Here is a 57671-nt window from a genome sequence, read left to right on the forward strand (position 1 = left end):
TCGCTAACCGTACAATCATTAAAGGCAATTAAAATTACTTTATTGTCTCTGATGAGCATATCTTTAACCTTACCAACAACTCTAATTCCGCTTTCAAATGTAAGTTCGGTCTTTTCACCTTTAATGATGTTCAAAGATTCCAATTCTGACGGGCTATAATCTTCCAATGGTTTTTCTGATCCTTTCAAACGACCAACCGGCGACGAAAAGCCGTCAGCATGGTAATCTTTGCCGTGCCCAACCAGTTGTTTATTGTTAAAAGCCAGTGCAGACGGCCCTGTGGTTTTAATAAAGGTTACTTCATCATTGGGGTTGATGCCCATATCCGTAAACACACCACTTACCTGCAAGCCCGAACTGTACACTGCTGTAGCTACGTTTTTGCAGGCAATGGCTTTCATAATACTTTCTGCGCCACCTTTTCTAAAAGCCATGGTATTGGCAAATTCTTCCAGTACATCAATCAGGTTCTGGAAAGTTTCGGTTACAAAAAGTTGCGGCTGTGGTTTGGTAATATCGTAAGCGTAGTTTATCGTATCAATATTGTACCAAAGTTTTATCACGTCGCTTTGCATACAACTTGCACTTTCACCTATAGAAGAAAGCAGGCCGGCACCATAAATCTTTGGGTTTTCCAGCGTTCCGATCAAGCCATATTCAACAGTCCACCAGTGCAGGCGGCCAAGCAGGGCCATTTCGGATGGTTCGCCCATATTTTCGCTAATGTAGCGTAATTCCTTTTCAGCCCTGGCAATCTGAAATTCATCCGCATCTACCGCCTCCTTCAAAATGGAAAGTTTCCTGATGGCTTCGTAAAGTTCAAAATCCTTTGCCGAAAACATGGCTTTTGCTCCTATAGATCCGAAATAACTGAGGTAGTTATTGTAATCGGTATCGGCAATAATTGGTGCATGGCCGGCACTTTCGTGGATAATATCGGGTGCGGGTGTATATTCGATGTGGTTAATCTGGCGGATATCAGCTGCGATAACTAAAACACGGTAAGCCTGGTATTCCATAAAAGCTGCCGGCGGAATAAATCCATCAACAGTTACTGCTCCCCAGCCAATTTTGCCCAGGTTATCGTTCATGGTTTGCAGGTCAGGGATGTATTCTATACTTAAGCCTGCTCTTTGCAAACCTTTTATATAAGGGTAATAAGCAACATTTTTAAGGTAACTATAATTCTGGCGCATCACATAACGCCAAACGGCCTGATCGATCGGTGTATATTTTTCGTAATTCTGGGCAACAATAAATTGCTTTAAATGATTGGGCAATTTGGCTACCTGCGCATTATTAAAATCATTAAAATGGCTCATGGTTATTCTGAAAATAAGTTGGTCGGCAGCTAAGTTAGGGTGTTGTTTCTATCTTAGCAAGAAAGCGGCCGCATAAATTAACAGGATAAGGTAATAAAGGTTTGAGGGGATGAAGAAGATAAAGTTGATCGTTTATTAATGATTAGGAAAGCCAGGCCAGCATTTCATCAGGAGGCTTCGGTCGGGCTGTTCGCTGTATCTCCCGATTTTACATCGGGAGGATGCTGCTTCCATCCCGTTTATTTACAAAAGCTTGTGCTGATGAACCCGGTTTTCTTTGCAATTTGCTATAAAACTGAAAATAGCAGCAATATCTTGCCCACCTAAACCCGACTGTAGCGTAAAGCCCGTAAACCGAGGAACGAGGTGCGGACTTGAAGCAAAGGCGGGGCTGTAAAAACGATTTACAATGTAATTGCTTTCCAAAAAAATGATTTATCAGGCAAATGATTAGGAAAGGGGCTGCTGCATTTCACCGGGAGGCTTCGGTCGGGCTGTTCGCTATATCTCCCGATTTTACATCGGGGGGATGCCGCTTCCATCCCGTTTATTTCCGAAGGCTTGTGCTGATGAACCCGGTTTTCTTTGCAATTTGCTATAAAAACCGAAAATAGCAGCAATATCTTGCCCACCTAAACCCGACTGGCGCGTAAAGCCCGCAGCGAGGCACGAGTGAGGACTTGAAGCGAAGGCGGGGCTGTAAAAACCGATTAGCACTGTAATTGCTTTCCAAAAAAATGATTTGGTATTAGGAGGCTAATGGTTAGGAAATGAAGAGGTCTGTTTACCAGGCTATTAAAATCAAATTTAAAAGATTTCTCCATTACGCTACCGATGAAAAATCGGTAAGCTTCAGTCGAAATGACGGGACTATTTTTTATAAAATAAATTATTCCTCAGTATGACCGCAAAAGTATGCCGCTTCCATCCCGTTTATTTACGAAGGCTAGTGCTGATGAACCTGGTTTTCTTTGCAATTTGCTATAAAAACCCAAATAGTAACACTATTGTGTCCACCTAAACCCGACTGTTGCGTAAAGCCCGTAAACCGAGGAACGAGGTGCGGACTTGAAGCAAAGGCGGGGCTGTAAAAACCAATTAGCACCGTAATTGCTTTCCAAAAAACGATAAATTATATGAAGCAAATGGGTTAGGCATTGTGTGCCACTACTATTCCGTGTTAATCAGTGCATCCCCGCCTGAATTATCGGCCAGGTGTGGCAAAAAGATATTAATCTTTTTTCCCGATTTTCTTCACACTGAAAGTAAAGTAATGTTGATACAGATAACTAAATAAGGCCATTAGAACCGAAACAACAATCCGCGAAAGCATTGATAACGTTGGATAATCGCGTAAAAGTTCCAGTAAAAACTTCAATAACACGTAATTAGCCAAAATATTGATAAACTGAAGGTTTAAAAATCTAAAAAGCTGTACCCTGCCTTTTAATTCGCTGTGCGTAAATATGATATATTTATTAAGCAAAAAACTGGTTGGGATAGCCACAGCATAATCTACCAGCAGCGAAGCTGTTTCCCTTTGCAGCACAATTACACCAAAATTGACTTCTTCTGTTTGAAAAATAAAAAAATAAGCAAAATAGTAGCTTAAAATGCCTAGTAATAAAGTGCCGCCACCGGTTGCCAGATATCTGAAATTATGTAAAGAAATATATTTTTTAAATGGAGGATAAAAAAAATCTATTAAGGCTAAAATGGCGTTACGCATTATTTAAAACTGTTCTGTTATTTTGGGGCGCAATTTACAATTAAATTTTTATTGGCACCCGAATAAGATCATTTAAGCTTTTTAATCATTGTTGGTATAAGCTGCTGGTTGTGCCACAAAATCAATCACTGCGCACCAGCTGTACGATGGATGGGGCTGTATGCTCACACCAACGGTGTTCAGCTTGTATTTCTGATCCAGCAAATTAAACCGGTGACCAAGCGATGGAACACCACAATCTAACAATAAATGACAAACAATATCCAGGCTGTTTGAATAGCCGAAATCAATATTCTCACTCATGGCCTTGTTCGGGAAATATTTAGATAAACGTTTCGAAAATTTATCGCCATTGCTGCTTTCGTGTGTATCGAGATTGTTCCGGTTTAAATCCTGTGCATGACTGCGGCTTAAAGAAGTGAGTTTATCATCAGGATAAAATACCTGCAGATTTTTAATGCCCCGTAAATGTTTTAATAAAGAGGTATAGTAGGGGTTGTTCCGGGTAATGCGCAGTTCGTTATAGTTTCTATATTGCTTTACTTTGGCGTTATAGTTATTGATGTAATCTTCTAAAAACGTATAATAAAACTTTTCGCCATCAATGCGGATCAGGTTCATATACATTACCACATTTTTCTCTTCGTTGGTTAAATAAGAAGCATTTGCAGCGGTATTGGCCCTGCGGAATTCGGCATCTGTCCATTTTTGGGCATTTGCGCTGTTGATAAAAAAGAAAAGTAAAAGGGCAGGTAGAAGTATTTTGCGCATCTGATGGTTTTCATGGATAACGCCAATTGATGCGGTTTATTTTCTGCTTAGAGATTTTGTTCGGCGATGGGCGTTTAGTGGCTGATGCTGAATGCCTAAAAGATAAAAATTAAGCACAAAGACACGAGGCACAAAGAAAAAAGTCTTTGTGCCTTCGTGGTAAAAAAATGCTAAAAGTTTATAAAAACATACCGCCTGAGGCTTCAATGCGCTGTGCGGTAATCCATCTTGCATCTTCGGTACATAAAAATGCTACTATGCCACCAATATCGTCAGGTAAACCCACACGGCCTAGCGCTGTATTGGCAGCTATACCTGCATTAAGCTGGTCGTTATCGCGCACCATTCCACCTCCAAAATCGGTTTCTATAGCGCCCGGTGCAATAATATTCGATCTGATTCCTCTGGCACCCAATTCTTTTGCCTGGTATTTTGTTAGGGTTTCCATGGCACCTTTCATTGAGGCATAAGCCGCATAACCTGGTGTGGCAAAACGCGCCAGTCCGGATGAAACATTAATGATTCCGCTGCCATCATTTAACAAAGGCAAGGCTTTTTGGGTTAAAAAGTAAGCCCCTTTATAATGGATGTTTACCAAAGTATCGAATTGTTCTTCCGTCGTATCAGCAAATGAGGCATGAATACCAATCCCTGCGTTATTGACCAAAAAATCGAATTTCTCTGCATTAAAAACAGATTTAAGCACAGTTTTAACTTCGTTGAAAAAGGCATCAAAAGTTTTAGAATCGCCAACATTTAACTGTAGGGCAGCAGCTGCTACGCCCAATTTTTTAATTTCGTTAACAGTTTCTTCTGCTTCTTCTTTTTTAGATTGATAGGTGATGATTACACCAAGTCCTTTGGCTGCAATTTTTAGCGCAGCGTTTTTTCCTAATCCGCGGCTACCGCCGGTTACCAGGGCAATTTTATTTTGTGTTTCCATTTTCTTTTTATTTGTAAAACAAAATTAGATGGAAATTGGCTGTAAAAATGGTGACAGCTTAAGTAAAAATGGTGACTGTTTAAGTTTTATATGGTGACAATTTCCTTATTCGTAGCTAAAGACGCGAAATAAGCCTCCCGATACTGTTTTGGGGTTTGACCAGCGAAGTGTTTAAAAAACTTGGTAAAGTTAGATGGATCGTAAGTTAATATCCTCGCAATTTCTGCAATGGGCATACTCACATTTTGCAGCATGGCTTTAGAAATTTCCATCAGGCGCTCTTCGAAAAAGAAACATGGCGAATGGCCGGTAGCAGCTTTAATGGTATTACTTAAATGAGTTGGATGTACATGGATTAGATCGGCAAAATCTCTCACCTCAAACATTTCTGTCGCACGGCCAGATACAATGTCATCAAGGTGTTTATCTAATTCTTTTAAATAATCTGCTGCAATTTCATGTCGACGGGCAAAAAACTTCTGTGGGATTTTCATATCAATGATTTTGATCGCTAAACAAATATACCATTCAGGCGATTGATAATGAAATTACATTACCGCATTTGTTCTTTGTGACTGAAGGATTACCCTCAAAACCCGCTGTAAAAACAAAAGCCGCTGATGTTATAGAATCAGCGGCTTTATATTTTATAAATTTAATCCTTATTTTTTGCTGAACGGGAGGTCGAAAGTACCATCAGTTACTGTTACCGATGTATTAATGGTTGCATTTTCATTGGGTGCTTTAAAAGAAAACGTTCCTTTTAATCTCCCTCCGGTTTCGCTGGTAATCACCAAAGTGCCGCTTGTAGCCGAAAATGAGCCTGTAGGTGTTTGATCTTTCATGTAAGTTCCGCTTCCGTCTGTCGAGAAGTCATAGGTGCCAACGCCTTTATAACCAAAAACGCCAAGAGCCATGCGTTTTTCACCATTTAGGGTTACAATACTGAGTAAATTGCCAATAACAGGCATATTGGTTGTTACTGCTTCGCCGGTAAAACCGATTGTGACACCATCAATTTTTGCGCTTAAATTATTGGTGCTGTTATTGGTTTCGGGCAGTTTAACCGGAACCAAACTGATGTTAAATTGCCCTTCGGTGATGGTTTTACTTGTTGAAGTAGATAAATTTTCTCCTTTAAACTCAAATGTACCCTTAATGTATTTATCTGCTAAATAACTTGTTATTTTTATACTTCCGGCAGTACTTCCGATGTAAGTATCCTGAGAAAAGGATGTGCCTGTAAGATAAGAGGCCAGATTGTTGTCGGATAAACTATAGGTGCCAACACCTTTAAAATTGCTGATTATTAAGGTAAATGCGGTGGTACCCTTATAACCCGAAATTTGTGCGCTTATATTTCCACCGACGTTGTAAACCTGGGCATTAGCTATAGTACATTGCACTAAAACGCCATCAACTTTTCCGCTCATAGAGGATGAATCCCACTCGGGATGGTAATCGATTTCTTTTTTGCAGGATGAAGTAATTAAAAGGCATATCAATGCCAGGAAGGATAGTTTAAAAGGTAATTTCACGAGGGTTAATTTGTTATGGTTAATAAATTTATGCGAAGATAAAAAATTTAGTTAAGGTCTAATGAAAAGATATGCAGCTTTTTAACGAATTTCTCCCGCTGATACCAGTCGTTATAAACCAGTTCGACCTGTTTGACTTCAAAAGTTCCAAAATCGAAATCCCTGTATTTTTCTATCAGATCAATCAGTGCAGTTCGATTTTTTAGTTCCGATCTGAAACGAATTACGGTAGAGTGGGCCGTTTGGATGGTGTACCGTTTATCAATGCTTTGCTGCAGATCAGAACTTTTAAAAGATTTACGCAGATCGTTCCTGATTTTGTTTAGCGTATCGGTTAAAAATCCCTGAATTAAAATGCACGATGGTGATGCTGTAAGGCCTTTAAACTGAATCCTGAAACCCTTATGCCTGACCAAGACCTTTTTAATCATATCGATATAATCCTGAACCTCAATATCCTTTAAACTAAAACCGTTATAACAGGAAATGATAGACATTAAAGTGATGTGGATATCTGCATTTTGATAATAATACTGATCAGGGTCAATGGCTTTAGCTTCGCTTAAAAATTGCTGAATGTTATGGTTTGTTGCGGCATCAGGTCTGATTACCAGGGTAATGCCGAAACGATTATCAGTCTTATCGTCAATTAGAGGATCAGTTTCATAATCACCATTGGCTATTTTGGCAATCGATTCTGTGTAAAGTTTGTTATAATGTCCGGCTAAATTCATTACTGGTTTTTGATAGCGTTTTCAAAAGCTTTTATAGTTTTAATAAAAATCGAGGTAGATTTAATTTCAGGAAAAACATTTAAGTAAGTGTCAGGACTTTCGCAACTATATGTAGTTAGTCTGTTTTTTTGTATGATTTCAAAATGGTAAGTAGTTCCATCAACAACTGAGAATCTTCTTATCCGATCGGCAACAACCATTACGGTATCGTTTTTTACAAAATTTTCTGCTGGTATTTTAGGTTTAATTTCTTTAATATTAAGCGAATCGTTTTTAAGTGACCAAAACCCAAATTTAGTTAATTGATTCATTAACAGTTTTGCTTTCTTTTTTTGGAAATTTACCTCCGTTACTTTTACTGTTCCTGAGGGGGTACGTAATGAAGATTTAAGAAAAATTTTCTTCCAGGTCTTATTTTTTAAGGCCAATATCTGGAAAGTAGTGGTGTCATCAGCGCTCCAGCCGCCAGATACATGATATGATAATATAAAATCATATTTATCTTTTAAATTTCTATAAACAACAGAATTTTCCTTTCTATACTCGGAAATATTTGCTGTAGGCAAAAACTGAGCATTAGATCTTATGTGGCTCAGAACAAGAAAAACAAAAATGATTTTGCTGATTTTTATCATGTAAAATAGATGAGCTAAAGTTTGTTATTCCACAAAAAAAATCACAAAAAAGTCGCAGGGGTAAAACCTGCGACTTGATAAAACTGTCGTCATCTCGACCGAAGCACCGCGGAGTGGAGAGATCTATCTCGGGTTACATCTCCCGGCTTCGTTGCTCTCCTTTCGAGATGACGGATCTATATTTTTTATGCCAGCAATGCTTTCCAGCTGGTAGCTTTACCAATAATACCGGCTAAATCGGCAATGGCTACACGTTCCTGCTCCATGCTATCGCGGTGGCGGATGGTAACCGTATTATCTTCTAAACTTTGGTGGTCAACCGTGATACAAAAAGGCGTACCTACGGCGTCCTGACGGCGGTAGCGTTTACCAATCGCATCTTTCTCCTCATAAATACAGCTGAAATCAAATTTCAGTTCATCCATAATTTCACGTGCTTTTTCCGGTAAACCATCTTTTTTGGTCAGTGGGAAAATAGCCACTTTATATGGTGCCAAAGCAGGGTGTAAACGCAATAAAGTACGGCTGTCCTGTTTATCTTCGGTGCTTAAATCCTGCTCTTCAAAAGCATTAATCATGGTTAACAGGAACATGCGGTCTAAACCGATAGAGGTTTCTATTACATATGGAATATAATTGCCATAAGGTTTACCTTCTTCGTTTAAATCGTTATCGAAATACTGCATTTTTTTTCCAGAAAACTTCTCATGCTGCTTTAAATCGAAATCAGTACGACTGTGGATTCCTTCAACCTCTTTAAAGCCGAATGGGAATTCGAATTCGATATCGGTTGCTGCATTGGCATAATGCGCCAGTTTAACGTGATCGTGGTAACGGTATTTTTCAGGATTGGTGCCTAAAGCCTTGTGCCATTTTAAACGTGCTTCTTTCCAGTATTCGAACCACTTTGTGTCTTCACCCGGACGAACGAAAAATTGCATTTCCATTTGCTCAAACTCGCGCATCCGCATAATAAACTGACGGGCAATTACCTCATTTCTGAAAGCCTTACCAATCTGCGCAATACCGAAAGGAATTTTCATCCTTCCTGATTTTTGAACATTTAAAAAGTTAACAAAAATACCCTGAGCCGTTTCCGGGCGAAGATAAACTTCATCGCTGCCCTCGGCCATTGCACCAAACTGTGTGCTAAACATCAGGTTAAACTGGCGTACATCTGTCCAGTTTGAAGTTTTTGAAATCGGGCAGATCACTTTATAATCAACAATTAAATCTTTTAGCTGTGCTAAATTTTCCGATTTAAGTGCCAGGTTCATTTCTATTTTAAGTGCAAGGCCTTTTTTTACAAATCTCCAGCTTGCTTCATCAACAAATGGATATTTTGCATGGTCTAAAATGGTTGCCTCATCTTTAAATCCTGGAATCCAGGCCGCTTGTCCTTCATCACTTAAACCCAGTATTTCCTGTTGAAACTCCTCAAATTTAGCTTTGTTTTCTGCACTGAAATTCGCTAATTCCGAATATAATTCATCAATTTTATTCTCCAGTAACTGATCGGCACGATAACGTTTTTTCGAATCTTTGTTATCAATCATCGGGTCGTTAAAACCATCTACGTGTCCGCTGGCTTTCCAAACCTTAGGGTGCATAAAAATTGCAGAATCAATTCCTACAATGTTTTCGTGCATTTGCACCATGGCTTTCCACCAGTATGTTTTAATGTTGTTTTTCAATTCGGCACCCAATTGGCCATAATCGTAAACAGCACTTAAGCCATCGTATATTTCGCTGCTCTGAAATACAAAACCGTATTCTTTAGCGTGTGATATTACATTTTTAAATTGTTCGTCGTTATTCTTTTGAGCCATAATGCAGCAAAGATAATAAATAAGGTAAAAGGTAAGCGGTAAAAGGTAAAAGGTTTTTGATCAGCTTTAAAGGAACAGTGAAACTATCGTGAAACATAAAACTTTGATGTCCGCCGGGTGACTAAAGATCGTCAGAAAAAACGAAAAGCATCCTCACCAATTAGCTTATATGTTCTTAAATGTCGCAGATGGTTAAAAATATTGAGAAAAGCAATGGTAGTGCCGGTCGGTTGCGTGGTTCCTGCTTTACGCTTTACTTCTCCCGATGAAAAATCGGGATCGTGCCCGCTGCAATCAGGTTTAAGTGGCCAATCCTGTAAAAATATTGATGTTTAACTTTATGGGGTAAAAAAAAATCGGCGCCGCTAAATGCAACACCGATCTTTGACGAGAAACGTTCATTCTGATTAATTTTATGGAGTAGGGGGTGTATCGGTGCCTGTTGTAATAATACTTACAATTCCTTCCGTACCGTTTGAACCAACCCCATTAACTGGAGAAACGCCAACACCTCCTTCTGAACCCCAGCCTGGAACCGGTCCCATGGTTTTGCAATCGCTGCTTTTAGAAAAAGTGCCTGTTGTTTTACCATCATCTCCGGGTTGCCCTGCCAAGCCTTGCGAGCCGCCAACTCCCGGCCGGCCACCTGCGCCTCCATTGGTTTGCATAGGAATCTGAGCGCTTCCGGATTGATTGTGTTTCATCACAATAGAAATATCGCCGCCTCTGCCACCCGGGCCGCCAAAACCGCCATCTCCGCCTTTACCGCCATGTCCTCCATTTCCGCCGTGTCTCCCTAACTCACAGTCATCCCCGTCGCCGCCTTTACCTCCTTTACCACCGGTTCCGCCTTTGCCCCCAGTGCCACCATCTCCTCCTTTACCCCCAACGCTGGAGATGTTAAAACCCCCATAGTATATTTCTACTTCTAACCTGAAATTTCCAGCGGCTCCACCAGGTCCGCCTGTCCCACCATTGCCACCAGGTCCGCCTGGCCCGCCAGGTCCACCTAATTCGGCACAATCATCATCGCAACACCATGGGCAGTTTGCCTTGTTACCATTAATACCTAAACCACCATTTAATCCTTCTGGCCCGGTGAAACCTACAGCTCCATCTGTACCGTTTAAAATAATATTATGCATGTTAATATGAATTTTATTAAGCTAATTTTTTATTTATTTACTTGTTAAAATTGAAGCAGAACGGCTTTCAAGCTTGTTCGAATAAGCTTTTGCAGTTTTACACTTTAAGAAAAGGTAGGATGATTTTATCTCCATTTTTCCGTTTGTATGTATTACCAGGTTTCTGCCTTTAATAAGATCGGTACCAGAATTAACGGTTAGCGTAGAATTGGTATTGATGATGATGTCATCTAATGCAAAATACACTATATTTAATCCAAACCGCGGGTTCTTTAATAAATTCGTGGTCATTTTATAGGCATGTACGGCTTCAAAGTCGTCCCATAAAATCTGTTTGCCGTAATAACTGGTAAGTAGTTTTGCTAACTGAAAGTGGCTTTTCCTTCTGATATTCCTGAACTGGGTTTGTAACGAATGCTCCACATGATCGTGACATTTACAGTCACTTTGTTTTGAAAAGTTATAGTCTTTTTTCGCAATTGCTAAAGATTCTTCATCGTCATCAGAAATGGCTCTTAAGACATTTTCCTTGCTTAAACCTTGCGGAATTATGCTCAATTCCTGCAGGTCTTCAAATGATTTAACAGATACATAATGTAAAGCATCTGAAAACATTTTTTCATTCGGACCGATGGTAATGTGGCTGTTTTCATCAACTTCAAGGGTGAGTGATTTTACCCTCTGCAGTTCTTTTACCGAGATTAATTTTCTTTCTTTAAAATTTTCCATGATTTTAGGTTTTGTTTAATGCCAAATAATAATTGGTGTGATTGATTTAGTTTAAAAATTAATAGGGTTCAGATTTTGCTGTGTACGCTACTTTTTCTTCTTTTTTTGAGGTTTTCGACATGGTTTTCAAGGTTTAAATACTGCCTACTTTATTCAGGATTTTCGGCTTCTTCCTTTTATATTTCTGGTTGTTAAATATTACCCAAAATTGAAGTAACAGCCCTGGAAAAACATTAGGTAAAACACTAAAAACCAGTAGTAAATGCAACAAAATAAAATGCAGTAAAAACAACAGGAAAATATGGGGAAAACCCCATCTGTTATGGTTAAAAGTTTTATCACTTTTGATAATTAACATTAACTTTAATCAGAACCAAACCAATCATGAACATGAAAGATTTCCTTATTTATGCCATCGTATTTTTATTCGGCGCACTCGTGCTTTATCTGGTACAAAAACTAACCGGTTTAATAAAAACTGAAGAGAGGAGCCAGCCCAATACGATGGATGCCAGAACAATTAAACAAATGGTTAACCAGTACCGGAATAACCATCTGGATGCCATTAACAGCACATTAGGTTTAAATGATGCCCATTCGGTTTCATTCGGCTTAAAAACACTTAAAAAATTTATTGCCGATATCGAATACCAAACCAAAAAGAGAAACCCGGGTATTGGTATAGGTGCCCTGGGTGTACGTTTTTATTATGCTGCATATCCTAAAGAAAGTGAATGGGAAAACTTTGAAAATGAAAAATCGATTGGAAAAGATTATGCCGGGAAACATACGCTTGTGATGATTCCAACTTTGAAAAAGAAAATCAGCAATGGAAGTTGCCAGGATTATGATTTTAATCCTTTAGATGAGTCGACCTATTTAATAAATGAACGTGAAAAACAACGTCCTGTGGCATTGATGGCCATGGATTCTACCAGAAATGATGATCAGTCGGGACAGGTAATGGCACAAAACCACGGACAATTGATCCCTCCAGCCGAGGCAGTACAGGAAACTTATTAGCAAAATATGTCGGGCTTTCAAACATTTTTAAGCAATGCACTCCTGTGGGTAGAAGGATTGGCTGCTGTAATTTCTATTTTTTACTATTTTAAAAACGCGGCAAATAACCTTTGGAAGTACTTTGTATTTTACCTGGGCTTTATTTTTATGTGCGAGCTTTTTGGTAAATATGGTGAAAATTGGATGACCTTCTCAAAGGCGCAGTTTTATAATTATTTAGTAATTCCTTTACAGTTCCTCTTTTTTTACTGGCTGTATGCTGTTCAATCTTTAAAGAAAAGAGGCCTGTTCATCATTTTTTCTTTATTATATTTAATCTCCTTTATCCCCAGCGAATTTTACTTTAAAGGAAGTAAGATTATCTTTTCATTTAATTACACCTTTGGATGCCTTATTTTAATGGTTTTGGTGCTGATGGAATATTATAAACAGATTACCTCATCCGATATTATTAATTTTAACAAGAACAGGATGTTTTATATCAATTTGGGCGTAACACTATTTTATATTGGTACTTTGCCATTTTGGACTTTCTATTACTTATTGGTAAAATATCATCCGATGTGGAATGTTTATTATGATTACTTCCTTGTTTCTGGTATTGTAATGTATGTCTTATTCTCAATTTCATTTATATGGGGAAAACAGAACTCTTAATTACCATTATCCTGTTTAACCTGTTTTTTGTGCTGTTTGTGGTGGCCGTTATGGTTTATATCAAAAAATATAAACAGCGGAAGAGGGAATACCTGAAAGAAATCGAGATTACTAACGAGATGCATCAAAAAGAACTCTTAACCACACAGTTAGAAATACAACAGGCTACGATGCAGCAGATCGGGCGTGAGCTGCACGATAACATCGGACAAAAATTAACCCTGGTAAGTCTTTACACCCAGCAGTTGGTGTACGAAAATAAGGTGCCACAGGAAAATGAAAGGATTGAACAGATTTATCAGATCATTAATTCGTCGTTACAGGATTTAAGAAGTTTATCAAAAAACCTCACCAACGATAATGTAATTGAAAATGAATTGGTAACTTTAATACAGGAAGAAGTAAATCACATTAATGCCTTAAAAAAGTGTAAAGTAACTTTTGAGCATAATTTCGCAAAAATTGACCTCGAATTTGTAAAAAAGAACGTGTTGTTACGGATTACGCAGGAATTTTTTCAGAATAGCTTAAAACATGCCCGTTGCAATAACATCACCATCAGGTTAAAATCGTCTCCCGAGTTTTTTTTGGCATTACGCATACAGGATGATGGAGTGGGTTTCGATTATGCCGGGTTAACAGCAGATGGCATTGGTTTAAAAAACATGAAAAAAAGGGCCGAAATCATTGGCGGGCATTTTAACCTGCAGAGCAAAGCCAATTTTGGTACCACACTTACCATTTTACTAGATAAACAATCATGAAAAAAACAATAGTTGTTGTTGATGATCATATCCTCATTGCGAAAGCGCTGCAGGGCATTATTAATAACTTTGCAGCCTTTGAGGTGATTTATGTATGTGAAAACGGGAAAGACCTTATTGATAAGTTTGAAAGCAATTGCAAAATTCCAGATATTATCCTTTTAGATATCAGCATGCCCATAATGGATGGTTTTGAAACCGTAAGCTGGTTAAAAGAGCATAAGCCTGATATAAAGGTAATGGCCTTAAGCATGCAGGGCGAAGAAAAAAGCGTAATCAAGATGGTAAGCAACGGTGCTACGAGCTACTTGCTCAAAAATGCACATCCGGCAGAACTCGAAAATGCGCTGACCAGGTTAAATGCGAATGGTTTTTTTTATCCCGATTGGGCATCAAAAATCATTTTTTCCAGTTTAAATAAAAACAAAGACAGCGAAATCAAAATTTCTGACAGAGAAAAAGAATTTCTAAAATATACCGTTACCGAACTCAACTACAAAGAAATAGCCGATAAAATGTTTTGCAGTCCACGTACAGTGGAGAGTTACCGCGATCAGTTATGCGAAAAACTGGAACTTAAAACCCGTGTAGGATTGGCTGTTTTCGCCATTAAAAATGGATTTGCATAATGGGGTTATGTTTGTTTAATTGGGTTAATTGTTTAAATTGTATAAACTGGTTAACTGTGTATGAAGTTCAGTTGGGTTAATTGTTTAAATTGTATAAACTGGTTAACTGTGTATGAAGTTCAGTATGGTTAATTGTTTAAACTGTATAAACTGGTTAACTGCGTATGAAGTTCAGTATGGTTAATTGTTTAAACTGTATAAACTGGTTAACTGCGTATGAAGTTCAGTTGGGTTAATTGTTTAAACTGTATAAACTGGTTAACTGCGTATGAAGTTCAGTTGGGTTAATTGTTTAAATTGTATAAACTGGTTAACTGGTACGGTTCCACGATTAACCGATTTCAACAATTAACCAGTTAACCTATGTTTACAATTAGCCTATCATACAATTAACCGATTTCCACAATTAACCAGTTAACCTATATTTACAATTAGCCTATCCTACGATTAACCGATTTCAACAATTAACCAGTTAACCTATATTTACAGTTAACCTATCTTCCATCTTCCATTTTTTCCTACTTTTGAGCCATGAAATTCCATCACTTACTATTCCTGGTTATTATTGCTGTGTTTAGCTCGTGCAAATCAAAAGAAAAAAGCCATCAATATATTAAGTTTAGTAGCACTGCAGAATTATACCAGTTCTTAAAATGGTCGCCTGAAAATCGTTTCCCTTTAATCAGTGCGCACCGTGGCGGCCCGATGCCTGATTTTCCTGAAAACTGTATCGAAACCTTTGATAATGCCACTACTTACAACCCGGTGGTAATCGAATTTGACATTGCTTACAGCAAAGATTCGGTGATGGTGATTATGCACGATGACCAGCTGGATAGAACTTCAACCGGAAAAGGCCCAGTAAGCAATTATACCTACGAAGAATTAAAAGCTTTTAACCTTAAAGATACTGAAGGCAATGAAACCAAATTTAAGATCCCTGCTTTGGATAGTGTGCTTAGCTGGAGTAAAGGCAAGGTTTTGTTAACCATCGATTTGAAAAAAGGTGTTTCCTATGCCAAAGTGATCGAAAAAGTAAGGCAATATAAAGTAGAAAGCAATTCAATTATCATTACCTATACCGCTGAGCAGGCAAAAGAAGTGCATCAGTTGGCACCAGAATTGATGATTTCGGCCTCTGTGCAAAAGAAAGCTGAATTGAAAAGATTAAACAACATGGGCATTCCCAATAACCGGATCGTTGCTTTTGTTGGTGTTGCTGCACCCGATAAAGAATTTTACCAATACCTGCACAGCAAAGGCATCACCACTATTTTAGGTACCATGGGCAATATTGATAAAAGTGCCAAGGCAAGTCCTGTTAAAAATGTGTATTATCATCTCGTAAACAATGGTGCCGATATTTTATCGGGCGATAACCTGCCTCAGGCATCAGAAGAGCTGGATAAATTCAGGTACAATAAAAAAATAAGTTCAACGCATATTAATTAACCACAGATAAAAGGGATGAAAAGAGATCTGGCAGTTTTAAAATCTGTGTTTATCTATGCAATCTGTGGCAAAACATATTAATTAGCTTCAGAATAGGTAATTTTAAATCTGTGTTTATCTGTGGTAAAAAACATAAAATGAGTATTTCAGTTAAAAATCTTTCTAAACACTACGGTGAGCAAAAAGCAGTTGATTCCATTAGTTTTGAGGCTAAACCTGGTCGTATTCTGGGTTTTTTAGGCCCAAACGGAGCTGGCAAATCTACCACTATGCGGATGCTTACCGGTTATTTAGCGCCTACTTCAGGAGAAGCTGAAATTTCTGGTAAAAATATCACAACACAGGCCCTAGAAGCGAAAAAGCACATTGGCTACCTTCCGGAAAATACGCCGCTTTATGCTGATATGTATGTAAAAGAGTTTTTAAGCTTTGTTGGACAGACCTATAAAATCGAAAATTTAACAGTACGCATTGATGAAGTGGTTAAAATGGTTGGTTTAACACCAGAACAGCATAAAAAAATCGGCATGTTATCTAAAGGTTACCGCCAGAGGGTAGGACTGGCGCAGGCCATCATCCATAACCCGGAGGTTTTAATTTTAGATGAACCAACATCCGGCCTCGATCCGAACCAGTTGGTCGATATCAGGCAGCTGATCAAAACTTTGGGTGTTGCTAAAACGGTTGTTATCTCTACACACATTATGCAGGAGGTTGAAGCCATTTGCGACGATATCATCATCATCAGCAAAGGTAAAATTGTAGCTAATAACTCGCTTGAAGGTTTAAAAAAAGCTCACCAGCAACAATCATTAGAAGATATTTTCAGAAAACTTACTGCTTAACCTTTCATGCTTAGCTCAAAAATTAAGATCTTACTTATTGCTTTTTTATTTTCCAGTCCTACACTATTAAAAGCTCAAAACAGCGCTAACATAGGCATTGGTGCCGAAATTGGTTTACCATCAGGCAATTTTTCTAATCTTTCAGGAATTGGATCTGGCGCATCAGTAAAAGCTGATTTTCCTGTTACAGAAAATTTTGCTTTAACTTTAAACGCAGGTTTTATGAATTTCTTTGGCCGGCGGAACCAACTTTTTAATGTGCAGGATTTAACTTATGCTCCGCTTAAAGCCGGGTTAAAATACCAGTTAGGCGAAAGTTTTTATGCCCAAGGACAGTTGGGAGCGGCATTGCCTTTAAATAAAAATCAGAAAACATTATTTGCCTGGTCGCCTGGCATTGGCAATCAGTTTAAGCTTTCAGGAGGAAATAAACTCGATTTAGGCATCCGCTACGAAGCATGGACAGGCAAAAATAATATGATCGGACTGAACAAATCTGACAGTAAAGGATTTGTTGGGATCAGGTTTGCCTATTTGTTTGGGCTTTGAAACAATTGGTGTGCTTAATTGTTTTATTTATTAGTCAAAAATACCAAACTCCCGTCACTTACAACTTAATACAACGTTTTAGAATAAAAATATTAATGATATAACTTTCAGTTAATCAGGTTTTTATGGCTCAAGATTTTTGTTTTGGAATTTATTAGTAACGTTTTTGGCATCATGATTGTCTAAAAACCGAAATAATTAACGAACAATAATTTAAAAAAACAATGAAAAAAGTATTACTATCTTTATTAATGGTTGCAGGTTTAGGCTTTGCAGCTTCAGCTCAAACAGAAGGCGCGGTTCAAAAATTAAGCATTGGTGCTGAATTCGGTTTGCCAACTGAAAAAAATTCGAACACACTAATCGTAGGTGGATCACTACAGTATGAGCATCCGGTAGCCAAATCTTTAAGCTTAACTGGCTCTGCTGGTTATCTTTCATTAATGGTAACAGGTGATGCTAAAGATGCTCTTAAGGCATTAGGATTAAAAACAAATTATGGTGTTGTACCTTTAAAAGCTGGTGCCAAATACTATTTTGGTGGTAACTTTTATGGTGCTGGTGAATTAGGTGCTGCAATTAGTACTGAAACTGGTGGTAGTACTTTGTTTGCTGTTGCACCAACTTTAGGCGCATCGTTCTCTGTAGCTGATAAATCTAGTTTAGATTTCGGTTTACGTTACGAAAACTGGTCAGGTAATGGCGGTTCTACCGGCTTTATTGGCTTACGTGCTGCATTTGCATTCGGTTTGTAATTTAAACTATAAATTATTTCAAAGCCTCCAAGAAATTGGGGGCTTTGCTGTTTATAAAAAACTTATCATTTTAGGGTTACAGAAATAAAATTCATTAAACTATTAAATTAGTTTACTATCATTGTATGTTTTTGCAAAACAGGCAGAAACACGGAAACTAAAAAAACAATTTTAAAAAAATCAGATGAAAAAATTAATGCTATCTCTATTAGCAGTTGCAAGCCTTGGCTTTGCAGCTTCAGCTCAAAACTACAACATCAAAATCGGTGTAAAAGCAGGTGTAACATTTCCAACCTTTGGTGTATCGGGTACAGAAAACCAGGGCTATAGCCAAAAAATGAGTACCTCGTTTTATGTTGGTGGAACGGTTGATATTCCTGTTTCGGATATATTCTCAGTTCAGCCTGGTTTATCTTTAGTTGGTAAGGGTGGGAAAACAGATTTTTCTTATTATAACGCTGAGCTTGGAAATACTTATACAGCTACTGCTAACTCAAAAATTAGTACAATGTATATTGAACTTCCTGTAAACGCAGTATTTAATTTTACGCTCGGTAGCGGAAAGATCTTTATTGGTGCAGGTCCGTATTATGCAATGGCCATCAGCGGAAAAAACAAATCTACTGCTACGCTAAGTGGTGGGGGTAGCACGATGACAGAATCAGGAGAAGAGGATATCAAATTCGGAAAAGACGGAACGATGAAAAGAGGTGATTTTGGTGTTAATTTCCTGGCGGGTTACCAGCTTAGTAATGGTTTTAACATCCATGCAGGTTATGGTTTAGGTTTGAGTAACCTTGATTATTCAGATTCAAATGTGTCAAAAGTAACAAATAGGGTGCTATCTGCCGGTGTTGGATTCTCTTTTTAAATAAATAAAAATTTTTTTAAAGAGGTTATTATGTTGAGCCTGTCGAAACACCTTAAAGCTTATTTAAGCAGGTACTTCGACAGGCTACCATAGTCATAAAATTATCATCTCTGCCGAAGCAACGCGTAGCGGAGAGATTTTGAACTAAATCGATTAGCTTTATGTTTAAGTTATATTCATAGTCTATAATACATTCATTTAATTACAGTCCTTTTAAATTTGCAGGAATAAATGGTTAACTTCGGCATTTTAATAGCACATGTACGCAGTTTTTAAACGCGAGTTATTCAGTTTCTTAAGTTCGATGGTTGCTTATATTACCATCGGCGTTTTTCTATTGGTTTCGGGGCTGTTGCTTTGGTTTTTCCCCGATACATCGATCCTTGATTATGGTTATGCCGAACTCAGCGGATTTTTCAGTCTGGTGCCATATCTTTTTATGTTCCTTATTCCGGCCATTACCATGCGCTCTTTTGCAGAAGAAAGAAGAGAAGGAACATACGAACTTCTGGTTACACGGCCAATACAAATCTGGCAGATTGTGGTAGCGAAATACCTGGCCAGTTTGGTACTGGTACTTTTTGCTTTAATCCCCACGGTAGTTTATTATTACAGCATTTCGAAACTTGGTTTCCCGGAAGGAAATATCGATTCAGGTTCGGTTATTGGTTCCTATACCGGCTTATTTTTGTTGGGTGCAGCTTTTACCGCCATTGGCATATTTTCCTCAGCATTAACCAAAAACCAGGTGATTGCCTTTGTGATTTGCGCCGCTTTATGTGCATTTTTCTTTTTGGGTTTCGATTATACCAGTCAGATTGCAGCTTTTCAACCCATTGAGAGTACCATCACCAATTTAGGTATTAACCAGCATTATACCTCCATCAGCCGTGGCGTTTTAGATACGAGGGACCTGATCTACTTTATCACTTTCTCTGTTTTGTTTTTGTTGCTCACCAAATTAATTATAAGAGGGAAACGATAATGAAGCAGCAGAATAAATGGATTAATTTTATTGTCGTAGTAGCCGTATTGATCGTTATAAATGTGTTGGGCGCTTATGTCTTCCACCGTTTCGATTTCACGGCTGATAAACGCTTTACCCTGAGTGAAAAAACAAAATCATTACTCGAGAAAAATGAAAAACCGGTAATTGTTACTGTATTTTTAAAAGGTGAATTGCCTCCGGCTTTTATACGTTTGCAGGCTGCGGTAAGCGATATCTTATCTGATTATAAAGCTTATTCAAAAGCAGATTTTAAATTAGTTTATGTCGATCCTTTGGCAGGATTAAGTACCCAGGAGCAGGATACCGTAATTTACAATCTCGCTCAAAATGGCATCGAAGCCACCCGGACTACCTTAAAAACAGAAAGCGGATCAACTGAAAAACTTGTTGTTCCAATGGCGATGATTGAAAGCAATGGCAAACAGATGCCGGTTAAGTTGCTTCAAAATTTCAATGTGGCAGGCAGTTATGAAGAAAATATTAACAGGTCTATAGAAAATCTGGAATATACGTTAACCTCCAGTTTAAAAAAAGTAATCAATGGCTACAATCCCCGGATCGGCTTTACAGAATCGAATGGGGAACTCTCTGATTTGCAGCTGTATGACGCAAGAGCTTCATTAGCCAATAATTATGTGGTGGGCAGGGTCGATTTAAATACGATTACCAAAGAAGGACTGGATAAGCTTAATATGATGGTGATTGCCAAGCCGAAAAAGCCTTTTACCGAAACAGAAAAATACAAAATCAATTATTTTGTGATGAATGGTGGAAAGGTACTTTGGAGTATCGATCAGGTTACGGCTGAGCTGGACAGTTTAAGAGGACGGGGCGGACAGATGGCCACGAACAATAACCTGAACCTCGACGACATGCTTTTTATGTATGGCGCCAGGATTAATTACAATATTATCGCCGACCCGGCAAACAGTGCCGAAATTCCGGTTTCAACCGGTGCCGTTGGAGGGCAGGGGCAAATGCAATTACTGCCATGGATTTATTACCCGATTTTACTTCCTGATACCATCCACAGTGTAGTTAAAAACCTGGATGGCATCAAATCGGAATTTCCAAGTACAGTTGATACGATAGGAGCTAAAGGGGTAACCAAATCATACATACTCAGCACTTCTCCATATAATAAAGTGTATAATACACCAAAGCCATTCAGTTTGCAAATGGTTGCAGAGCAGTTAAATCCGAAAGAATTTCAGAGTGTGCCGCAAAATGTTGGGATATTGCTGGAAGGGAATTTTCCTTCCGTATTTGCCGGACGACCTTTACCTGCTGGCATAACAGCGCCTTTTACTACAGCGATAACCAGTAAACCAGGTAAAATGATTATCATTGGTGATGGTGATGTATTTAAAAATCAGGTTTCTGAAAAAGATGGTTCACCTTTTCCATTGGGTTTCGACCGTTATTCGCAGCGGACCTTTGGCAATAAGGCCCTTTTGTTAAATATAGTCGATTATTTTACCGACGAGGATAACCTGATTGCTCTCCGGAACAAAGAAGTAAAAATCAGATTATTGGATAAAGCCAAAATTAAACTCGAAAAAACCAAATGGCAGTTTATAAATGTGGTGGCGCCCTTGTTATTGTTAATATTCTTTGCGATTTTTCAACATTATTACCGCAAATACAAGTACGCTAAATAATTTTTATATTTTTGAAGAAGACTAAATGATATCATGAGATTTATTGTATCCACATCAACTCTGTTAAAACACTTACAAACTGTAAATGGTGCCTCAAGCAGCAGCACGGTTTTACCTATATTAGAAAATTTTCTTTTCGAAATTAAAGATGGAAACTTAACTATCTCTGCTACCGATCTGCAAACCAGTATGACAACTGCACTGGCTGTAGAATCAAAAGAAGAAGGTAAAGTAGCGGTTCCATCAAAAATTTTATTAGATACGCTTAAAACCTTACCAGATCAGCCGATTGCATTTAATATTGATGACAGCACTTTTGCCATCGAGATTAGCGCCGGGGACGGTAAATATAAACTGAGTGGCGAAAATGGTGATGATTTTCCGAAAATTCCAGTCGTAGAAAATGCTTCTTCGGTAAATTTACCAGCATCAGTGCTAACTGAAGCCATTACCAAAACCATTTTTGCAGTAAGTAACGATGAACTTCGTCCGGCAATGACGGGTGTTTTCTGTCAGTTATCTCCTCAGCACATCACTTTTGTAGCTACAGATGCTCATAAATTAGTGAGGTACCGCCGTATGGATAGCAAGGCAGATAAAGCAACTTCATTTATTCTTCCTAAAAAAGCTTTAACACTTTTAAAAGCCGCTTTGCCCTCTACAGATATCAATGTATCAGTTGATTACAACGCAACCAGTGCTTTCTTTAAGTTTGAAAATATCAATCTGGTGTGTCGTTTAATAGACGAGCGCTATCCAGATTATGAGGCAGTAATTCCAACAAACAACCCTAATAAATTAATTATAGACAGGGGATTATTTTTAAATACACTTCGCAGGGTTGTAATTTTTGCCAATAAAACTACGCACCAGGTAAGGTTAAAAATCAGTGGCAGCGAATTAAATATTTCTTCTGAAGATCTGGATTTCGCAAACGAAGCTCACGAACGTTTAAGCTGTCAATATGACGGAGAAGACCTTGAAATAGGTTTTAATGCACGTTTTTTAATCGAAATGTTAAGCAATTTAAGTGGTGATGAAGTTACTTTAGAACTTTCTACTCCAAACAGGGCTGGTCTTTTAATTCCGCAAACTAATGATGAAAATGAAGATGTTTTAATGTTGGTAATGCCGGTAATGTTAAATAACAGTTACTAAAATCTACTATTATTTTAGTTTTCATAGAAAATGGCTTGGTTTTTGACCAAGCCATTTTTGTTTTCAACAAACTAACCAACCTATGAAAATCTATACTTATCTCTCAAAATCACTGATTTTATTTATTTCGCTGGCTACATTTGGCTTAACATCCTGTAAAAAGAATGATGGTGGTGAGGTAGCCAAAGGGCAGGCCAAGGTAAAAATGGTTAATGCCTCTCTTGCTGATGTGCACCAGGATGTTTATATGGATAACGAAAAACTCACTACGGTTGCCTTAGCCTTTGGCGAAACCAGCGAATATTTGAAAGTACCTTCGGGCAGCAGGAGCGTTTCTTATACCGGCACTAATAACACCACTACCGATACATCTTTAAACTTTACCCCATCTATTACCTATACCACTTTCCTGGTTACCAATAAAAAAGGTGAGCTTGAAATTGTAAGCTATGAAGATAACCTGAGCAATACCGAAAGCACCAAAGCAAAAATTAAACTCATTAACCTCACACCTAATTTTACCACAGGAATAAACGTGATGGTACAGGCAGGCACCCAATTTGTTAACGGTTTGCTTTTTAAAGAAGCATCTAACTATTTTACAGTAGATGCCGGGATGAATTTAAGGTATAATGTAGTAGGCTCAGGGAGTGTTAAAACCATTGAGGGAACCAGTTTAGAAGGCGGCAAAATATATACCATTTGGTTTAGCGGTACAACTGCAGCCACTTTAGATGCACATATTATCACTGATAATTAATTTTAACAAAATCATATCGTTTCTGTTATCTTTACGTTTTATTAGCATCAGCGATTTTATATGAAAAATACCCGTTTTATATTTCCTAAAATACTTTTTTTGTTTTTTCCTGTATTAATGATGTTCTCCTGCATTAAGAATAATAATCTTATTGAAGGAGATGCCAAAATCAGGTATTTTCAGGCTGCTGTTACCGATACCACACAAAATTTTTTCTTAAGAGGTATTCAATCGGGTGCCTCTACAGTTTATGGTTCTAATAGCAATTATATTGTGGTAGCCGGAGATTCCAGCTATACCATAACCTCAAGAAATATAAATACCGGCGTTGATGTGGCCAGTACTACTCAGAAGTTTGATATTGGTGCCAATTATTCCATTTTTTATACGCGCACAAAAACAACAAATGCACCAGTGCTGAATGTTTATAAGGATGATGTGAAGCAAAATTTAAATGTTGTTAAGCTGAAATTCATAAACCTTGGTTACACTTTATTGTCGGATGTAATTGTTAAAGATGATGGAGAGGCATTTCCGCAGTTTATAATGAAATATGGAGATACAATTAGCCACAGCGTAAAAGTAACAAAGGCAACTAAAATTTCTTTTAATCTGCAAAATCCAATATCAACACAACCTTTATTAAATACGTTAGATTCGCTTGCTACCAATACCAATACTTCAAAGTCGCTTGCCATTACCAAAGGGCTGGTTTATTATATAGTACTTGACGGATCAAAAAAAGGAGAACTTCAAATGCGCCTGGTTTCTGCTAACTAATTATTTATTGCATTTTTAAAGCATTTAATCCCTTTACTATTCATACTTTTGTCCAAAATCAGATAAATTGGAATTACTACAGCAGCTTTTAGATTTTATTCTCCACATTGATGTTCATTTAGCGGAAATTGTTAACGAATATCGTACCTGGACTTACCTCATTTTATTCCTGATTATTTTTGCCGAAACCGGCTTTGTGGTAACGCCCTTTTTACCCGGCGATTCGTTGCTTTTTGCAATGGGTGCCCTTATTGCAGGCGAGCATGAAACCGGTTTAAATATCTGGGTGATGCTGGTTATTTTAATTGTTGCGGCAATTTTAGGTAATACAGTGAACTATAAGCTTGGAAGTGTTTTAGGCGCCGGTGTATTTAAAGAGAAAAACAAGATTTTAAAGCTTAAATATTATCATCAATCGCACGAATTTTTCGAGAAACATGGTGGTAAAGCCATAATGTTAAGTCGTTTTTTGCCGATTTTCAGAACAATTGCGCCTTTTGTTGCCGGTATAGCAAAAATGCCATTTGGTCGTTTTACCTATTATAATATTATTGGTGGAGTAACCTGGATCTTTGCGCTGTTAATTGGCGGCTACTTATTAGGCCAGATTCCGGTAATTAAAAATAACTTTGAGTTAGTGATTATCTTTATTGCGGTGGTTACCTTTGTACCTGCCATCTGGGCAGCGGTTAGAAGCCGTTTGCAACCTAAAAAGGTTGAAGAGATTATCGAAAACGGAGATACGAAAGCATAATTAAATTTCGCGGCCAATAAGCACACCGTTCTGATACTTCTTTTCGGTGTCCTTTTCTTCTTTTTTTTCATCAGGCAATAAATCTGTTTTAATCAGGTTTTTGAGTTCAGGCTGACCGGCATCAACCCAGGCCGAATACCAGAATGAGCCTATGGTTAATATGGCTGCACGCATTTGTTTTTCTACCATATTATTCATCCTGTCATGGTAGGCTTTTGAATACTCTCTGGAATATTGTTTGAGCACGGTATTGTTTCGTTCTGAAAAGCTATACTTTTGTTTGGAGGGAAATGATGCATTTAATTCCGCTTCAAAATATAAAACGGTATCAACTAAACTATGGGTATGTTTAAGTACTTTCCAGGCTTCTTTTAACGGATCTTCGATGTAAATCGCCCTGCCGACAACAAAATTGTAATTGGTAGAAAAAAGTTCGGGCAAGCGGCTTTCCCAGAACGCGTGGATTCCCACCTGATTGCTAAGCTGTCCGTTATGATTGGCAGTAGTGTGCAGCGGTACGTGGGCATCGCCGATGTAGTGACCTAAGTCTGCAGAGTATTTTAAAATTTTAACTGAATCTTTTGTTTTAAAAGCCTTAACCAAACTATAATAAGTGCGCTGAATCTGCCATGGAACAATTCCATCAGTATTTAGTTTTTTTAAGCCATACTTGGCCAAAGCATCATTCCATTTTTCGGGTATGCTATCTATATTTTTTTCATAATTCTCCACATCAAGATAATGTCGTGGTGCTTCCAAAGTATCAGCGTACCTGCGTTTATCAGGATCTACAGCGTGTTCGGTAATGTATTTGATGTTCTTTTTATAGAAACCAATCATACCGGGAGGCAAAGTAAAAACAGCAAGATTGTTTATCCTTTGGTGTGCAAAGAATCCCCAGGAGGTACAAAGAAATAGCGGGATGATTAACGCAGATAAAACCGTTAATCTTTTCATATCAACTAATATAAGGAATTTTCCTTACATAAATAAAATATGCTATTTCTTAATTCCTCAACATTTTAAACGAAAACCAGCCTAATAATGCAATAATTACAGCCATTAATACCCAAAGCCATGCCTTGTTTTCGAACAATGGTTTTTCTGTTTTAATTGTATAAGCCGGGTTTTTCAACTCCGGACCAATATTAACACTGCTTAGGCTTGCCGGGATTTTACTTTCAAATTTTTCGATCTCATAAACAGGAGCTGCAGCTTTTTCATTACCATAATATAAGGCATATTCGCCTTTTGGATCATCGAACCGGGCGATAATTTCATATACATTTCCTTTTAGTACGAGGCCATTTAAGCGTAATGGTTTATTGTCGTTATTTTGAATGGTAATTTTTAATCTCGAAGCGATGGTGTTTTCGAAATTAAATTCGGGTTTTTCCAAAGAACTTATAGTGCCTTCGTAAAGATTTGCAAAATTGTACTGAATGCCTTTATCAGTTTTAAAGCTATCTGTTGCATATTCAATTTTAAGTGCACGGTAAAAATTGAAATCGCTCTGTGCATTCAATTTTAAATAAGATAAGGGAACCGGATTGGTAAGGACCACATCGATGATTGTTTCTTTTGAGGAAACATCATTTTTAAGGGTAAAAGATTGGTATTTTACGTCCTGATAAGTCCCTTTTATCGTATCGGTTTTTGAAATTTTCGCTTCCAATAAATCAGGCTGTACAGGACTTTTTACCGCAATCCTGAAATATTGGTATTTCGAATCGGGAAAGCTCAGTTTAGTAAACTGGTAATCAGTATCGTTATTTTTAATGGATAAAATGCGATAATCTGATAAAATGTTAAACCATGATTTGTTATCATTGCTTCCCTCCAGGTTTACTTTCCAATCGAAATTTTGCTGCTTAAACGTGAGGTTGATCTGATTGATAACATTTATTTCCGTCGATTGAAAAGTATAGTAATATCCACCAGGATGAGTACTTTGATTTAACTGTTTAAAGGCAACATCATGGCTCGTAACCTGATCGGCACGCTGTTTCAATAAATAAGGTACTTCAATGGTATCTTTCCCGTTTACACCAAAAATCCTGAGATCATCAAAACCTGCATTGGCTTTTTTATATAAGTCATCCGGTAAAACCATTTTATGCCAAATGGTATTAACACCGGTGATGTTCCGTTTAAATTTATAAGAACTGGTTTGTGCTTTTGCAGTGGCCACGTAAACCAGAAATAATATTAAAAGTTTAATTTTTAGCTTCAACATCATCTATGATTAAATGTTTGTATTTGTTATAAAGGAAAGAAATGATTAGCAATAGCACGCCCAGCGAAACAAATACGATGGTTTTTGCGATGGTGCTCAATGCATAAATATCGTAAAAGAAAAGTTTGATCAGGGTAATCCCAAACAATGCCATCGCCCCGATGCGCAGGTGTTTCTTGTTTTTGGCAAGTCCCATACTAATCAGGAACAGGGAGAAGATACCCCAAAGAATACTCAATCCCAGTTTGTAACTTGCCTCAGAGTGCGAAAGTTCTAAAATATTGATCAGTTCGCTGCTTATAACCCACAACAGTGAAATGTAGAGGAGGTAATCGAACATTGTTCTGAAGTCTTTTTTCAAAAGTCCTGAACGTTGCAATTGGTAACATTGTACCATCAGAAATGTAAAAAATACAATCGCTATGTACCTGATGCCGATATTAAATATGCCGATGGTAAAATATTTACTTTCGGGTAGTAAGTAATTATCCCTTAGTTCGCTCAAATTATAGAGTCCGAAGGTAAGGAAGATGATGATGACAAAAATATTAATGATGAGGTTGGAAACGGCCAATTCGCCGTTTTTTAGCTTTTTGATGTTTAAATAACTTAAAGCTGAAGCAAAAAACAAGGTGTAAATGTATGTCCACGCTGTTTTTAAATCTTTAAAATTGTAATTGTATTCGTTAAGCGGATCGTAAAATTTAGTTTTTGGATTAACCGTAATTTTACTGAGTTCGAAGAGGTTGTTAAAGTATTTAGAAATCTCGATTCTAAAAGCGATGTAGGTTACAAAAACGAGAATTGCCGGGATGGAGTAGGTCAACACCGGTCTCATCCAGATCCATTCTGCAGGCGCGTCATTTTCTTTTCTATTGATGCGGAACATCCAGAAAAAACAGGCTACAAATATGCATGCCGTTAAAAAGCCCACGTTAAGGATTGGTGTGATGGTTATAGAATTCCCGTCATAGATATCATAATAAGTGATCCAATCTTCTAAAAGGCTAAAAAAAGCAAGAAATATGAGTGGAAAGGATAGTTTTTCGTAAATGGGAATCTTTTTTACACGGGCTAAATAAAATAGTACCGCAGCTTCTACTGCCCAGAAAATAGTTACCCAGCCGCCATTTAACTGAACGGGTACGGCCATGGTAATAAAGCTGATAACCATGGCCAGGATAAGGTAAAACAGGTTTTTATCTGCGAGATTTTTCTTGTAAATAATCAGGCTTATCACGAAGTGTATCACCGCATTTGCAAGTGTAAATAAGCCTAGCAATTCTGCACTGTTTTTATTATTGGATAGTATAAAATATCCTATTCCATAATAAATAAATGAATTTAAAAGTAATATCACTACATCGCTAAAGCCAAAAATTTCTTTTTTACTCACTTTGTAAGCCAGATTGGTAATATAGAAAGTGATGAAAAATACCGACGAGAACAATAACGCTAAACCGAAATAATTGTATGAGTCGCTTAAATCCAGCCTCCATGAAATAAAAATAAGCCATGTTAAGCCAAAAGAAACATAAAATAGGGGTTTCCAGTATTTTTTGAAACTAAGTACCATGATCCCAATGTTAATGATGGCCATGTAGGTAAACAATACACTTACCTTTCCTGATCCATCGCTCAGCAAAAATGGGACAGCATAAGCACCAACTAAACCAATATGGGCAATAACCTGCTTATTGTACTTTATGGCAGCCACAACTGTAAAGGAGGTAAAAATCACCATTAAAGCGAAAGCCAGTGCCTGCGGTATAAGTGCATAAAAATCGTAAGCGGCATAGGTGATAAAATACATAATGGCAATAGCCCCACTTACTAATACGGCTGAGAAATTTTCATATTTGGCCTTGAGTTTTATAGCAAATGCCATTAGGCCGGCACCCACTGCATAACCCAAAATAATTCTGGTAAGTGGACTTACCATATCATGATCGATGGCATATTTAGCGCCAATGGCTACACCGATAATTAAAATCAGGATACCAATTTTGCTGATCAGGTTTTCTCCGATAAATTTTTCGAAATCAGATTTAACCATATTTTCACGAGTAAAGCGCCCGGCTAAATTGGGTGGTGGTTGATTTGCAGGAGATTGAACGGGAGCGGGGACGGGGCGGGGTGTTGCGGGATTTTGTATTATAGCGTCCGGTGCCGTATTTCTCGGCGGAAGTGCTATTACAGGTTCGGCAGACTTTGCTGGGGCTGTAGTTGCAGCACCAGGCGATTGCAATGCCTTAACTTCATTTCTTAATGCCTGAATTTCGGCTTCAAATCCTTGCTGCCTGAGCAACAGATTTTCGAGCCTGATCATGAGCAGGTTTAATTTTTCGGAATTATCCATTCTATATCTGGTAGTGCGTAATTTTACTTTTACTAAAGATAAGAATGAATTTGGATAAGGCTAGGGAAATTTAGTTATTTACTACCGCTTGGGTTTTTTAAAATAAGAGCAGGAAGTGTAGGGGGGTGAATTTAACAAATTGTAGCCTGCAATTCAAAAGGTCATTCATATATATATTTATCAGCCCCTCTCCTTATTTTTATGGAGGGGTAGTTCATATTTGCCTTAATAAGGCTTCACAATCAGTGTTTCTTATATAATATCTGTGGTTAAATTTCTTTTACCGCAAGTTAATGTCGTTGGGTGCGATCAAATTAAATTACTTAAATTTATTCCAAATTATCCAATGGAATTATCCTGCCCGGTATCAGTTGAAAGAATAAATGAAAATGTAGTAAGGATTATTGCCTTTATGGTAGCTGTGATTGCAATTACCTGTATAATATTTTCGAACTATTGGGCAATTGTTTTCCTGATTTTTGATTTTGCATTAAGGGCATTTACAACAGGAAAATTTAGTGTGTTGAAATTTATAGCCATCAAGATTTCTGATGGATTGGAACTTTCGCCAAAAATGAAAGACCTGGCACCAAAAAAGTTCGCGGCAACCTTAGGCTTTGTGTTTTGCCTGTTAATTACCGCGACATTTCTATTGAGTTTTTATACACTTGCTTTAATTTTAACGGCTATTATGACTGTTTTTGCCTTATTAGAGAGCTTATTCGCCATTTGTGTAGGTTGTTATATCTATTCTTTTTTACAGGTTTTTGTAAAGAAGAACGAGGCTTAGTCTATTTTTTTAAAGCCTCACGAACTTTTGGAGCAATCTTGCTACCAAAGAGCTCTATTGATTTCATTAAGGCTGCGTGAGATGGTCCGCCGACATCCATATGGGCTGAGAAACGGGTTAAGCCAAAAGTTTCTTCCATGGCTAAAATTTTATCAACTGATTCGTTTGCATCGCCAATGATTAAAGCACCGCCATTGCCTCTTCCTGCTTCAAATTGATTGCGTTGGTAAGGTGCCCAGCCACGTGAGCGGCCAATGCGGTTCATCTGTGCGGAATAAAGCGGGTAATAATAATCTGCAACCTCATTACTGTCTTCACCAAATAAAGCATGCATGTGTACTCCAACTTCGAATTTGCTCATATCGTGACCATATGCCTGGTACACTTTTTTATAATAATCGAAAAGGGGCTTAAACTGTATAGGCTGACCGCCAATAATTGCAAACATTACCGGTAAACCCAATCTGCCCGCACGTTCTACCGATTCAGGCGTTCCGCCAACAGCAACCCATATTTTTAAATTATCATTTACTGCTCTAGGTAATATTTCCTGGTTATTCAGTTCAGGCCTGAATTTACCTTTCCAGCTGATTTTGGGTGAAGCGTTTATTTTAAGGAGCAAGTCTAATTTTTCTTCGTAAAGCTGATCGTAATCTTGCAGATCATATCCAAAAAGCGGGAACGATTCGATAAAGCTTCCACGACCGGCCATGAGTTCGGCTCTGCCATTCGAAATTAAATCTATCGTAGCGAAATTTTGATAAAGTTTAACCGGATCGGATGAACTTAAAACTGAAACTGCACTGCTTAATTTAATATTTTTGGTTACGGTAGCTGCAGCAGCCAATATAATTTCAGGACTGGATACAGCATAATCGGGACGGTGGTGCTCGCCGATTCCATAGAAATCCAAGCCAACCTCGTCCATGAGTTTTATTTCTTCTATAATTTCCTGAAGCCTTTGTTGGGCGGGCTGAATTTCGCCTTTTGCATTGATCTGCAGATCGCCAAACATTCCGATACCTAATTCCATAATGCTAAATAATTTTTAACAAAGTTAATGGATAAGGGGGTAGTGGTTTTTGATGTATGATAAGAAAATGGGTGAATTGGTGATTTACACAGTTAGTTTGCCCAACGCATTTAAAATGGTTTCGAGCTCGTGACTGGGATAATCGAAGTTAGTGGATTCGATCTTAAATTTTCTGCCATTTTGTAAGATGATATTAATGTAAGTATATCTTCTACGGCCAAATCCTTCTTCAATAGCCTTCACAAGTTTAACTTCATCCCATTTAAAGGTTCCCAGATTTAATAGGATAATCTCATTTTCATCAGCAATAATTGCATACTCATCCTGTTTGGCTATCAGGTTTTTAAAGTAGAAAATAAAAAATACCGTTAATATCGACATAGTGATTATAGCTGATTGAACATAGCTTAAATTAAATATGAAAATTGGTGCCACAAAGAATAACGGGAAAATACAGAAAATATAAATCATAATAAATATGCTGCTGTTGTCTTTAACTTTTATAGACTTAACCATATCCTGAATTGCAATTTATTACTTCAATGATGTTAATCCATTGTAAACCCCATCAATTACTTTGCTCATTCTTGGTATATCGAGGGTTTCTATGGTGTCGGTTTTTTGATGATAATTTTTATTCCGGTAGAAGGATGTATCTGTAATCATCATGGCATCGTAACCGAATTTCCAATAATTTAGATGATCAGAAAAATCGATGCCCGGTAAAGAAGGTGGACTTGCGAATGTTTTAGTCAGGATACTCTTTGTAGCTTTAAAGTTTTTAGAAAACTGACTTACAAATGCTCCTGAACCAAATTTTTTAACCAACGTAATGTAATTTCCATTATTTCCGTACTTTACCGCCAGGATACCTAAAGGGTAAGACTGGGTTTTGGCTTCATCTTTAAAATAACCAATCATTTCGAGTAATATCATACCAAATACCTCAGCTTTTGATTCTTTGAGTGATTTGGCATGGATATAACTGCCCATAAGCTCCGTTCGGAAGTAAGGTGGTTCTTCTAAAGTATAGGCTACCAGATCAATACGATAATTGAGTTTTTTACCTTTTAACAACCTCGAGAGCTCCAATAAACCTGTTATGCCGCTTGCATTATCATCAGCGCCTTCCTGGTCGCCACAAACATCATAATGTGCACCAACAATAATCCGCTTTTGGTTTTCTGTACCGAACGAGCAGATGATGTTTTTATACGTTTTCTGATCAACATTGTATTCTTGTACCGAAACGCTATCAGTTGATTTTTGGAAAATATTCCTGATATAACCGGCTGTTAAATTGAGCTGATCGATATTGCTGTGGTTTCGGAACTGGGGCGTTTTCGTTAAGGTTTTTAAATGGGAACTGATCAGTGCAGTATCCGATTGGGCAGAGCTGTTGTAATAAAATGTAATGGAGAAAAGAAAGCTAATTAAGATTTTAAATTTATGCATGGTTTAAAACATCAGAATGTGTTTGATTTGATCCTTAACCGAAGATAATTATTTGTATCTGTTATTAGGTATTGCAACCTGCGTTTTTTAGGTTTGACAGTGTTAGTTAAATCTGATGGATGCGAATACGATCCCGATTTAAGCATTGTTGTTTTAGAAGTAAAGCGAAAAATAGGATTGAAAAATCCAAAAGCACAGAACTGTACATTTTCAACCGAACGAAATAGGATGTTTTATCTTTTGGAAATGAAAGGCAGTATTTCATTGGTACTCTAGCCCCGCGATCCGCTTTACTTCGTTACACTACGTGTTCGCTACTGTCGGGTTTAGTAAAAGAGGACCGTTCTAAATCACTCCATTTTTATTATTAACAGATAGAAAGTTGTATGTGTTTGCACTAGCCTATGTTAAATAAACCCGATTGGAGGGAAGAGCTTCCGATCCTTCAATCGGAACTCGTACCAAAAGCGGGACTATCGAATCCGATTAGCACTGATATTGCTTTCTAAAAAAAATACGCTTGATTTTGTAGTAGGATAGGTTCTGAAATAAATTCAGGATGACGAATCTCATTTGATAACTGCAAATTGTAAACTACTCTATTTTCTTTCCCTTCATCGCAGTAGAAATCGCGGCATCCATTACACGCTCGGCAAACGGACGGGTAAATTCGTTCAATTCATCTGCTTTCTTTAAAATGGTGTCTTTTTCTTGTGATGCTAAAGCTGTTTTTAGCGCCTCAATGTGCGCTTCAGTTTCTGCAATTTCAGCTTCAGTTAAATGTTCTGCATGTTTTTTGATAAAACCTTCGGCAGTATAAACCAGTTGTTCGCCTTCGCTGCGTGCTTCGATCAGCATACGTTGTTCCACATCACTTTTCGCGTGGGTAATGCTGTCAATCAACATTTTTTCTACGGTATCATCGCTTAAACCGTAGCTTGGGGTAATTTCGATCTCTTGTTTAACCCCCGAACGTAATTCTATCGCCTGTATGGTTAAAATCCCATCGGCGTTTAATAAAAAGTTGATATCTACTTTTGGTAAACCTGCAGGCATTGCCGGGATTCCCTTTAAATCGAACTCTGCCAGTTTTCTATTTTCTTTAACCAGATCGCGTTCGCCCTGGTAAACAGAGATTTTCATGTTCACCTGCCCGTCGATCGAAGTAGTATATTGTCGGCCGGCTTTAGTCGGTACTTTGCTGTTACGTGCAATAATGACGTCCATTAAACCGCCCATGGTTTCGATACCTAACGAGAGTGGCGTTACATCTAATAAGAGAATATCAGAACGGTTTCCGGCCAAAACATCGGCCTGTATAGCTGCTCCAAGAGCCACCACTTCATCAGGATTAATGTTATCCTGTGGTTTTTTACCAAAGAAATTTTCCACCGCTTGTTTCACAAAAGGCGTGCGGGTAGAGCCACCAACCAGAATTACTTCGTCGATATCACTTGCAGATAAACCGGCATCTTTTAACGCATTTTTGCAGGCGATGATGGTTTCTTCAACCTTTGATGAAATTAATTGTTCAAAAGTTTGCTTATCAAGGGTGCACCAAATTTCGCCAACCTGTTCATTATAAAGGTTTTGTTCAGATAAAACTTTTTTCGCTGCTTCGGCCTGTAAACGCAGGGTTTGCATCAAAATATTATCCTGTGCAACAACAGCTACATCGAGGTTATTTTTCTCCAGCCAGTAATTTAAAATGGCACGATCGAAATCATCACCTCCTAAATAGGTATTCCCGTTTGTAGACAGCACTTCGAAAATGCCGTTCTGGATTTGTAGAATGGAAACGTCGAAAGTTCCGCCGCCTAAATCGTAAACTGCAATGGTTTTTTGTTGAGTGGGATCTAAACCTATTCCGTAAGCCAAACTTGCCGAGGTAGGCTCGTTTACAATACGCATTACATCCAAACCGGCCAGTTTTCCAGCGTCTCTTGTGGCTTGGCGCTGGCTATCGTTAAAATAAGCCGGAACGGTAATTACAGCCCGGTTAACAGATGTTTTTAAGGCGTGTTCAGCCCTTGCTTTCAGCTCTTTTAAAATTTCTGCAGATAATTCGATTGGTGTGTAAAAGCGGTTTCCTGCCTGTATTTTTACTAAAGCGTCGGTATCATCGTCGATTATTTTATAAGAGAAAATGTCTTTATGTTCGGCAACATCTTTATAAGAACGGCCCAATAATCTTTTAACCGAAAAAATGGTATTTGAAGGATCTGTAGTTAAAAATTCTTTCGCCTCATTACCTACAAGAGTCTCGTTTTGGCTGTTAAAATACACCACAGATGGCACCAATATCCCTTTGCCGGCATCGTTAATTACCTGCGGATTTTTATCCGGATTGATAAATGCCACCAGGCTATTGGTTGTACCTAAATCTATTCCAACAATGATTTCTTCCTTCTGAAATGAACCTGTAGCAAGGTTAATCGATATTTTTGCCATGGCTGCAAATTTACAATAATGTTGTAAGGTTTTAGGGATTGAAATGTTTTAATGTTGTAAAAAGACGGAGGTCAGGTGTCCGAAAGTCTGAAGATATCGTGCTGCAGAAGCTAGGGGCAGAAAGACTTTAGACTGATATTCGTTTTTGATTTGGAAATGAATGGTTTGGTAATTCTTCGGATACGGCAGCCCTGCTGTCCCTCCTGCCGATGGAAGGATCGGCATCCGTACCCATCAGGTTTATTTATCAAAGTTTTGTGTTGTAAAAAGTCGGAGGTCAGGTGTCCGAAAGTCTGAAGATATGGTGTTGCAGAAGTTAGGAGCAGCAAGACTTTAGACTGATATTCGTTTTTGATTTGGAAATGAATGGCTTGGTAATTCTTCGGATACGGCAGCCCTGCTGTCCCTCCTGCCGATGGAAGGATCGGCATCCGTACCCATCAGGTTTATTTAACAAAGTTTTAATGTTGTAAAAAGTCGGAGGTCAGGTGTCCGAAAGTCGCAAGATATCGTGCTGCAGAAGCTAGGGGCAGAAATACTTTAGACTGATATTCGTTTTTGATTTGGAAATGAATGGTTTGGTAATTCTTCGGATACGGCAGCCCTGCTGTCCTTCCTGCCGATGGAAGGATCGGCATCTGTACCATCAGGTTTATTTAACAAAGTTTTGTGTTGTAAAAAGACGGAAGTCCGAAAGTCGGAAGACATCGGGGCTGAAAAAGTAAAGGGGAGGAGAAACCTGGAGTGCGAAAGCTTTATTTTAAAACAGCATATCTTCGGACCTCTGACTTTCGGACTATGGACTAATGACTCAGGACTGAAGACTATCTTTTATTCTTCTCTTCAATCCACAAGCTCATATATTTTGTACTCTGGGCAGTGTGGTGGTTTAAAATCTGCCCGAAAAAGTTGTTTTGGCGATGTTTGGTTAAGTTTGAAGCCAGATTTTCTACATCGTTTATAAACTGATCAGCAAAATATTTGACAGAATATCGCTGATTAATGATTTTTACGCCATTTTTCCGGGCAATTTGCCATGTGTTTTTATCTTCGTATAGTTTTATGGCTTTTTCTACGAAAAGATCAAAATCATCTTCAATAATACCATTCCAATCTAAATCACCTTTCATCGCTTCTGCTCCAATGGCGGTAGTAACAGATGGAGTGCCCACCCGCATGGCATCGATAAATTTTCCTTTTATCCCCGCACCAAATTGTATAGGAGCAAGCAGGATGCGGTGTTTAGCAATCGTTTCTTTTGCATCTATAGCTCTGCCTCTGATCAGGAATTTTTCAGATTTATTGTTTAACTGCAACACCTTTTGCGATGGATAAGCACCGTAGATATTCAGGTTTGCATGAGGAAGTTTTTTTCTAAGCGTGGGCCAGATCTTCGTTTTTAAAACCTGTACGGTATTCCAGTTGGGTTCGTGAAGGAAATTGCCAATGAAAACAAAATCAGCACGGTCTTCGTAAGGAAGCCATTTTTCAATATCTTCCGGGGTGATTTCTTTTTCCAGAAAGGGTAAATAGTAAATTAATGAGGGATCGACCTTAAACTGTGTTTTCAGGATATCCACCTCCACTTCCGAGATCATCAGAGATAGATCGCAACGTAAAATCGATGCCATTTCCCTTTTAGCGGTATCAGAGAATAAATCAGCGGCTTGTTTTTTCTTGTCGCTTTGTTGCCGGGCGCTTCTTAAAGAATGTAAATCTTCGGTATCTAAAATTCGCAATGCATTTGGGCATTCCTGCTGCACCCGCCAGCCATATTGTTCTTCAACCATAAAACGATCGAAAAGCACCAAATCGGGATTCAATTCTTTTAAAAAAACATTAAAAGTTTCGTCGTTTAGTCTAATTTCCTGCTCTACAACTTCTGTTTTGCTGAAATCATAACTAAAATCACTTTTAGATGCGGCTGAAGCAAAAGTGATCTGATAACCTTTGGCCAGAAATAAATCAACCAATTGGATCATCCTCGTACCAGCAGCAGATGAAGTTGGTTCGGGCCAGACAAATCCAATAATCAATAATTTCTTTGCGTTCATGATTTAAATTTTTGCAAAATAAAGGCTTTTTAACTCACAATTTTAAAACCGTGCCGATTATTTCTAATTTTGCAGCTCAATTACAAAGCACCGGATGTTAGGATTAAAATTATTGACAGACCCACGTTGGGCAAATATTGCAGAATCGAATTTAGAAGAAATTTTATCTGACCATGCCTGGTGTGAACAAAAGGCAGCTACAAATGCGATTACTTTAATTACCCAAAATTCTGAACATCAGGATCTGGTAGATGAGTTAACAGCCATTGCTATCGAAGAAATGCAACATTTTCAGATGGTAATTGAAATTATTAAAAAACGTGGTTATACTTTAAGCCGCGAGCGTAAAGACGATTATGTTGGCCGTTTGGTAAAGTTTAGCAAGAAAGATGGAAGCCGCAATATGGCTTTTATCGACAGGCTTTTGTTTGCTGCAATGATTGAAGCCCGGAGCTGCGAACGTTTCAGGGTACTTTCTTTAAATATTAAAGATCAGGAGCTGGCCAGGTTCTATCACGAATTGATGGTTTCGGAAGCCGGACATTATACTACTTTCTTAAATTTTGCACGCAAATACAGTACAGATGTTGATGTGGAAAAACGCTGGAAAGAGTGGCTGGAATTTGAAGGTGAACTCATCCAGAGTTTTGGGACGCGAGAAGCGATACATGGTTAGTCCGAAGTCGGATGTCCGAAAGTCGGGAGTTTTTAGTGCATAAATTCTGCTTATTATCTTCGGACTTCGGTCTTTCTGAACTATACCTGTGAAATATTTTATGAAAAATGAATGATTGAGGTATTTACAGCTTGATCTTTGGACTTTCGGACCTCTGACTTTCGGACTTATAAATATTCCACAACCAAATTACAATATCCTGGTAGCTGTCGATCCCTTTTTTCTGGTTGTTCAGTTTTAAGAAACTATCGAAGGCCGCATCCATATAACCGAACATATCGCCATTGTATTTTCGCCAGAATTCCTTTTCTGTCTTAAAATCAGCCAAAACTTGAGGCAAGAGCTTTGTATAGAGTGATTTATAGTCGTCGGGAGATTTCATCCTGATCTCAAATAAAATATAGCGCAACATTTCGTAATTGGCAGAATACTGGTAATTCACATCAGGGCTGTTACTTGCGGTTAAATAGCCCAATAGGTTAGCTTCATCCTCATAAGCAATTCCCAATTGATGGCCAATTTCATGGCAACTCACATAAGGTTTTACAAAATCGGGCAAATTCATATTCATATTGGCTTCGCCAGAAAGCGGGGCATAATAACCTTCGATACCGATTTTACTGATTAACCAGGAGTTTAACACCGATTTTAAACAAGGATTCGGATACCTGAAAACCTGGTTTCTTTTGGTCATAAGTGCATAGGCCGCGGCCGATTTTGATTCCAGCTCATTAACGGTATAAGCGGGCACTTTTCCTTGCCTTAATTTTAAAGCATTGGTTTTATCAACGAAATAATTGCCGAGAACCACCAATTCTTTAACATTATATTTTTCATTACCAATGCTCAATTCTTCGCTCACACTAGGCCTGCTGTAATTTAAACCCCAAACTATTTTGAAAATGATATACAGAATTAAAAAGAAGTTTAAAATTTGTAAGGGTATAACAATTCTGTCCTGTTTTTTTAATGATTTACGGCCTTTGTAGAATTTTATGATTTTATAAAATACAAAAACAATGAGTAAAGCGTAGATAATATCCCCAATGGCAAAAGGAAATAAAGAAGATATAAACCTTAGTGCAGAAGAGATATAAGGATAAAAACCTGTTGAATAATATTTTTGGACGAAGGTAGGGAAAAAGCCAAAAAAATAAATTAAGATGGCTAGACCAACTAAAATAAATGTTCTGATAAACAGTGAGCGGGCTATCATTAACTATTTATAATGACCTCTTAATGAATAAATATTTAAGATATTGTTTATTACATCATAAACAATTCTATGTTCTTCATTTATTCTTCTAGACCATTGGCCGGATAACTCGTGTTTTAACTGTTCTGGTTTACCAATGCCCATAAAAGGATTTTCTTGAATTGCCAGTATTAATTGTTCGATCTTTTTTTGGATTGGTTTATTACCAGATTTTTTCCAAAACTCCAGATCAATAATTGCTTGTTCATGTAATTCTACTTGCATACCAAATAACTAATTAAATCGGGATGCAATAAATGGGATAATTAAAATACTATTTCCACATGGTTTTAACGTCGATTGTCTTTCCTGGTTTGCCAGACTTTCTAGCATTTACCCCTTTAAGAACTTTCTCTACAAACTCGGGCTTATACGGACTTTCTTCAGTCTCAAAATCAATCTTCAAAACTTTCATAACAACTTTTAAAGCAGTTGCTTCCTCTTCGTTTTTCGGATGTGCAATTAATGTTTCCATATTATTTTGTTGTAATAAAACAAATATAACAAATCTATCTGGAAAAAGTTAAGCGTTTTCCGATCTGATCAGTCGTGAATTTGCCATTTTGATAGGCCAAATTTCCTGAAACAAAGGTATGTGTAATACTCGCCTGAAAAGTATCTCCGTCAAAAGGGCTCCATCCACACTTATAAAAATTATTCAGTTTAGTTACTTTCCACGGATCGTTCAGGTTTACTAAAACCAAATCTGCCCAATAGCCTTCGCGGATGAAACCACGTTTTTCGATATTGAAGCAGATCGCAAGGTTATGCGCCATTTTTTCTACAATCCGCTCTAAAGAAATTTTTCCCTGCAAATGCATTTCCAGCAATGCAGGCAAAGCGTGCTGTACCAGCGGACCGCCTGATGGGGCCTGCGAATACGGTTGCTGCTTTTCTGCCAGGGTATGCGGCGCATGATCGGTTGCAATGACGTCGATATAATTTTCCAAAACACCTTTAAGCACCCCATTCTGATCATCTTCAGTTTTTACCGCAGGGTTCCATTTTATGAAATTTCCTTTTGAAGCGTAATCTTTATCATTAAACCAAAGGTGGTGTACGCAGGCCTCGGCAGTGATTTTTTTATCCTTTAATGGCGTAATGTTATCAAACAATGCGATTTCTTTTGCTGTAGAAATATGGAGGATATGCAAACGCGTTTGGTAAGTTTTTGCCAATTCGACCGCTAGTGAAGAAGATTTATAACAAGCCTCTGCACTGCGGATTAAAGGGTGCATTTCTATGGTAAGATCTTCGCCATATTTAGCTTTAAATTCGGCCAGGTTATGGCGTATGGTTGCTTCATCTTCGCAATGCGTAGCCACCAAAATTGGTGCTTTGCTAAAAATGTTTTCCAGGGTTTTTTCATTGTCTACCAACATATTTCCTGTTGATGAACCCATAAAAACTTTAATACCGCAAACATTTTTTGGATCGGTTTTTAAAACTTCTTCAATATTATCATTGCTGGCCCCCATGTAAAACGAGTAATTGGCCAATGAGGTTTGCGCAGCAATTTCATATTTATCGGCCAGTAAATCCTGAGTTAGCGTATTAGGAACGGTATTAGGCATTTCCATAAAAGAAGTAATCCCTCCGGCTACCGCAGCCATACTTTCGGTAAAAATATCGGCTTTGTGGGTTAAACCCGGTTCGCGGAAATGCACCTGATCATCAATCATTCCTGGTAAAAGGTATTGTCCTTCTGCATTAATTTCCTGTGCTTCGGGTGCAGATAAATTTTGACCGATTTTGGCAATTAATCCATCTTTTATCAATACATCAGCAACAATTTTTTGTCCTTCATTTACAATTGTCGCAGCTTTTATCAGGTAAGTATTCATGGTTTCAAAGGTAGTAATTTGGGTTAACTGTTTAAATTGGTTAATCGTTTAATTGCAAATTAGTTGATTGAATGGAGGGATTTATAGCTTTAAATTTTGAATAAGCGCTAGATTCAGGACCGAAGACTCTGAACTCTGGACTAAATTTGAGCCTTTTCGGCTCAAATAAACTATCTTTGTGCGCTATGGCAAAATCGTTCGAAGAATTTAAGTTAAACAGGCAAATTTTAAATGCAGTTGCCGATGCAGGTTATACCGTTGCCACGCCGATACAGGAAAAAGCAATTGCGCCGGTATTATCTGGGCAGGATATTTTTGGTATCGCAGAAACAGGTACTGGAAAAACAGCAGCTTTTGTACTACCGATTTTAATGCAATTAAAATATGCCCAGGGCGAAAGTCCAAGGGCTTTAATTTTATCGCCAACACGCGAACTGGCGATGCAGATTGCCGAGCAAGTGAAATTATTTTCTACTTATACAGATCTAAGATCGTTGGTAATTTTCGGCGGAATTGGTCCGAAAACACAAAAAGAGCAGATTGCAAAAGGCGTTGACATTTTGATTGCTACACCAGGAAGATTCCTCGATTTATACCTTGCTGGCGACATTAATACACAAAGTTTAAAGTTTTTGGTACTTGATGAAGCCGATAAAATGATGGATATGGGTTTTATAGGCTCAATCCACCGTATTTTGGAAATTGTTCCGCGCAAACGCCAGAATTTATTGTTTTCGGCAACAATGAGCGATCTGGTACAAAAGATTGCTGGCGATTTCTTAAAAAATCCTGTTGTAATTGAAGCTTCAGAACAGGCAACACCTGCTGCCAACGTAACACAAGCTTTATATTACGTTCCGAATTTTAAAACTAAGATTAACCTGTTACAGCATTTGCTGAAAAATGATGAGGCTTTTAACCGCCTGATTATCTTCTGTAAAACCAAAACCGTTGCCGATAATATTTTCAGTTTTATAGAACGAAGGTATGGCGCAGATAATGTTCGTGTAATTCATGCCAACAAAGGACAGAATACGAGAATTAACTCCATTAATAGCTTCAAAGAAGGAAATATCCGTGTTTTAGTGGCTACAGATGTGGCGAGCAGGGGAATCGATGTGAGCGATGTAAGTCATGTAATCAATTTTGATGTGCCGATTATCATCGAAGATTATGTGCACCGTATAGGCCGTACGGGCAGGGCATTTGCCAAAGGTGATGCCATTACTTTCGCTACGGAAGCCGAAAAATATTATATCCGTAAGATTGAAAAACTGATCCGCCAGTATATTCCTGTTGCCGAAATCCCTGAAGGTGTTTTTATTGACGAAACCCCTTATGAGGAACGCCAGCACATTGCCAAAGAAATCGACATGCAGAAACGTAAGGAAGATCCTGAATTTAAAGGAGCTTTCCACGAGAAGAAACATGCAGCTGCGATTGATAAAAAAGCAAGGGAAAAAGCCAAGGCAAAAGCTGGTAAAGAAATAAAGAGTTTCAAAAAAGGTAAAAAATTCGATAAGAAAAAGTAATGAGCCTTAGAATTACGCCTTTAAATATTATTAGTGCCATTGGTTTAGGTCTGGTAACGGTAAATCTGCTTTCAGAAAAAGCAACAGCACCCCGCCAGGTAAACATGAGTGGTTTTTACCTCCTTATTTTGGGCTGCCTTATCGTTGTAACCTTTGTTACCGACTTAATTTTTCGTTTTACATTAAAAGATATTAAACGAATCTGGGTGGTAGAACTAATATTCATTGTTATCGCTGCAATCTTGATGTTAATATTACAAAAAGTAGTATAATACAAAGTCGAAGTATTTGGTAAATTCATCATCTTTGCATCCGTAAAAATTATCGATGGGAATCAGTGATATCTGTTAAATCGGTGAAATCAATATTAATATGAGAAAAGCAGAAATAAAAATAACCGTTGAATTAGACGATAACAATATGCCGGAGAACATTCTTTGGGAAAGTACCGATGCACAAACAACGGATAAAGTTCCGGTAAAATCGATGATCCTTGCCCTTTGGGATCACAATTACAAAAATTCAATGCGTATCGATCTGTGGACCAAAGATATGCCTGTTGACGAAATGAAACGTTTCTTCTACGAAACTTTGCAGACTATGGGCGATAGCTTTTTAAAAGCCACAAACGAAACCCTGATTGTTGAAGATTTACGCGATTATTGCGCACATTTTGCCGATAAAATGGGGATTATTGAGGGGCAATAGTAATTGGTTCATTAGTTAAATAGTCATTGGTTTATTAGTCACAGAAAGCCAAAAATTAGCGATAGAACAATCAATTATGAACTATCAACCAGTTAACCAATTCAAACAATTAACCGATTAACCAAAATAAAATGTTAGTATTAAATAAATTCAGGGCTTGGTTAGGCATTTTGTTATGCGTTATTGCAGGTTTCTGCCCGATTTTAAAAGTGCCGATTAAAGGCAACTGGAATTTGTACCAATCTGATGCGCGTTTGTTTTTAATCACTTACGCCATTATCGCCATTTCTGTATTGTTTCTGTTTATCAGAAAAGTTGGTGCATTTAGGTTTATGAGTTTTGTAATGGCTATCTGGTATGTTTTAGCTGTAGTTGCCGTTTATTTTACAGCTAATAATTATACTAAATATGGTTTTGCCAATAAACTAATTGGTAAAGTGGTTCATTTCCAATGGGGATGGATTGTACTTTTAGTGGGTGTAATATTTATGCTCTTTAGCACTAAGCGCGGCGAAAAAATTACGGCTTAAGCTTTTTCGTGCAATTGTGAAGTGAGTTTAGCTACTTCATATCCTTTTGCCTTGCATCTGGCTACAATTTCATCATGGGTTTTTTTCGGCATTGTCTGATTGCGGCTCATGATGAATAAAAATTTATGGTCCGGGTGACCAACCACCACATAAGAATAATCATCAGCCAGTTCAATAATCCAGTAATCAACCTTTATCGGCCAGATAAACTGTGCCTGCAATTCTCCGCTGTCGCCATTTTCTGAGGGGAACATTTTCGATGTTCTCGAATAAACTTTTTCATCTCCTGGCTTTTTGTAGGTGGTAAGCACATTGTAATAGCCGTCTTTATTTAAGGTGTATTTTGTTGTGGTTTCGCGGCTGCCTTTATCGAAAATGGTGGGAATAGAATATAACGAATACCATGTTCCTGCATATTTTTTTAAATCCAGTTTAGCCACCGGAACATTTTTTTCCATAGGCAGATAAGTTAAAAGAACAAGCAGGAGTGAGCAAATCGTTTTCATAATATCATTGGTTTTGATATTATTTACGGATTTGAGCTGATCCTGGTTTTGAAAATGTTAATCTATTGTAAAATAGTCGTCTGTATCTTCTTCTAAAGGGATGTAAATCCTTTCCCATTCATTGCCATCTACAATTTCCCAGGTGTGACCGTCGCCTGCGGTATCATTGGCTATCAGCACAATCCCCGGTTCAATAATAAAAGTTTCACCATTACTTACCGTAAATTTCAGTCTGCCTTTCAAGGTAATTACATACTGTCGTCGTGGTGCAGGGTGGGAGATTTTTTCAAGGGTAGATACATCTGTTTGTGCAAAAAAGTAATTTGCATTAATGTGCTGGCGGATGGGGATTTTTCCGGTTTCGAATGCACATTTGTCTCCTTCAATATTAATTAAACGGATGGCTTTTAAATGGTTTGGTGTTTCGGCTTGATCTGTATTCATCTGCTAAATAGTATGTTTTAAAATTTTAATTCTGTTTGTCCTTGCTGAGTAACTTCACGTTCGTGCTGCAGCAGCCATTGCTTGCGCCATAAACCGCCGGCATAGCCTACTAATTTACCATTGCTGCCAATTACCCTATGGCAGGGCACCACTATGGCAATATTGTTTTTTCCGTTTGCAGATGCTATTGCACGGATGGCTAAAGGTTTGTGCGCCGAAAATTTGGCGTAAGAAGTGGTTTCGCCATATGGTATAGCCAGCAAATTCTGCCAAACTTCCTGCTGAAAATCAGTTCCTTGCTGTTGCATCGGGAAATCGAAATCGCGAAGCGTACCATTAAAATACTCTTTTAATTGATTGGCAACTTTTATGGTCAGTTCATTCTCGGTTAAGCCCGAAACATCTTTTTCTTCAAAAGTAACGGCATACACAAATTCCTCATCAGCCAGGATGGTTATATTGCCAATCGACGTTTCTATAACTGATGCGTAGTTCATACTATTATTACTTTAACCACAGATTTACACAGATGAACACAGATTACTGTTTAACAATTTCTCTGTGTCAAGAATTTTTTTTCTGCGTCTCCATGGCTAATGCCCCTTCAAAAAACATCTGTGTTTATCCCTTTTTTCTGTGGTTAAGATTTTATCTGTTTTGTTTTCTGTGTTTCCATAGCCAATAATCCGCTAACAAAATTACAACAATACAACAATAAAGCCATCCAACAATAGCGCAATTATTTATCTTTGCGGTTATGCAATTGGCCAAAGAGGTTAAATATTTAATTCACAAAGAAGTTTTATTAGAGTGGCGCTCCAAATATACCATTAACGGTGTGTTGCTCTATGTGGTTTCCACTATTTTTACCTGTTATCTTTCTTTTATAAGCCTTGGCGATAAATTAACCTGGAACGCCCTGTTCTGGATTATTATGCTTTTTGCCTCCATTAATGGTGTTTCTAAGAGTTTTCTACAGGAAACGAAGGGGCAACAGCTTTACAGTTATATTTTGGCCAGTCCGACGGCAGTTTTAATTTCTAAAACCGTTTACAATACATTACTGATGTTGGTACTTACTACCATTGCCCTGGGTTTTTATACTTTGGTTTTCGATTCCTTTACCCCGCCTGATATGGTGCTGTATTATGTAGCCGTGGTATTGGGAAGTGTGAGTTTCTCTACCGTATTTACCATGGTTTCGGCCATTGCAAGCAAGGCGGGTAATGGCGGTATGTTAATGGCAATATTAAGCTTTCCGATCATTATTCCGGTATTAATTTTATTGATTAAGCTGGCTAAAAATGCAGTTGATGGCCTGCCATGGGAAAATAGTTACGATGAAATTGCGATGTTATTGGTGGTAAATGTACTGATGGTAGCAACCTCTTTATTGTTATTTCCTTACCTTTGGAGGGATTAAATATGGAAGATGGAAGATGGATGATGAATTAGAAAAATGTTCACTCATTCAAAACTGATTCATTCAATAATTAAATATATATGCATAAAACCTGGTGGAAAATTTTAGGTTCAGTTTTAGTAATTTATACTGCGATTGCAGGATTGTTATTAGGTGTACCTCATTTAGCAATCTTAAACGAAACAATCCGTAACCTGTATTTCCATGTTCCGATGTGGTTTGCCATGATCGTTCTTTTTTCAATTTCTGTTTTTTACAGTGTAAAATCGTTAAGCAGCAAAAACGAAATAGATGATATTAGAGCCGTAGAAAGTGTAAATGCAGGGATTATTTTTGGTGTTTTAGGTTTAATAACCGGGGCCATCTGGGCAAAATACACCTGGGGACAGTTTTGGAGCTTTGATCCTAAACAAAATTTTGCTGCCATATCCATTTTATTGTATTTTGCCTACCTTATTCTCCGTAATGCGATTGATGAAGAACAGAAAAGGGCTAAAATTTCTGCTATTTACAATATTTTTGCCTTCCCGATGATGGTTGTATTGCTTTTCGTGCTTCCACGTTTAAAAGATTCATTACATCCGGGCAATGGCGGTAACCCTGGTTTTAACAGTTACGATTTAGATAGTCGCATGCGCATGGTATTCTATCCCGCATGTTTAGGCTGGATATTAATTGGTTATTGGGTATATACCATCCGTTTCAGAATTCGTAATATTGAAAACAAACAACAACATAACTAAAATGAAGAAGATATTTTTCTCCCTGATATTAATGATGGCCACCATGCAGTTATTTGCACAGGATAATGGCGTAGAAATGGCCGATAGCCTTCGTAGCAATGGAAAGATATATGTTGTGGTAATCTGTATCGTAATTATCCTGGTTGGCTTGTTGGCCTATCTTTTCTCTATTGATAAAAGATTAAAGAAAATCGAAAAAGAAAACCATATCGAAAAATAACATGTGCTGGATGATGACTACGGTTATCCGGATTAAAATTTAAAGGAGATCTATCATTGATCTCTTTTTTTATGTCTTATTTCTGATGCAGAATATAATATTCGTAATTATAATGCTGTTTTTGTTCTTTGGTTAATCAGTATTGCAATAAAATAGCTTTGTGGATATTTTTTTTATAATTTTTTTTCGGCAGAATAAGCATTCATAAAACCTATTAAAATAGTCGTTTTAATTATGATGACGAGTCGAGATATCGCTGTTTAAACCAGTTTAGATGTTGTTTTTGAACAGTTTTCCATAATCGGTATAAAGCCTGTTATTTAACAGAAACAGAATGGTGTTAGCTGTACACTAAGTGTTTTTGCATTTGGATATGTGCAGTTTTTTTAGGCAATTTTGCAGCGAAAACTTATTCAATATAAAAAATAAATAATGGCTAATCTAGCAGACGAGAACAAGTTCTTTGCAGATGTTTGTAAAAACTTTGACAGTGCGGCTCAATTCACCAATCATCCCGAAGGTTTATTGAACCAGATTAAAACATGTAATAGTGTATATCGTTTCCAGTTCCCAATCCGCCGCGGAAACGGTTTTGAAGTAATTGACGCCTGGCGCGTAGAGCACTCTCACCACATGAGCCCTACAAAGGGTGGTATCCGTTACAGCGAAATGGTTAACGAAGATGAGGTGATGGCACTTGCAGCTTTAATGACCTACAAATGTGCCATCGTTAACGTTCCGTTTGGTGGTGCAAAAGGTGGTATCAAAATCAACACCAAACAATACAGTGTTGCCGAACTGGAAACCATTACCCGTCGTTATACTACAGAATTAATTAAGAAAAACTTTATCGGTCCCGGTATTGATGTTCCTGCTCCTGATTATGGATCGGGCGAACGCGAAATGAGCTGGATTGCCGATACTTATATGACCATGAACCCTGGTCAGCTTGATGCTTTGGGTTGCGTAACCGGTAAACCAATTGCTTTGCATGGTATCCGTGGACGTAAAGAGGCTACAGGCCGTGGTGTTGCTTACGCCGTACGTGAGTGTGTTGAAGTTGCCGAAGATATGGCTAAAATCGGTTTTAAAGCTGGTTTAGGAGACAAAAGGGTAATTGTTCAGGGATTGGGTAATGTGGGTTATCACTCTGCTAAGTTTCTTGCTGAATTTGGTGCTACCATTGTTGGACTTTGCGAATTTGAAGGAGCCATTTACAATGCCAACGGATTAAACGTTGACGAGGTTTTTGCACACCGTAAAAATACAGGATCTATCCTTGATTTCCCTGGCGCTACAAGTTTCAAAAATTCAATGGAAGGTTTAGAGCAGGATTGCGATATCATCGTTCCGGCTGCTTTAGAAAACCAGTTTACCGAACTTAATATCCGTAACATTAAAGCAAAAATTATTGCTGAAGGTGCAAACGGACCAACTACACCAGAAGCTGAAGCTATTTTTACCGAAATGGGTGGTATCATCATCCCCGATATGTACTGTAACGCAGGTGGTGTAACGGTTTCTTATTTTGAGTGGTTAAAAAACCTTTCTCACGTGGCATTCGGGCGTATGGAGAACCGTTATGCGGCCAATTCAAACGCTAACTTAATTGCTACTTTAGAGAACCTGACCGGTAAAACCATCCTTCCTGAACACCGTTTAATGATTGTTAAAGGTGCATCGGAAATGGAATTGGTAAACTCTGGTCTGGAAGATACCATGATCCATTCTTACCACGAGATCCGCGAAACATTGATGACCAAACCGGGCACGCAGACGTTAAGAACTGCTGCTTTTGTAAATTCAATTGATAAAATTGCGGTTTCTTATATGAACTTAGGCGTTTGGCCATAATAAACTGATCGTCATTGCGAATCCTGTTTTTTTATCAGGATGAAGCAATCTTATTCAAAAGCGTTGTAGGTTATCTACAGCGCTTTTTTGTTTTTTCCCCTCAAAAAATATCGTCATTTCGAGCGAAGCGCAGCGAAGTCGAGAACCCGAAGGCTCAGCAAAGCTAAATCTATCTCGAGATAGATCTCTCCCTGCCCGAAGCAGGCGGGCGCTCCACTGCGTTCCGGTCGAGATGACGACACTTTTATTGAAGTCTGTTAATAATAGTAGAATGTAAAGCAGTCGAGATGACGAAACTTTCAATTTTACAAGCCCTTCAAAATCTGATATAACGAATTAATATCCCCGTTTTTCAATTCAATTTTACCATCAATTTGAACTTTTTTATTATCCAATAATTTTCCTTTAACTTCTAAATTCCTGAGCGTTTTAAAATAGCTGTTAATAAATGGCGTTTCCATTTGTTGGCCCAGTTTAATCAGATTAACATTTAAATAAAGAAAATCTGTTGAAGTAACTTTTGAGATTGAGAAATTTTGGTTTTTAACTGTTGAGAAATTTAAGTTTTCCCCGTTACTGTTCACAAACACTTTATAAAGCGGAAAAGCATTTTTATTTACTGTGTTGCTATCTAAATTAATCAAGCCCTGTTTAGCCAGGTAATTTTTTAATCCATTGCCTTTCGAGCCGACATTAACCGAAATGGAAGGAATATTTCGCTTCTGTAAGCTTACTTTTTCAACCTTCTCAAAGTCGTCATTGTATTCGTAGGTGATAATGGAATCGATTTGTGTGATGGAATTTGTCCATTCAAAATCCAGCTTTCCATTGTAATATTTAATTAAGCTATCCTGTTCTAAACTGAGGTTTTTAAACTTGTAAATTTTATGATCACCTGGCTTCAGGTTTGCATTTAACCAGAATGAAACCGTGCTGTTTGGATTGATTTGATGATAAACAGATTGTGCTGCAGGTAAAATATCTTTGGCTAAAAATACATAGCTAAAATTAACACTTCCGCTCTTAAAATCAATCCTGCCATTATTTTCAGCATTGGCAAATATAATATGCCCGTTTTGATCCAGTACCTCTTTAAGCTTACTTTCGCTTGCTTTAATCATATTTTTCTGGTTTAAAATATCAGTTAAAATCGGTTCGAAGTTTCTAATCTGGGTCGTTATTACCATTGCAACTGCTTTATTATTGTAACAGAGCATAAAATTACCCAATCGCGATTTGGCCATACTAAAGCCTTCTGCTTTTTTTATAATTTGCAGGTGAAGCACATTTTTAATAAAATTTTCGAAATCTGTGCTATTTTTTATGTCCAGACGGGAAAATACAGTGCCAGCAGGCTGTGTGGCAAGGTTATAGAAATAAATACTCGCTGGGATTGAAAGGCCGGTGGCATATTTATCAATTTTAATAACGGCTCCTTTCTTAACATCAGATTTTAGATAATAACCTGGATTACCGGTCATATTCAATATAATGGTTTGATAAAGCTCATCAACATTGATTTTAATGATACCGGTAGCATTTTTCGGAATCAGCGTTTGCCCCGTCTGATATTTCCGGTATTTTAAAACACCAGCAAAAAAAATAAGCAGCAATATTACTATCGCTGCTGTTATTTTAAGGAATTTTTTCATTGAGAATGGTTAAGAATGGTTAACTGTATAAATTGGTTAATCGGTTAACTGTTGATTAGTTCATTAGCCATTGGTTTGCAAATTGCAACATTTCAAACTTTACAACATTTTAATTGGTTAGGTTCTCCAAACTAAAAACTCCCAACTCCGAACTATTTAGCTGCGTTCTCAATTAACGAAAACAAATATTTCAATGCATTTTCATGTCCGTTAGGGATTTCTGCGCTGATATCAGCCGAAACCAATCTGCCTTTTATCGGGTTCGATTTCATGTACACATTGCCCATTTTCTCTAAAGTGCTGTTAAATTTCTTAGCGGTTTCTACTCCGCCAATTTCCGAATCAGGAACTTTACCCACCAGGTTTTTGGCATTAAATAAAAAGCTGAAATTGTTTTTGCTCAATAAATCTTTATGCAACTTACTGATTTTATTAGTGTATTGATTATTGCTGATACTTTGCATCTCGCTTAACGAATTACCAAAAAACACAATGCCATCTTTAATCATAAAGTAAATATCAACCGGACTTTTCTTTTCCTGGATTTTATAAATGTTGTTTTCAACCGTTACCATGTTTTTATGGATGCCATATTTAATCAGTTTGTCAATCAACCTATGGTCTTCTGATGAGAACATAAAAAGGAAATCGGGCAAAGTTTCATTTTTGGTTTTTGTTACTTCTTTCTGTTTGTAATCGTCGTCGTATTCGTAAGTGGTGTAGGTAACTTCTTTGGATTTTAATCCATTTATAACGAACAGGGCATCACCTTTAATTACTTTGCTTACCGCTTCTTCATCCAATAAAAGTGAAAACAGGTCGGTTCCAAGGTCTATTTCTTCATCCATTTTGCCACCCAAAAAAGAGCCGTAGGTCTGTTTTAGTAATTTTGGGAATTCTTCCAGATATGCTTTGGTATCAATAGAATAGCTCATAAAACCAAGGGCTTTTTCGCTGTTTACATAATTCAGGAACTTTTTATTTAATTTCCGGTTCATGATTTTTTTATAAGCGTCGGCTTGTTCCTGAGCCAGTTCTAAACCTGTAGAAATGCGGAAACTTTTATTATCCATAAAAAGTTTAGCGTTTAAGCTGCCATAACCTGTCATCAATCCTGCTTTGCCATAAGTACCAAATTCTGGCGAAATAGAATTGTAAACATCCTGTAAGCTCGATACCCAAAGCTCTGCAATGGCTTTATTATCCAAACTTGCGGTATAAGATTTATTGCTTTCTATGGATTCGTAAGTACCGTTAAAAATCTGATCGGCCTGAGCATTCATCCAGGTAAAAGCGAGCCTTTTTTTCTTGGCATCCTGCTCTGCCCGTTCCTGTTGGTAAGCATCATATTGTTCATTAATTTGACCGTTTACAGGAGTTATGCCAGTGCTATCGACTGTTTCTTCAGGATAGATGACATCAAGAGGTTGATCCTTAACTTTTTTCGCCTTTTTAGAAGTTTTCTTTTTACCTGTTTTTTTTGTTGCAACAGTTTTTTTAGTATTCTTTTTGATTGTCGGCTTTTTCTGAACTTTTGCTTTTTCAATAACCGGGGCTTCAACAACTTCAACCATAGGCTCGGCTGTAACCGCAACGGCAGAATCTGCTAATACTGCTGTGCTATCAACTGCCAGCGCATCATCGCTCTGGAACCTGATATCTTTTATACCATAGCGCGCAGATTTGGCCGAGTCGGCAAAAAATGAACTTCTAATACTGCCAGTTACAAAATAAAGCATGTTATTGTTCCATTTAACGATGCTGGTACTATCAGGCATAACCATGGTACGGATATCGCCCTGCTGGCTATATTTTTTCTCTTTATTATTAATCAGGCTTTCAAATTTCTTTGCATCCTTTATCGGGATCAAAAAACAGTTGTAAGTAATACTATCGCTCAACTGGTTAAAGTAGTACATGTTTTTCTCCAGGTTAATACCGAAATCTTCGATACTGGTGAAATTTTTATCCAATGATTTAGAAGTTTCTGTCAGTAATTTTTTGCCTACAAAAGATTCGTTAAAATCTTTTACAAACATCAGTTTAAAAACATTGTCGCCTTTAATGGTGGCCACTGTGAAAGCATTTGAAGGAATTTTTTTGACCAGATCTTGCGCCTTAGCCAAATTGAATGATAAAAAGAGGGAGATGGAAATTAGAATTTTTTTCATTTAGATAGATTTTCTTGTAGTAGTAGTGATGATTTTATTTAGATAGTTGTATGGTGTTCGATACGTTAATTTTTCCGTTGATTAAATCCATGATGCTGCTTTTTAACATCACGGCCTTTTTAGATTTCGACACATTTGATGCCGGGTTGGTGCTACTTGTTACAGGAGATTCGAAACGATAGATGCTCGTATAGGTTGCACCATTAAAAACAGCTTTGTCTTTTGCCTTCAATTTGTTAAATTCAGTTTTAGCCGTGCCTATCGCCTGGTATTTCCTGCTAAAGGTTTTTGTGGTTTTGTTGTAAGCATAAGATGAGGTATTGGTAGCCTTAATTTTCTGTTGAGCCAGAATGTTTTTAGTGATGTTATTGATATTTGAAACATCCTTAAACGAAAAACTGATGGTAGCGATGTAATTGTTAAAATCGCTGCTGCTTTTTACGTTCGATATGCCTTCTGATTTTTTTAAATAGGCCACCGCTTCATTTAGTTCCTGCTGAATTTTCTGCCTGCTGGGCACTTTGTAACCCTGTACACTATCCAATAGCATTACCGATGCCACCTTGGTTTTACTCTGGCTTAAATTAATGGTAAGTATAACATCGCCTGTACCATCATTTTTCATGCTGATTTCTTCGATCACTTCAAAACAGGAACTTAAAACGGGGATCAGCAATACAAATAACAGCAGCTTATAAAGTTGTTTCGGGTGCATATTTAAGAGGTTTATGTTTTACAATGAAATGTAAAAAGAAATGATTATCTGATGGACCAAACTTAAGAATTTCAGTCCGGACTTTTAAGCAATTTAAGATATTCGCAAAAATGGATGATGAATTTTGTCATTCTTTAAAATATTGTGCATCAAAAATCAGGTAATTGTCAATATAAAGACAAGAAAAATGTAAAAGAATGCTTGCTAAGCCTATTTTTCTATCTTTGTTGCCAGCTTTTACAATACATATCAACATGAAGAAAAGTGCAATCATTGGGTTAATTACCATTGCTATTTCCGTAGGGATTTTATTTAGCTTAAATGCAAATACCGATACCTACTCTAATTTCAAACAGGCCACGCTTTCTGGTAAAGAAGAGCACGTTATGGGCTACTGGGAAAAATCAATGGGTACTTATTACGACGCTTTAAAAGACGCCAACCATTTTTCATTCCACATGAAAGATGAAAAAGGAGAAGTGAGAGAGGTAATCTATGCAGGTACCAAGCCACAGGATTTTGAAAAATCAGAAAAACTCGTACTGATCGGTAAAATGGATCAGGACAAATTCTACGCATCGAAAATTTTAATGAAATGCCCTTCTAAATATAACGATAACCTGGTAGAGGTGAATAAGGACGGCAAAGTTGAAGAAGTAAGCAAAGACGGCGGGAAAAAATATAACTAATTTATTTAATGGATATTCAATTTGTAGGCGAACACCTGTTACCAGGTAAAATCGGACAGTTTTTTATTGTTCTGGCATTTAGTGCATCATTACTATCTACCATATCGTATTTTTTTGCCAGTCGCGATAAAAATTTAGAAGAAAAATCCTGGAGAAACTTAGGACGCATTGGATTTCTGATCAATTTTGCGAGTATTATCGGTATTGGAGCAATTTTGTTCTACCTCGTTCTTGGTCACTACAATGAATACAGTTATGTTTATTTCCACTCTTCAAAAGAACTGCCGGTTTATTATATTATTTCGGCTTTTTGGGAAGGACAGGAGGGAAGTTTCTGGTTATGGGCTTTCTGGCAGTCGTTTTTAGGCGCATTGTTAATCTGGAAAGCTAAAACGTGGGAAAACCCTGTAATGACGGTTGTTGCTTTTTCACAGGTTTTCTTAAGCTCAATGTTATTGGGAATTTCGATTTTCGGTGAGCGTATCGGAAGTTCTCCGTTTATCCTGTTAAGAGATGCTGTTGATTTAAAAGCCATGGCGCCGGTTGTTTTTGCCAATCCGGAAAACTTTAAAGATTACCTTAAATTTATTACCGACGGCAGGGGTTTAAACCCATTATTGCAAAACTATTGGATGGTAATCCATCCGCCAACCCTGTTTTTGGGTTTTGCCAGTATGGTAGTGCCTTTTGCATATGGAATTGCTGCTTTATGGCAAAAAAGATATAAAGAATGGATTAAACCTGCTATGCCATGGACGCTTTTTGCGGTAATGGTATTGGGTACAGGTATTATCATGGGGTCGTTCTGGGCGTACGAAGCACTAAACTTTGGTGGTTTCTGGGCATGGGATCCGGTTGAAAACGCATCACTGATTCCGTGGTTAACCTTAATCGGTGCCGTACACGTTATGATTGCCTACAAAAATACCGGTCACGCTTATTTTACCGCAATTGCCCTCGTATTTTTAAGTTTCTTATTGGTACTTTATGCTTCATTCTTAACCCGGAGCGGAATTTTGGGCGATACTTCTGTACACTCATTCACCGATATGGGCATGTTTGGTCACCTGATCCTTTATAATGTGGTGTTTGCTGTTTTGGCAGTAGCGTTAATCGTAATAAGATGGAAAGAATTGCCGATTACAACCAAAGATGAAGAAACCTACTCCCGCGAATTCTGGATGTTCATTGGTGCTTTAGTCGTAACCATTGCCTGTATCCAGGTAATTTTCTCTACTTCAGTTCCGGTATTTAACAAAGCATTTGGTACTAATTTTACGCCGCCTATTGATGCCGTTAAATATTATAACCAGTGGCAGGCCCCATTTGCAGTATTAATTACTTTGATTTCTGGTTTCTCTCAATATTTAAAATATAAAAGAACCGATCCGCGTAAATTTTACAGCAGTTTAGTATCTGCCATTATTTTCTCGATCGTATTAACTGCTGGCTTGGTATATGTAGCCGATATTTATACCAATACCATGTACATCCTGATTACCTTTAGCTGTTTATTTGCAGTGCTTTCTAACGCGGCAATTTTATACCAGGCTTTTGGTGGAAAGGCCAAACTGGCCGGATCTGCGATTGCACACATCGGTTTTGCTTTCTTAATTTTAGGGGCGCTGATTTCTGCTGCTACCAACAAACCTTTATCCATCAATGCGAATAATTTTATTCCGGTAAAGGATTTTGAGAAAACGGAGAAACCTGGCGAAAACATCATGTTATATAAAAATGAGCCTAAAAAAATGGGCAAGTACACCGTAACTTATGTTAGCGATACCACAAAAGCTCCGAACACCATTTACGAGCTTAATTTTAAAGTAATAGATGAAAAAACCGGTAAGGTTAAAGAAGACTTTAACTTACATCCACATGTGCAGGATAATGAGAAGATGGGGCTTATCGCATCTCCTGATACCAAGCATTATTTAACATACGATGTTTATACCCATATTACCAGTGCAGCCATTAAAAAAGAATCGCACGGTGACCACGAAGGTCATTCAGATGATGAAAATTATAAAGAGCCACGGATTGTTAAGGTTTCGGTAGGGGATACCATCCATACCACCAGCGGAATTGTAACGGTTAAAGATCTGAACAGAAAACCTACCGCTAAAGATTTAGCTTTGGCACAAGGTGATTATGCGGTTGGTTTACCATTAGAAATTAATGCTGCCGGAAAGATTTATAACACAGAGCCTATTTTCTTAATAAAAGGAAATAATACTTTCGATTTCGCCCGTAAAGTGGAAGAATTAGATTTGAAATTCCGTTTCTCAAGGGTTTTACCGGATGAGAAAAAAGTAGAGTTGCAGATTTTTGAAAAACCGCAGCAAGCTAAAGACTGGGTTGTTTTTAAAGCGATTGAATTTCCTTTCATCAATTTATACTGGGCTGGTACGATTGTAATGGTTGTTGGTTTCTTACTTTCAATTTTCAGAAGAAGAAAAGAGGCAAAAGCCGCATAAAATCATGAAAATTGTTTTATTAGGTTCTGGAAATGTTGCCACACACTTAGCAAAAGCTTTAAAAAGTAAAGGCGAAGAGATTGTGCAGGTGTACAGTCAAAACCTAGATAATGCAAGCTTATTGGCGCAATCAATCGCGACTGAAGCCATTAACGATTTAAATAAAATTGAAGTAAACGCAGATCTGTATATCATTTCGGTAAAGGATGATGCCATCGCATTTGTAGCTGCTGCTTTAAAAAAGGTTAATGGTTTGGTGGTACATACTTCTGGCACTACCGATATTGATGTTTTGGCTTCACAGGTAGCAAAAGCCGGGGTTTTTTATCCTTTGCAAACTTTTTCGAGAAGCAAAGAAGTTTCATTTGAAAATATTCCACTTTGTATCGAAGCAAGCGATAATGACCAGTTAGCTATTTTAAGTAATTTGGCTCATAAAATCAGCAGCCAGGTTTATGAGCTGGATGGGGAGAAGAGAAAAGTATTGCACCTTGCTGCCGTATTTGCCTGTAATTTTCCAAACCACCTGTATGCACTGGCCAATAAAATTTTAAACCAGAATGGTTTGGATTTTGAAATCATAAGGCCTTTGATTGCAGAAACAGCTGATAAGGTAATGGTTAATTTACCCGAAAACGTACAAACTGGACCAGCGGTACGGGCCGACGAAAACACTTTAAATAAGCATTTGAGCATGCTAAATGATATGCCCGAATTGCAGAACATTTATCAAACACTAAGCAGTAGCATAAAATTAATGCCGAAATAGCATAATTACGGCTTTTGCTTGTTACTTTTGCAAAATAATTATG

58 protein-coding genes (2 of these 58 running past the window's edge) are annotated in these 57671 nt (G+C 37.7%); 29 read left to right on the top strand and 29 right to left on the bottom strand.

Annotation, left to right across the window (positions count from 1 at the left end):
• From ACTJKC_RS06425 to ACTJKC_RS06475, 11 genes are all read right to left on the bottom strand, one after another.
• Window positions 1-1322 carry the 5' portion of an aromatic amino acid hydroxylase gene (locus tag ACTJKC_RS06425; RefSeq protein ID WP_440790752.1) on the bottom strand. The gene continues 460 nt to the left of window position 1, outside the view, so the window shows 1322 of its 1782 coding nt (coding positions 1-1322); it begins with the start codon at window positions 1320-1322; its stop codon lies beyond the left edge, outside the window.
• A 1231-nt stretch (window positions 1323-2553) separates the two neighbouring features.
• Window positions 2554-3051: a GtrA family protein gene (locus tag ACTJKC_RS06430; RefSeq protein WP_344849394.1), complete on the bottom strand. Its 498-nt coding sequence runs from the start codon at window positions 3049-3051 to the stop codon at window positions 2554-2556.
• A gap of 81 nt (window positions 3052-3132) precedes the next feature.
• Window positions 3133-3822 carry a CAP domain-containing protein gene (locus ACTJKC_RS06435; protein ID WP_440790753.1) on the bottom strand — a complete coding sequence of 230 codons (690 nt, stop codon included), beginning with the start codon at window positions 3820-3822 and terminating at the stop codon, window positions 3133-3135.
• Window positions 3823-4000: 178 nt separating this feature from the next.
• Window positions 4001-4765 (bottom strand): SDR family NAD(P)-dependent oxidoreductase, encoded by a 765-nt coding sequence (locus tag ACTJKC_RS06440; RefSeq protein ID WP_440790754.1) that lies wholly within the window; start codon window positions 4763-4765, stop codon window positions 4001-4003.
• A gap of 86 nt (window positions 4766-4851) precedes the next feature.
• Complete coding sequence (locus ACTJKC_RS06445) at window positions 4852-5259, bottom strand: helix-turn-helix transcriptional regulator (protein ID WP_440790755.1); 408 nt, start codon at window positions 5257-5259, stop codon at window positions 4852-4854.
• 168 nt (window positions 5260-5427) lie between these two features.
• A complete protein-coding gene (locus ACTJKC_RS06450; protein WP_440790756.1) occupies window positions 5428-6303 on the bottom strand; it encodes a DUF6252 family protein in 876 nt (291 codons plus the stop codon).
• 47 nt (window positions 6304-6350) lie between these two features.
• Complete coding sequence (locus ACTJKC_RS06455; RefSeq protein WP_440790757.1) at window positions 6351-7037, bottom strand: 2'-5' RNA ligase family protein; 687 nt, start codon at window positions 7035-7037, stop codon at window positions 6351-6353.
• A complete protein-coding gene (locus ACTJKC_RS06460; protein ID WP_440790758.1) occupies window positions 7037-7672 on the bottom strand; it encodes a hypothetical protein in 636 nt (211 codons plus the stop codon). The genes ACTJKC_RS06455 and ACTJKC_RS06460 overlap by 1 nt, the downstream gene beginning before the upstream one ends.
• A 185-nt stretch (window positions 7673-7857) precedes the next feature.
• Entirely contained in the window at window positions 7858-9501 is a 1644-nt protein-coding gene (locus ACTJKC_RS06465) for a glycine--tRNA ligase (protein ID WP_440790759.1), read from the bottom strand.
• Window positions 9502-9914: 413 nt separating this feature from the next.
• Window positions 9915-10646: a hypothetical protein gene (locus ACTJKC_RS06470; RefSeq protein WP_440790760.1), complete on the bottom strand. Its 732-nt coding sequence runs from the start codon at window positions 10644-10646 to the stop codon at window positions 9915-9917.
• A 33-nt stretch (window positions 10647-10679) separates the two neighbouring features.
• Window positions 10680-11375: a hypothetical protein gene (locus tag ACTJKC_RS06475; protein WP_344849407.1), complete on the bottom strand. Its 696-nt coding sequence runs from the start codon at window positions 11373-11375 to the stop codon at window positions 10680-10682.
• Window positions 11376-11765: 390 nt separating this feature from the next.
• On the opposite strand from ACTJKC_RS06475, the gene ACTJKC_RS06480 reads away from it, so the two are divergent.
• From ACTJKC_RS06480 to ACTJKC_RS06550, 15 genes are all read left to right on the top strand, one after another.
• Complete coding sequence (locus tag ACTJKC_RS06480) at window positions 11766-12398, top strand: hypothetical protein (protein WP_440790761.1); 633 nt, start codon at window positions 11766-11768, stop codon at window positions 12396-12398.
• Between the two features lie 6 nt (window positions 12399-12404).
• The gene (locus tag ACTJKC_RS06485; RefSeq protein ID WP_440790762.1) at window positions 12405-13055 is read left to right on the top strand and encodes a hypothetical protein; all 651 of its coding nucleotides are present in this window, start codon (window positions 12405-12407) and stop codon (window positions 13053-13055) included.
• The gene (locus ACTJKC_RS06490) at window positions 13034-13819 is read left to right on the top strand and encodes a sensor histidine kinase (protein ID WP_440790763.1); all 786 of its coding nucleotides are present in this window, start codon (window positions 13034-13036) and stop codon (window positions 13817-13819) included. The genes ACTJKC_RS06485 and ACTJKC_RS06490 overlap by 22 nt, the downstream gene beginning before the upstream one ends.
• Entirely contained in the window at window positions 13816-14448 is a 633-nt protein-coding gene (locus ACTJKC_RS06495) for a response regulator transcription factor (protein WP_344849413.1), read from the top strand. Before ACTJKC_RS06490 ends, ACTJKC_RS06495 begins: the two co-directional genes overlap by 4 nt.
• Before the next feature lie 531 nt (window positions 14449-14979).
• Window positions 14980-15900 carry a glycerophosphodiester phosphodiesterase family protein gene (locus ACTJKC_RS06500; RefSeq protein WP_440790764.1) on the top strand — a complete coding sequence of 307 codons (921 nt, stop codon included), beginning with the start codon at window positions 14980-14982 and terminating at the stop codon, window positions 15898-15900.
• Window positions 15901-16037: 137 nt separating this feature from the next.
• Complete coding sequence (locus ACTJKC_RS06505) at window positions 16038-16745, top strand: ATP-binding cassette domain-containing protein (protein ID WP_440790765.1); 708 nt, start codon at window positions 16038-16040, stop codon at window positions 16743-16745.
• Between the two features lie 6 nt (window positions 16746-16751).
• Window positions 16752-17294, top strand: a complete 543-nt coding sequence (locus tag ACTJKC_RS06510) for a hypothetical protein (protein WP_440790766.1) — start codon at window positions 16752-16754, stop codon at window positions 17292-17294.
• Between the two features lie 224 nt (window positions 17295-17518).
• Window positions 17519-18049, top strand: a complete 531-nt coding sequence (locus ACTJKC_RS06515; RefSeq protein ID WP_344849420.1) for a hypothetical protein — start codon at window positions 17519-17521, stop codon at window positions 18047-18049.
• A gap of 184 nt (window positions 18050-18233) precedes the next feature.
• Window positions 18234-18920 (top strand): porin family protein, encoded by a 687-nt coding sequence (locus tag ACTJKC_RS06520; RefSeq protein WP_440790767.1) that lies wholly within the window; start codon window positions 18234-18236, stop codon window positions 18918-18920.
• A 259-nt stretch (window positions 18921-19179) separates the two neighbouring features.
• The gene (gldF, locus tag ACTJKC_RS06525; RefSeq protein WP_440790768.1) at window positions 19180-19905 is read left to right on the top strand and encodes a gliding motility-associated ABC transporter permease subunit GldF; all 726 of its coding nucleotides are present in this window, start codon (window positions 19180-19182) and stop codon (window positions 19903-19905) included.
• Complete coding sequence (gene gldG / locus ACTJKC_RS06530; RefSeq protein WP_440790769.1) at window positions 19905-21590, top strand: gliding motility-associated ABC transporter substrate-binding protein GldG; 1686 nt, start codon at window positions 19905-19907, stop codon at window positions 21588-21590. Before gldF ends, gldG begins: the two co-directional genes overlap by 1 nt.
• A 33-nt stretch (window positions 21591-21623) precedes the next feature.
• Window positions 21624-22748, top strand: coding sequence for a DNA polymerase III subunit beta (gene dnaN, locus ACTJKC_RS06535; protein WP_025143176.1), 1125 nt, complete (start codon window positions 21624-21626; stop codon window positions 22746-22748).
• 82 nt (window positions 22749-22830) lie between these two features.
• A complete protein-coding gene (locus ACTJKC_RS06540; RefSeq protein WP_344849431.1) occupies window positions 22831-23508 on the top strand; it encodes a DUF4397 domain-containing protein in 678 nt (225 codons plus the stop codon).
• A gap of 60 nt (window positions 23509-23568) precedes the next feature.
• Window positions 23569-24288, top strand: coding sequence for a hypothetical protein (locus ACTJKC_RS06545; protein WP_440790770.1), 720 nt, complete (start codon window positions 23569-23571; stop codon window positions 24286-24288).
• Between the two features lie 67 nt (window positions 24289-24355).
• The gene (locus tag ACTJKC_RS06550) at window positions 24356-25042 is read left to right on the top strand and encodes a DedA family protein (protein ID WP_440790771.1); all 687 of its coding nucleotides are present in this window, start codon (window positions 24356-24358) and stop codon (window positions 25040-25042) included.
• Here the strand turns inward: ACTJKC_RS06550 and ACTJKC_RS06555 are convergent, their stop codons facing one another.
• Genes ACTJKC_RS06555 through ACTJKC_RS06565 form a run of 3 tightly spaced genes read right to left on the bottom strand, consistent with a single transcriptional unit; the run spans window position 25043 to window position 29637 of the window.
• Window positions 25043-25999: a zinc dependent phospholipase C family protein gene (locus ACTJKC_RS06555; protein WP_440790772.1), complete on the bottom strand. Its 957-nt coding sequence runs from the start codon at window positions 25997-25999 to the stop codon at window positions 25043-25045. It abuts the gene before it with no gap.
• Between the two features lie 49 nt (window positions 26000-26048).
• The gene (locus tag ACTJKC_RS06560) at window positions 26049-27281 is read right to left on the bottom strand and encodes a DUF3999 family protein (RefSeq protein ID WP_440790773.1); all 1233 of its coding nucleotides are present in this window, start codon (window positions 27279-27281) and stop codon (window positions 26049-26051) included.
• Entirely contained in the window at window positions 27259-29637 is a 2379-nt protein-coding gene (locus ACTJKC_RS06565) for a DUF2339 domain-containing protein (RefSeq protein ID WP_440790774.1), read from the bottom strand. Before ACTJKC_RS06565 ends, ACTJKC_RS06560 begins: the two co-directional genes overlap by 23 nt.
• A 346-nt stretch (window positions 29638-29983) precedes the next feature.
• Here ACTJKC_RS06565 and ACTJKC_RS06570 point away from each other — a divergent pair, with 346 nt between their 5' ends.
• Window positions 29984-30427: a DUF4395 domain-containing protein gene (locus tag ACTJKC_RS06570; protein ID WP_440790775.1), complete on the top strand. Its 444-nt coding sequence runs from the start codon at window positions 29984-29986 to the stop codon at window positions 30425-30427.
• Window position 30428: 1 nt separating this feature from the next.
• Here the strand turns inward: ACTJKC_RS06570 and ACTJKC_RS06575 are convergent, their stop codons facing one another.
• The 5 genes from ACTJKC_RS06575 to ACTJKC_RS06595 all read right to left on the bottom strand — a co-directional run bounded on the left by ACTJKC_RS06575 (window position 30429) and on the right by ACTJKC_RS06595 (window position 37420).
• Window positions 30429-31460 carry an LLM class flavin-dependent oxidoreductase gene (locus ACTJKC_RS06575; RefSeq protein ID WP_440790776.1) on the bottom strand — a complete coding sequence of 344 codons (1032 nt, stop codon included), beginning with the start codon at window positions 31458-31460 and terminating at the stop codon, window positions 30429-30431.
• A gap of 84 nt (window positions 31461-31544) precedes the next feature.
• Window positions 31545-31841, bottom strand: a complete 297-nt coding sequence (locus tag ACTJKC_RS06580) for a hypothetical protein (RefSeq protein ID WP_344849454.1) — start codon at window positions 31839-31841, stop codon at window positions 31545-31547.
• Window positions 31842-31994: 153 nt separating this feature from the next.
• Window positions 31995-32915: a M28 family peptidase gene (locus ACTJKC_RS06585; protein WP_440790777.1), complete on the bottom strand. Its 921-nt coding sequence runs from the start codon at window positions 32913-32915 to the stop codon at window positions 31995-31997.
• Window positions 32916-33509: 594 nt separating this feature from the next.
• Window positions 33510-35366 carry a molecular chaperone DnaK gene (gene dnaK / locus ACTJKC_RS06590; RefSeq protein ID WP_440790778.1) on the bottom strand — a complete coding sequence of 619 codons (1857 nt, stop codon included), beginning with the start codon at window positions 35364-35366 and terminating at the stop codon, window positions 33510-33512.
• Window positions 35367-36190: 824 nt separating this feature from the next.
• Window positions 36191-37420: a glycosyltransferase family 4 protein gene (locus ACTJKC_RS06595; RefSeq protein WP_440790779.1), complete on the bottom strand. Its 1230-nt coding sequence runs from the start codon at window positions 37418-37420 to the stop codon at window positions 36191-36193.
• 94 nt (window positions 37421-37514) lie between these two features.
• Here ACTJKC_RS06595 and ACTJKC_RS06600 point away from each other — a divergent pair, with 94 nt between their 5' ends.
• Complete coding sequence (locus ACTJKC_RS06600) at window positions 37515-38096, top strand: tRNA-(ms[2]io[6]A)-hydroxylase (RefSeq protein ID WP_440790780.1); 582 nt, start codon at window positions 37515-37517, stop codon at window positions 38094-38096.
• A gap of 124 nt (window positions 38097-38220) precedes the next feature.
• Here ACTJKC_RS06600 and ACTJKC_RS06605 read toward each other — a convergent pair whose 3' ends face one another.
• From ACTJKC_RS06605 to ACTJKC_RS06620, 4 genes are read right to left on the bottom strand one after another with little or no spacing between them, the layout of a single operon-like run.
• Window positions 38221-39312: a DUF3810 domain-containing protein gene (locus tag ACTJKC_RS06605; protein ID WP_440790781.1), complete on the bottom strand. Its 1092-nt coding sequence runs from the start codon at window positions 39310-39312 to the stop codon at window positions 38221-38223.
• Window positions 39313-39315: 3 nt separating this feature from the next.
• Window positions 39316-39576: a Txe/YoeB family addiction module toxin gene (locus ACTJKC_RS06610; protein WP_344849468.1), complete on the bottom strand. Its 261-nt coding sequence runs from the start codon at window positions 39574-39576 to the stop codon at window positions 39316-39318.
• Between the two features lie 49 nt (window positions 39577-39625).
• Complete coding sequence (locus tag ACTJKC_RS06615) at window positions 39626-39826, bottom strand: DUF2683 family protein (RefSeq protein WP_440790782.1); 201 nt, start codon at window positions 39824-39826, stop codon at window positions 39626-39628.
• A 34-nt stretch (window positions 39827-39860) separates the two neighbouring features.
• The gene (locus ACTJKC_RS06620; protein WP_440790783.1) at window positions 39861-41195 is read right to left on the bottom strand and encodes a dihydroorotase; all 1335 of its coding nucleotides are present in this window, start codon (window positions 41193-41195) and stop codon (window positions 39861-39863) included.
• A gap of 185 nt (window positions 41196-41380) precedes the next feature.
• On the opposite strand from ACTJKC_RS06620, the gene ACTJKC_RS06625 reads away from it, so the two are divergent.
• The 4 genes from ACTJKC_RS06625 to ACTJKC_RS06640 all read left to right on the top strand — a co-directional run bounded on the left by ACTJKC_RS06625 (window position 41381) and on the right by ACTJKC_RS06640 (window position 43965).
• Window positions 41381-42727, top strand: a complete 1347-nt coding sequence (locus ACTJKC_RS06625) for a DEAD/DEAH box helicase (protein WP_440790784.1) — start codon at window positions 41381-41383, stop codon at window positions 42725-42727.
• Entirely contained in the window at window positions 42727-42999 is a 273-nt protein-coding gene (locus ACTJKC_RS06630; protein WP_440790785.1) for a hypothetical protein, read from the top strand. Before ACTJKC_RS06625 ends, ACTJKC_RS06630 begins: the two co-directional genes overlap by 1 nt.
• A 100-nt stretch (window positions 43000-43099) precedes the next feature.
• Entirely contained in the window at window positions 43100-43435 is a 336-nt protein-coding gene (gldC, locus tag ACTJKC_RS06635; RefSeq protein ID WP_025143157.1) for a gliding motility protein GldC, read from the top strand.
• A 131-nt stretch (window positions 43436-43566) separates the two neighbouring features.
• Window positions 43567-43965 (top strand): hypothetical protein, encoded by a 399-nt coding sequence (locus ACTJKC_RS06640; RefSeq protein WP_440790786.1) that lies wholly within the window; start codon window positions 43567-43569, stop codon window positions 43963-43965.
• On the opposite strand, the gene ACTJKC_RS06645 is transcribed toward ACTJKC_RS06640, so the two are convergent.
• From ACTJKC_RS06645 to ACTJKC_RS06655, 3 genes are read right to left on the bottom strand one after another with little or no spacing between them, the layout of a single operon-like run.
• Window positions 43962-44471, bottom strand: coding sequence for a lipocalin family protein (locus ACTJKC_RS06645; protein WP_440790787.1), 510 nt, complete (start codon window positions 44469-44471; stop codon window positions 43962-43964). The genes ACTJKC_RS06640 and ACTJKC_RS06645 overlap by 4 nt on opposite strands.
• Window positions 44472-44528: 57 nt before the next feature.
• The gene (locus ACTJKC_RS06650; protein ID WP_440790788.1) at window positions 44529-44915 is read right to left on the bottom strand and encodes a hypothetical protein; all 387 of its coding nucleotides are present in this window, start codon (window positions 44913-44915) and stop codon (window positions 44529-44531) included.
• Between the two features lie 17 nt (window positions 44916-44932).
• Window positions 44933-45412: a methylated-DNA--[protein]-cysteine S-methyltransferase gene (locus ACTJKC_RS06655; RefSeq protein WP_440790789.1), complete on the bottom strand. Its 480-nt coding sequence runs from the start codon at window positions 45410-45412 to the stop codon at window positions 44933-44935.
• A gap of 260 nt (window positions 45413-45672) precedes the next feature.
• Between ACTJKC_RS06655 and ACTJKC_RS06660 the strand changes: the two genes are divergently transcribed.
• The 4 genes from ACTJKC_RS06660 to ACTJKC_RS06675 all read left to right on the top strand — a co-directional run bounded on the left by ACTJKC_RS06660 (window position 45673) and on the right by ACTJKC_RS06675 (window position 49155).
• Window positions 45673-46338, top strand: a complete 666-nt coding sequence (locus ACTJKC_RS06660) for a heme exporter protein CcmB (RefSeq protein WP_440790790.1) — start codon at window positions 45673-45675, stop codon at window positions 46336-46338.
• Between the two features lie 80 nt (window positions 46339-46418).
• On the top strand, window positions 46419-47081 hold the full coding sequence (ccsA, locus tag ACTJKC_RS06665; RefSeq protein WP_440790791.1) for a cytochrome c biogenesis protein CcsA: 663 nt from the start codon (window positions 46419-46421) through the stop codon (window positions 47079-47081).
• A gap of 1 nt (window position 47082) precedes the next feature.
• On the top strand, window positions 47083-47301 hold the full coding sequence (locus tag ACTJKC_RS06670; protein ID WP_316844405.1) for a CcmD family protein: 219 nt from the start codon (window positions 47083-47085) through the stop codon (window positions 47299-47301).
• A gap of 432 nt (window positions 47302-47733) precedes the next feature.
• A complete protein-coding gene (locus ACTJKC_RS06675) occupies window positions 47734-49155 on the top strand; it encodes a Glu/Leu/Phe/Val family dehydrogenase (protein ID WP_344849494.1) in 1422 nt (473 codons plus the stop codon).
• A 305-nt stretch (window positions 49156-49460) separates the two neighbouring features.
• Here ACTJKC_RS06675 and ACTJKC_RS06680 read toward each other — a convergent pair whose 3' ends face one another.
• The 3 genes from ACTJKC_RS06680 to ACTJKC_RS06690 all read right to left on the bottom strand — a co-directional run bounded on the left by ACTJKC_RS06680 (window position 49461) and on the right by ACTJKC_RS06690 (window position 53693).
• Window positions 49461-50807, bottom strand: a complete 1347-nt coding sequence (locus ACTJKC_RS06680; RefSeq protein ID WP_440790792.1) for a hypothetical protein — start codon at window positions 50805-50807, stop codon at window positions 49461-49463.
• A gap of 152 nt (window positions 50808-50959) precedes the next feature.
• Entirely contained in the window at window positions 50960-52978 is a 2019-nt protein-coding gene (locus ACTJKC_RS06685; RefSeq protein WP_440790793.1) for a hypothetical protein, read from the bottom strand.
• A 34-nt stretch (window positions 52979-53012) separates the two neighbouring features.
• Entirely contained in the window at window positions 53013-53693 is a 681-nt protein-coding gene (locus ACTJKC_RS06690; RefSeq protein WP_440790794.1) for a hypothetical protein, read from the bottom strand.
• Window positions 53694-53947: 254 nt separating this feature from the next.
• Between ACTJKC_RS06690 and ACTJKC_RS06695 the strand changes: the two genes are divergently transcribed.
• The 4 genes in view from ACTJKC_RS06695 to ACTJKC_RS06710 are tightly spaced (at most 40 nt apart) and all read left to right on the top strand, a layout consistent with a single transcriptional unit that may run on beyond the window.
• Entirely contained in the window at window positions 53948-54382 is a 435-nt protein-coding gene (locus ACTJKC_RS06695) for a cytochrome c maturation protein CcmE domain-containing protein (protein ID WP_187593832.1), read from the top strand.
• 8 nt (window positions 54383-54390) lie between these two features.
• Window positions 54391-56859, top strand: coding sequence for a heme lyase CcmF/NrfE family subunit (locus ACTJKC_RS06700; RefSeq protein ID WP_440790795.1), 2469 nt, complete (start codon window positions 54391-54393; stop codon window positions 56857-56859).
• A 4-nt stretch (window positions 56860-56863) separates the two neighbouring features.
• Window positions 56864-57628 carry a Rossmann-like and DUF2520 domain-containing protein gene (locus ACTJKC_RS06705; protein WP_440790796.1) on the top strand — a complete coding sequence of 255 codons (765 nt, stop codon included), beginning with the start codon at window positions 56864-56866 and terminating at the stop codon, window positions 57626-57628.
• Window positions 57629-57668: 40 nt separating this feature from the next.
• Window positions 57669-57671, top strand: the beginning of a protein-coding gene (locus tag ACTJKC_RS06710) for a 2Fe-2S iron-sulfur cluster-binding protein (protein ID WP_025143142.1). It continues 330 nt past the right edge of the window; the window shows 3 of its 333 coding nt (coding positions 1-3); the start codon lies at window positions 57669-57671; its stop codon lies beyond the right edge, outside the window.

Origin of the sequence: Pedobacter sp. 22226 (assembly GCF_052045455.1) — a bacterium.
Classification (GTDB): Bacteria; Bacteroidota; Bacteroidia; order Sphingobacteriales; family Sphingobacteriaceae; genus Pedobacter; species Pedobacter jeongneungensis.

What these genes read in the sequence shown, in the direction of transcription:
- ACTJKC_RS06475 (WP_344849407.1), bottom strand. Translation starts at nt 11,375, where the DNA reads ATGGAAAATTTTAAAGAAAGAAAATTAATCTCGGTAAAAGAACTGCAG.
- ACTJKC_RS06435 (WP_440790753.1), bottom strand. Translation starts at nt 3,822, where the DNA reads ATGCGCAAAATACTTCTACCTGCCCTTTTACTTTTCTTTTTTATCAAC.
- ACTJKC_RS06580 (WP_344849454.1), bottom strand. Translation starts at nt 31,841, where the DNA reads ATGTCGATATTAACGGTATTTTTTATTTTCTACTTTAAAAACCTGATA.
- ACTJKC_RS06700 (WP_440790795.1), top strand. Translation starts at nt 54,391, where the DNA reads ATGGATATTCAATTTGTAGGCGAACACCTGTTACCAGGTAAAATCGGA.
- ACTJKC_RS06565 (WP_440790774.1), bottom strand. Translation starts at nt 29,637, where the DNA reads ATGGATAATTCCGAAAAATTAAACCTGCTCATGATCAGGCTCGAAAAT.
- ACTJKC_RS06540 (WP_344849431.1), top strand. Translation starts at nt 22,831, where the DNA reads ATGAAAATCTATACTTATCTCTCAAAATCACTGATTTTATTTATTTCG.
- ACTJKC_RS06570 (WP_440790775.1), top strand. Translation starts at nt 29,984, where the DNA reads ATGGAATTATCCTGCCCGGTATCAGTTGAAAGAATAAATGAAAATGTA.
- ACTJKC_RS06680 (WP_440790792.1), bottom strand. Translation starts at nt 50,807, where the DNA reads ATGAAAAAATTCCTTAAAATAACAGCAGCGATAGTAATATTGCTGCTT.
- ACTJKC_RS06655 (WP_440790789.1), bottom strand. Translation starts at nt 45,412, where the DNA reads ATGAACTACGCATCAGTTATAGAAACGTCGATTGGCAATATAACCATC.
- ACTJKC_RS06630 (WP_440790785.1), top strand. Translation starts at nt 42,727, where the DNA reads ATGAGCCTTAGAATTACGCCTTTAAATATTATTAGTGCCATTGGTTTA.
- ACTJKC_RS06695 (WP_187593832.1), top strand. Translation starts at nt 53,948, where the DNA reads ATGAAGAAAAGTGCAATCATTGGGTTAATTACCATTGCTATTTCCGTA.
- ACTJKC_RS06520 (WP_440790767.1), top strand. Translation starts at nt 18,234, where the DNA reads ATGAAAAAATTAATGCTATCTCTATTAGCAGTTGCAAGCCTTGGCTTT.
- dnaK (WP_440790778.1), bottom strand. Translation starts at nt 35,366, where the DNA reads ATGGCAAAAATATCGATTAACCTTGCTACAGGTTCATTTCAGAAGGAA.
- ACTJKC_RS06585 (WP_440790777.1), bottom strand. Translation starts at nt 32,915, where the DNA reads ATGCATAAATTTAAAATCTTAATTAGCTTTCTTTTCTCCATTACATTT.
- ACTJKC_RS06705 (WP_440790796.1), top strand. Translation starts at nt 56,864, where the DNA reads ATGAAAATTGTTTTATTAGGTTCTGGAAATGTTGCCACACACTTAGCA.
- ACTJKC_RS06485 (WP_440790762.1), top strand. Translation starts at nt 12,405, where the DNA reads ATGTCGGGCTTTCAAACATTTTTAAGCAATGCACTCCTGTGGGTAGAA.
- ACTJKC_RS06685 (WP_440790793.1), bottom strand. Translation starts at nt 52,978, where the DNA reads ATGAAAAAAATTCTAATTTCCATCTCCCTCTTTTTATCATTCAATTTG.
- ACTJKC_RS06495 (WP_344849413.1), top strand. Translation starts at nt 13,816, where the DNA reads ATGAAAAAAACAATAGTTGTTGTTGATGATCATATCCTCATTGCGAAA.
- ACTJKC_RS06615 (WP_440790782.1), bottom strand. Translation starts at nt 39,826, where the DNA reads ATGGAAACATTAATTGCACATCCGAAAAACGAAGAGGAAGCAACTGCT.
- ACTJKC_RS06605 (WP_440790781.1), bottom strand. Translation starts at nt 39,312, where the DNA reads ATGATAGCCCGCTCACTGTTTATCAGAACATTTATTTTAGTTGGTCTA.
- ACTJKC_RS06640 (WP_440790786.1), top strand. Translation starts at nt 43,567, where the DNA reads ATGTTAGTATTAAATAAATTCAGGGCTTGGTTAGGCATTTTGTTATGC.
- ACTJKC_RS06660 (WP_440790790.1), top strand. Translation starts at nt 45,673, where the DNA reads ATGCAATTGGCCAAAGAGGTTAAATATTTAATTCACAAAGAAGTTTTA.
- dnaN (WP_025143176.1), top strand. Translation starts at nt 21,624, where the DNA reads ATGAGATTTATTGTATCCACATCAACTCTGTTAAAACACTTACAAACT.
- ACTJKC_RS06440 (WP_440790754.1), bottom strand. Translation starts at nt 4,765, where the DNA reads ATGGAAACACAAAATAAAATTGCCCTGGTAACCGGCGGTAGCCGCGGA.
- gldF (WP_440790768.1), top strand. Translation starts at nt 19,180, where the DNA reads ATGTACGCAGTTTTTAAACGCGAGTTATTCAGTTTCTTAAGTTCGATG.
- gldG (WP_440790769.1), top strand. Translation starts at nt 19,905, where the DNA reads ATGAAGCAGCAGAATAAATGGATTAATTTTATTGTCGTAGTAGCCGTA.
- ACTJKC_RS06610 (WP_344849468.1), bottom strand. Translation starts at nt 39,576, where the DNA reads ATGCAAGTAGAATTACATGAACAAGCAATTATTGATCTGGAGTTTTGG.
- ACTJKC_RS06430 (WP_344849394.1), bottom strand. Translation starts at nt 3,051, where the DNA reads ATGCGTAACGCCATTTTAGCCTTAATAGATTTTTTTTATCCTCCATTT.
- ACTJKC_RS06690 (WP_440790794.1), bottom strand. Translation starts at nt 53,693, where the DNA reads ATGCACCCGAAACAACTTTATAAGCTGCTGTTATTTGTATTGCTGATC.
- ACTJKC_RS06515 (WP_344849420.1), top strand. Translation starts at nt 17,519, where the DNA reads ATGAAAAAAGTATTACTATCTTTATTAATGGTTGCAGGTTTAGGCTTT.
- ACTJKC_RS06500 (WP_440790764.1), top strand. Translation starts at nt 14,980, where the DNA reads ATGAAATTCCATCACTTACTATTCCTGGTTATTATTGCTGTGTTTAGC.
- ACTJKC_RS06645 (WP_440790787.1), bottom strand. Translation starts at nt 44,471, where the DNA reads ATGAAAACGATTTGCTCACTCCTGCTTGTTCTTTTAACTTATCTGCCT.
- ACTJKC_RS06675 (WP_344849494.1), top strand. Translation starts at nt 47,734, where the DNA reads ATGGCTAATCTAGCAGACGAGAACAAGTTCTTTGCAGATGTTTGTAAA.
- ACTJKC_RS06650 (WP_440790788.1), bottom strand. Translation starts at nt 44,915, where the DNA reads ATGAATACAGATCAAGCCGAAACACCAAACCATTTAAAAGCCATCCGT.
- ACTJKC_RS06480 (WP_440790761.1), top strand. Translation starts at nt 11,766, where the DNA reads ATGAAAGATTTCCTTATTTATGCCATCGTATTTTTATTCGGCGCACTC.
- ACTJKC_RS06555 (WP_440790772.1), bottom strand. Translation starts at nt 25,999, where the DNA reads ATGAAAAGATTAACGGTTTTATCTGCGTTAATCATCCCGCTATTTCTT.
- gldC (WP_025143157.1), top strand. Translation starts at nt 43,100, where the DNA reads ATGAGAAAAGCAGAAATAAAAATAACCGTTGAATTAGACGATAACAAT.
- ACTJKC_RS06465 (WP_440790759.1), bottom strand. Translation starts at nt 9,501, where the DNA reads ATGGCTCAAAAGAATAACGACGAACAATTTAAAAATGTAATATCACAC.
- ACTJKC_RS06545 (WP_440790770.1), top strand. Translation starts at nt 23,569, where the DNA reads ATGAAAAATACCCGTTTTATATTTCCTAAAATACTTTTTTTGTTTTTT.
- ACTJKC_RS06575 (WP_440790776.1), bottom strand. Translation starts at nt 31,460, where the DNA reads ATGGAATTAGGTATCGGAATGTTTGGCGATCTGCAGATCAATGCAAAA.
- ACTJKC_RS06510 (WP_440790766.1), top strand. Translation starts at nt 16,752, where the DNA reads ATGCTTAGCTCAAAAATTAAGATCTTACTTATTGCTTTTTTATTTTCC.
- ACTJKC_RS06560 (WP_440790773.1), bottom strand. Translation starts at nt 27,281, where the DNA reads ATGATGTTGAAGCTAAAAATTAAACTTTTAATATTATTTCTGGTTTAC.
- ACTJKC_RS06455 (WP_440790757.1), bottom strand. Translation starts at nt 7,037, where the DNA reads ATGAATTTAGCCGGACATTATAACAAACTTTACACAGAATCGATTGCC.
- ACTJKC_RS06595 (WP_440790779.1), bottom strand. Translation starts at nt 37,420, where the DNA reads ATGAACGCAAAGAAATTATTGATTATTGGATTTGTCTGGCCCGAACCA.
- ACTJKC_RS06600 (WP_440790780.1), top strand. Translation starts at nt 37,515, where the DNA reads ATGTTAGGATTAAAATTATTGACAGACCCACGTTGGGCAAATATTGCA.
- ACTJKC_RS06490 (WP_440790763.1), top strand. Translation starts at nt 13,034, where the DNA reads ATGGGGAAAACAGAACTCTTAATTACCATTATCCTGTTTAACCTGTTT.
- ccsA (WP_440790791.1), top strand. Translation starts at nt 46,419, where the DNA reads ATGCATAAAACCTGGTGGAAAATTTTAGGTTCAGTTTTAGTAATTTAT.
- ACTJKC_RS06445 (WP_440790755.1), bottom strand. Translation starts at nt 5,259, where the DNA reads ATGAAAATCCCACAGAAGTTTTTTGCCCGTCGACATGAAATTGCAGCA.
- ACTJKC_RS06460 (WP_440790758.1), bottom strand. Translation starts at nt 7,672, where the DNA reads ATGATAAAAATCAGCAAAATCATTTTTGTTTTTCTTGTTCTGAGCCAC.
- ACTJKC_RS06670 (WP_316844405.1), top strand. Translation starts at nt 47,083, where the DNA reads ATGAAGAAGATATTTTTCTCCCTGATATTAATGATGGCCACCATGCAG.
- ACTJKC_RS06470 (WP_440790760.1), bottom strand. Translation starts at nt 10,646, where the DNA reads ATGCATAATATTATTTTAAACGGTACAGATGGAGCTGTAGGTTTCACC.
- ACTJKC_RS06625 (WP_440790784.1), top strand. Translation starts at nt 41,381, where the DNA reads ATGGCAAAATCGTTCGAAGAATTTAAGTTAAACAGGCAAATTTTAAAT.
- ACTJKC_RS06620 (WP_440790783.1), bottom strand. Translation starts at nt 41,195, where the DNA reads ATGAATACTTACCTGATAAAAGCTGCGACAATTGTAAATGAAGGACAA.
- ACTJKC_RS06505 (WP_440790765.1), top strand. Translation starts at nt 16,038, where the DNA reads ATGAGTATTTCAGTTAAAAATCTTTCTAAACACTACGGTGAGCAAAAA.